Annotated in this window: 48 protein-coding genes (2 of these 48 only partly in view); 28 read left to right on the top strand and 20 right to left on the bottom strand. The window is 68.3% G+C overall.

Features of this window, described 5'->3' with window-relative positions; translation table 11 throughout:
• The 7 genes from ITJ49_RS12625 to ITJ49_RS12595 all read right to left on the bottom strand — a co-directional run.
• Window positions 1–497, bottom strand: the 5' portion of a protein-coding gene (locus ITJ49_RS12625; protein WP_194605817.1) for a hypothetical protein. It extends 268 nt beyond the left edge of the window; only the first 497 of its 765 coding nucleotides appear in the window; the start codon lies at window positions 495–497; the stop codon falls past the left edge of the window.
• 649 nt (window positions 498–1,146) lie between these two features.
• A complete protein-coding gene (locus ITJ49_RS12620; RefSeq protein ID WP_194605814.1) occupies window positions 1,147–2,622 on the bottom strand; it encodes a phosphatase PAP2 family protein in 1,476 nt (491 codons plus the stop codon).
• Between the two features lie 267 nt (window positions 2,623–2,889).
• Complete coding sequence (locus tag ITJ49_RS12615) at window positions 2,890–4,023, bottom strand: Gfo/Idh/MocA family protein (protein ID WP_370544505.1); 1,134 nt, start codon at window positions 4,021–4,023, stop codon at window positions 2,890–2,892.
• Window positions 4,020–4,892: a ThuA domain-containing protein gene (locus ITJ49_RS12610; RefSeq protein ID WP_194605812.1), complete on the bottom strand. Its 873-nt coding sequence runs from the start codon at window positions 4,890–4,892 to the stop codon at window positions 4,020–4,022. Before ITJ49_RS12610 ends, ITJ49_RS12615 begins: the two co-directional genes overlap by 4 nt.
• Window positions 4,893–4,902: 10 nt before the next feature.
• Window positions 4,903–5,778, bottom strand: a complete 876-nt coding sequence (locus tag ITJ49_RS12605) for a carbohydrate ABC transporter permease (protein ID WP_194605810.1) — start codon at window positions 5,776–5,778, stop codon at window positions 4,903–4,905.
• Window positions 5,771–6,646 (bottom strand): carbohydrate ABC transporter permease, encoded by an 876-nt coding sequence (locus ITJ49_RS12600; RefSeq protein ID WP_228514468.1) that lies wholly within the window; start codon window positions 6,644–6,646, stop codon window positions 5,771–5,773. The genes ITJ49_RS12605 and ITJ49_RS12600 overlap by 8 nt, the downstream gene beginning before the upstream one ends.
• A gap of 95 nt (window positions 6,647–6,741) precedes the next feature.
• Complete coding sequence (locus ITJ49_RS12595) at window positions 6,742–7,974, bottom strand: ABC transporter substrate-binding protein (protein ID WP_194605806.1); 1,233 nt, start codon at window positions 7,972–7,974, stop codon at window positions 6,742–6,744.
• A gap of 200 nt (window positions 7,975–8,174) precedes the next feature.
• Here ITJ49_RS12595 and ITJ49_RS12590 point away from each other — a divergent pair, with 200 nt between their 5' ends.
• The gene (locus ITJ49_RS12590) at window positions 8,175–9,194 is read left to right on the top strand and encodes a LacI family DNA-binding transcriptional regulator (RefSeq protein WP_228514437.1); all 1,020 of its coding nucleotides are present in this window, start codon (window positions 8,175–8,177) and stop codon (window positions 9,192–9,194) included.
• A 22-nt stretch (window positions 9,195–9,216) separates the two neighbouring features.
• Here the strand turns inward: ITJ49_RS12590 and ITJ49_RS12585 are convergent, their stop codons facing one another.
• A complete protein-coding gene (locus ITJ49_RS12585; RefSeq protein WP_194605804.1) occupies window positions 9,217–9,876 on the bottom strand; it encodes a hypothetical protein in 660 nt (219 codons plus the stop codon).
• Window positions 9,877–9,897: 21 nt separating this feature from the next.
• Complete coding sequence (locus ITJ49_RS12580) at window positions 9,898–11,613, bottom strand: RecQ family ATP-dependent DNA helicase (RefSeq protein ID WP_194605802.1); 1,716 nt, start codon at window positions 11,611–11,613, stop codon at window positions 9,898–9,900.
• Between the two features lie 166 nt (window positions 11,614–11,779).
• Between ITJ49_RS12580 and ITJ49_RS12575 the strand changes: the two genes are divergently transcribed.
• The 4 genes from ITJ49_RS12575 (at window position 11,780) to ITJ49_RS12560 (ending at window position 16,131) form a co-directional block, all read left to right on the top strand.
• Entirely contained in the window at window positions 11,780–12,850 is a 1,071-nt protein-coding gene (locus ITJ49_RS12575; RefSeq protein WP_194605800.1) for an aminoglycoside phosphotransferase family protein, read from the top strand.
• Window positions 12,851–12,924: 74 nt separating this feature from the next.
• Window positions 12,925–14,268, top strand: a complete 1,344-nt coding sequence (locus ITJ49_RS12570; RefSeq protein WP_194605798.1) for a sugar ABC transporter substrate-binding protein — start codon at window positions 12,925–12,927, stop codon at window positions 14,266–14,268.
• The gene (locus ITJ49_RS12565) at window positions 14,268–15,227 is read left to right on the top strand and encodes a carbohydrate ABC transporter permease (protein WP_194605796.1); all 960 of its coding nucleotides are present in this window, start codon (window positions 14,268–14,270) and stop codon (window positions 15,225–15,227) included. Before ITJ49_RS12570 ends, ITJ49_RS12565 begins: the two co-directional genes overlap by 1 nt.
• A gap of 1 nt (window position 15,228) precedes the next feature.
• The gene (locus ITJ49_RS12560) at window positions 15,229–16,131 is read left to right on the top strand and encodes a carbohydrate ABC transporter permease (RefSeq protein ID WP_194605794.1); all 903 of its coding nucleotides are present in this window, start codon (window positions 15,229–15,231) and stop codon (window positions 16,129–16,131) included.
• A 52-nt stretch (window positions 16,132–16,183) separates the two neighbouring features.
• Here ITJ49_RS12560 and ITJ49_RS12555 read toward each other — a convergent pair whose 3' ends face one another.
• Window positions 16,184–17,950, bottom strand: a complete 1,767-nt coding sequence (locus ITJ49_RS12555) for an AMP-binding protein (RefSeq protein ID WP_194605792.1) — start codon at window positions 17,948–17,950, stop codon at window positions 16,184–16,186.
• A gap of 140 nt (window positions 17,951–18,090) precedes the next feature.
• On the opposite strand from ITJ49_RS12555, the gene ITJ49_RS12550 reads away from it, so the two are divergent.
• The 8 genes from ITJ49_RS12550 (at window position 18,091) to ITJ49_RS12515 (ending at window position 28,067) form a co-directional block, all read left to right on the top strand.
• Complete coding sequence (locus ITJ49_RS12550) at window positions 18,091–19,527, top strand: GAF domain-containing serine/threonine-protein kinase (RefSeq protein ID WP_194605790.1); 1,437 nt, start codon at window positions 18,091–18,093, stop codon at window positions 19,525–19,527.
• Between the two features lie 62 nt (window positions 19,528–19,589).
• Window positions 19,590–20,417 (top strand): LuxR C-terminal-related transcriptional regulator, encoded by an 828-nt coding sequence (locus ITJ49_RS12545; RefSeq protein WP_055959120.1) that lies wholly within the window; start codon window positions 19,590–19,592, stop codon window positions 20,415–20,417.
• A 152-nt stretch (window positions 20,418–20,569) separates the two neighbouring features.
• Window positions 20,570–21,424, top strand: coding sequence for an ABC transporter ATP-binding protein (locus tag ITJ49_RS12540; protein WP_370544504.1), 855 nt, complete (start codon window positions 20,570–20,572; stop codon window positions 21,422–21,424).
• A complete protein-coding gene (locus ITJ49_RS12535; RefSeq protein ID WP_194605788.1) occupies window positions 21,421–22,401 on the top strand; it encodes an iron-siderophore ABC transporter substrate-binding protein in 981 nt (326 codons plus the stop codon). The genes ITJ49_RS12540 and ITJ49_RS12535 overlap by 4 nt, the downstream gene beginning before the upstream one ends.
• A gap of 4 nt (window positions 22,402–22,405) precedes the next feature.
• The gene (locus ITJ49_RS12530) at window positions 22,406–24,502 is read left to right on the top strand and encodes an iron ABC transporter permease (RefSeq protein WP_194605786.1); all 2,097 of its coding nucleotides are present in this window, start codon (window positions 22,406–22,408) and stop codon (window positions 24,500–24,502) included.
• Between the two features lie 122 nt (window positions 24,503–24,624).
• The gene (gene pgi / locus ITJ49_RS12525) at window positions 24,625–26,352 is read left to right on the top strand and encodes a glucose-6-phosphate isomerase (protein WP_228514436.1); all 1,728 of its coding nucleotides are present in this window, start codon (window positions 24,625–24,627) and stop codon (window positions 26,350–26,352) included.
• A 202-nt stretch (window positions 26,353–26,554) separates the two neighbouring features.
• A complete protein-coding gene (locus ITJ49_RS12520; protein WP_055959117.1) occupies window positions 26,555–26,830 on the top strand; it encodes a hypothetical protein in 276 nt (91 codons plus the stop codon).
• A 193-nt stretch (window positions 26,831–27,023) separates the two neighbouring features.
• The gene (locus tag ITJ49_RS12515; RefSeq protein ID WP_194605785.1) at window positions 27,024–28,067 is read left to right on the top strand and encodes an NAD(P)-dependent alcohol dehydrogenase; all 1,044 of its coding nucleotides are present in this window, start codon (window positions 27,024–27,026) and stop codon (window positions 28,065–28,067) included.
• Between the two features lie 577 nt (window positions 28,068–28,644).
• Here the strand turns inward: ITJ49_RS12515 and ITJ49_RS12510 are convergent.
• Window positions 28,645–29,550: a WcbI family polysaccharide biosynthesis putative acetyltransferase gene (locus ITJ49_RS12510; protein WP_228514435.1), complete on the bottom strand. Its 906-nt coding sequence runs from the start codon at window positions 29,548–29,550 to the stop codon at window positions 28,645–28,647.
• 158 nt (window positions 29,551–29,708) lie between these two features.
• Between ITJ49_RS12510 and ITJ49_RS12505 the strand changes: the two genes are divergently transcribed.
• From ITJ49_RS12505 to ITJ49_RS12480, 6 genes are all read left to right on the top strand, one after another.
• A complete protein-coding gene (locus ITJ49_RS12505) occupies window positions 29,709–30,470 on the top strand; it encodes a DUF1684 domain-containing protein (protein ID WP_194605783.1) in 762 nt (253 codons plus the stop codon).
• A gap of 82 nt (window positions 30,471–30,552) precedes the next feature.
• Window positions 30,553–32,049, top strand: coding sequence for an ABC transporter substrate-binding protein (locus ITJ49_RS12500; protein WP_194605782.1), 1,497 nt, complete (start codon window positions 30,553–30,555; stop codon window positions 32,047–32,049).
• 13 nt (window positions 32,050–32,062) lie between these two features.
• The gene (locus ITJ49_RS12495) at window positions 32,063–33,085 is read left to right on the top strand and encodes an ABC transporter permease (RefSeq protein ID WP_194605781.1); all 1,023 of its coding nucleotides are present in this window, start codon (window positions 32,063–32,065) and stop codon (window positions 33,083–33,085) included.
• Complete coding sequence (locus tag ITJ49_RS12490; protein ID WP_194605780.1) at window positions 33,082–33,897, top strand: ABC transporter permease; 816 nt, start codon at window positions 33,082–33,084, stop codon at window positions 33,895–33,897. The genes ITJ49_RS12495 and ITJ49_RS12490 overlap by 4 nt, the downstream gene beginning before the upstream one ends.
• Window positions 33,894–34,751 carry an ATP-binding cassette domain-containing protein gene (locus ITJ49_RS12485; protein WP_370544503.1) on the top strand — a complete coding sequence of 286 codons (858 nt, stop codon included), beginning with the start codon at window positions 33,894–33,896 and terminating at the stop codon, window positions 34,749–34,751. The genes ITJ49_RS12490 and ITJ49_RS12485 overlap by 4 nt, the downstream gene beginning before the upstream one ends.
• Entirely contained in the window at window positions 34,748–35,515 is a 768-nt protein-coding gene (locus tag ITJ49_RS12480; protein ID WP_123944435.1) for an ABC transporter ATP-binding protein, read from the top strand. Before ITJ49_RS12485 ends, ITJ49_RS12480 begins: the two co-directional genes overlap by 4 nt.
• Before the next feature lie 351 nt (window positions 35,516–35,866).
• Here ITJ49_RS12480 and ITJ49_RS12475 read toward each other — a convergent pair whose 3' ends face one another.
• Window positions 35,867–39,832: a glycoside hydrolase family 3 N-terminal domain-containing protein gene (locus ITJ49_RS12475; protein WP_194605779.1), complete on the bottom strand. Its 3,966-nt coding sequence runs from the start codon at window positions 39,830–39,832 to the stop codon at window positions 35,867–35,869.
• Between the two features lie 254 nt (window positions 39,833–40,086).
• On the opposite strand from ITJ49_RS12475, the gene ITJ49_RS12470 reads away from it, so the two are divergent.
• Window positions 40,087–41,250, top strand: coding sequence for an ROK family transcriptional regulator (locus tag ITJ49_RS12470; RefSeq protein ID WP_194605778.1), 1,164 nt, complete (start codon window positions 40,087–40,089; stop codon window positions 41,248–41,250).
• A gap of 221 nt (window positions 41,251–41,471) precedes the next feature.
• The gene (locus ITJ49_RS12465; protein WP_194605777.1) at window positions 41,472–42,941 is read left to right on the top strand and encodes a sugar porter family MFS transporter; all 1,470 of its coding nucleotides are present in this window, start codon (window positions 41,472–41,474) and stop codon (window positions 42,939–42,941) included.
• On the opposite strand, the gene ITJ49_RS18240 is transcribed toward ITJ49_RS12465, so the two are convergent.
• The 3 genes from ITJ49_RS18240 to ITJ49_RS12450 all read right to left on the bottom strand — a co-directional run bounded on the left by ITJ49_RS18240 (window position 42,938) and on the right by ITJ49_RS12450 (window position 45,946).
• On the bottom strand, window positions 42,938–43,894 hold the full coding sequence (locus ITJ49_RS18240) for an AraC family transcriptional regulator (RefSeq protein WP_194605775.1): 957 nt from the start codon (window positions 43,892–43,894) through the stop codon (window positions 42,938–42,940). The two genes, ITJ49_RS12465 and ITJ49_RS18240, sit on opposite strands and share 4 nt — an antisense overlap.
• A 93-nt stretch (window positions 43,895–43,987) precedes the next feature.
• The gene (locus ITJ49_RS12455; RefSeq protein ID WP_194605773.1) at window positions 43,988–44,374 is read right to left on the bottom strand and encodes a hypothetical protein; all 387 of its coding nucleotides are present in this window, start codon (window positions 44,372–44,374) and stop codon (window positions 43,988–43,990) included.
• A 48-nt stretch (window positions 44,375–44,422) separates the two neighbouring features.
• Window positions 44,423–45,946, bottom strand: a complete 1,524-nt coding sequence (locus ITJ49_RS12450) for an NAD(P)/FAD-dependent oxidoreductase (protein ID WP_194605771.1) — start codon at window positions 45,944–45,946, stop codon at window positions 44,423–44,425.
• A 70-nt stretch (window positions 45,947–46,016) separates the two neighbouring features.
• Between ITJ49_RS12450 and ITJ49_RS12445 the strand changes: the two genes are divergently transcribed.
• The 5 genes from ITJ49_RS12445 to ITJ49_RS12425 all read left to right on the top strand — a co-directional run bounded on the left by ITJ49_RS12445 (window position 46,017) and on the right by ITJ49_RS12425 (window position 52,187).
• A complete protein-coding gene (locus ITJ49_RS12445) occupies window positions 46,017–46,652 on the top strand; it encodes a TetR/AcrR family transcriptional regulator (protein WP_194605769.1) in 636 nt (211 codons plus the stop codon).
• A 13-nt stretch (window positions 46,653–46,665) separates the two neighbouring features.
• Window positions 46,666–47,538, top strand: coding sequence for a 3-hydroxyacyl-CoA dehydrogenase (locus ITJ49_RS12440; protein ID WP_194605767.1), 873 nt, complete (start codon window positions 46,666–46,668; stop codon window positions 47,536–47,538).
• A 134-nt stretch (window positions 47,539–47,672) separates the two neighbouring features.
• Window positions 47,673–48,755, top strand: a complete 1,083-nt coding sequence (locus ITJ49_RS12435) for an LLM class flavin-dependent oxidoreductase (RefSeq protein ID WP_194605765.1) — start codon at window positions 47,673–47,675, stop codon at window positions 48,753–48,755.
• Entirely contained in the window at window positions 48,755–50,146 is a 1,392-nt protein-coding gene (locus tag ITJ49_RS12430; protein WP_194605763.1) for an NtaA/DmoA family FMN-dependent monooxygenase, read from the top strand. Before ITJ49_RS12435 ends, ITJ49_RS12430 begins: the two co-directional genes overlap by 1 nt.
• On the top strand, window positions 50,139–52,187 hold the full coding sequence (locus ITJ49_RS12425; protein ID WP_194605761.1) for an FAD/NAD(P)-binding protein: 2,049 nt from the start codon (window positions 50,139–50,141) through the stop codon (window positions 52,185–52,187). The genes ITJ49_RS12430 and ITJ49_RS12425 overlap by 8 nt, the downstream gene beginning before the upstream one ends.
• 45 nt (window positions 52,188–52,232) lie before the next feature.
• On the opposite strand, the gene ITJ49_RS12420 is transcribed toward ITJ49_RS12425, so the two are convergent.
• From ITJ49_RS12420 to ITJ49_RS12405, 4 genes are all read right to left on the bottom strand, one after another.
• The gene (locus ITJ49_RS12420; RefSeq protein ID WP_194605759.1) at window positions 52,233–52,553 is read right to left on the bottom strand and encodes a hypothetical protein; all 321 of its coding nucleotides are present in this window, start codon (window positions 52,551–52,553) and stop codon (window positions 52,233–52,235) included.
• Window positions 52,554–52,674: 121 nt separating this feature from the next.
• Window positions 52,675–53,703 carry a transporter substrate-binding domain-containing protein gene (locus tag ITJ49_RS12415; protein ID WP_194605757.1) on the bottom strand — a complete coding sequence of 343 codons (1,029 nt, stop codon included), beginning with the start codon at window positions 53,701–53,703 and terminating at the stop codon, window positions 52,675–52,677.
• 29 nt (window positions 53,704–53,732) lie between these two features.
• Window positions 53,733–54,515 carry an amino acid ABC transporter ATP-binding protein gene (locus ITJ49_RS12410; protein WP_194605755.1) on the bottom strand — a complete coding sequence of 261 codons (783 nt, stop codon included), beginning with the start codon at window positions 54,513–54,515 and terminating at the stop codon, window positions 53,733–53,735.
• Complete coding sequence (locus ITJ49_RS12405) at window positions 54,512–55,414, bottom strand: amino acid ABC transporter permease (protein ID WP_194605753.1); 903 nt, start codon at window positions 55,412–55,414, stop codon at window positions 54,512–54,514. Before ITJ49_RS12405 ends, ITJ49_RS12410 begins: the two co-directional genes overlap by 4 nt.
• 109 nt (window positions 55,415–55,523) lie before the next feature.
• Between ITJ49_RS12405 and ITJ49_RS12400 the strand changes: the two genes are divergently transcribed.
• Entirely contained in the window at window positions 55,524–56,717 is a 1,194-nt protein-coding gene (locus ITJ49_RS12400; protein ID WP_194605751.1) for a MalY/PatB family protein, read from the top strand.
• Between the two features lie 160 nt (window positions 56,718–56,877).
• Window positions 56,878–57,222: a YnfA family protein gene (locus tag ITJ49_RS12395; RefSeq protein WP_194605749.1), complete on the top strand. Its 345-nt coding sequence runs from the start codon at window positions 56,878–56,880 to the stop codon at window positions 57,220–57,222.
• A 41-nt stretch (window positions 57,223–57,263) separates the two neighbouring features.
• Here the strand turns inward: ITJ49_RS12395 and ITJ49_RS12390 are convergent, their stop codons facing one another.
• Window positions 57,264–57,409: the end of a YqjF family protein gene (locus ITJ49_RS12390; protein ID WP_194605747.1), read on the bottom strand. 643 nt of this gene lie beyond the right edge of the window; 146 of the gene's 789 nt are visible here — the last part of the coding sequence; its start codon lies beyond the right edge, outside the window — the gene reads right to left on this strand; its stop codon occupies window positions 57,264–57,266.

The following is a 57,409-nucleotide window of genomic DNA, read 5'->3' as shown; positions in this document are numbered from 1 at the left end:
CCGTGGCTCCACCAGGTCGCGGGCGTCGTGACGTAGACGCCCGAGCAGGCGCCGCGCACGAGTTCGAACTCGCACTCGGCGAGGGGCGTTCCGGCGTGGAACTGCTCGGTGCCCTCGCGCCCGAGCCAGTGGTACTCGGTGTACGGGAGTTGCACGAGCGGCGACGTGCGAGCGGCGGCGATTGCGGATCGCAGCGGGCCGATCTCGGGGAGCGTGTCGGCGTCGCCGATCACGACGACCTCGTCGGCAATGCGTGCGGCGTCGGTGTCGTGTGCGTCGGCGTCGCGTGCGGCGCCGGCTGCGCGTGCCGAGTCCGCGTTGCGGGCCGCGTTGGTCACGCCGATGTTGCGGCAGCGGGCCAGGTTGAAGACCTCGTCACCCGAGTCGACGGTGACGATCTCGGCCTCCGGAAGATGCTCGCGGTACCAGGCGACGACACGCTCGAAGGCGTCCACGCGAGAGGGCTGAGGGCGCCAGGGGAGCACGACGGTGACCATCCGTCGAGCCTAGCTGTGCGGTCAGGGCGGGGAACGCAGGATCCGGCACACGTCGCTCGGAACCTGAGCCCGTCACGCCTCGAACTGCGCTCAGCCCCCGCTGCCGGCCGGTATGGGGTTGCACGCAAATTTGAAGGAGAAATCGCCGGTCGACCCCCGCCGATCGCGATGAATGCGTCGGGTGCCCGTGCATTCTCCTTCGAATTTGCAGCCTGTGCGGGTCGTTCACTTCCACGTGGTCTCGTGCGGCAGAATACGAATATCGGTCTGGGAATCCAGGCAAGCCTAGGCCGGACTCGAAGGATAAAGAGAAAAACCCCTGCAGGAACAGGGGTTGATCTCGCCTCGTGAGAGGCCAGTGGTCTGAGTTGCACGTAAACTCGGATAACTGACCATCCGAGTATACGTGTATCCCCTTCCGTCCGGTAGGGGTGCGCAGACCGCAAGCCTCCTGCCCTGGTGATAGGGAGGCCCGCGATGGCAAAACATCGTCGTCGTGACAGACGGAGCAGAGGATTTGTGCTGTGCGCCCACGTCGTTAGCTTGCTGACAGCGTTGGTGTCACTAGCCGCCGCTCTGCTTCGACTGTTGTAGGTCACCAGAGGCGGCCCCGAGTCCACTCGGGGCCGCCTCGCCGGTTTCGAACCGCTCAGCGGCGGTGCGAGACGACCTTGACGACCTTGGCCTTACCGCCGGTGCTCAGCACGGTGACCGTCTTGTTCTTGTTCAGCTGCACGGTCGCGCTCGTGGCGGCCGCGAGGTTGAGGCGCTGCCATGAGCCGGTTGCCTTGCGGGTCTGGTCGAGCGGGTAGCCGGATGAGATCTCGGTCTGAGCGAGCACCGAGGTGCGCTGGGCCGCAGTGAGGGTTGGGAATGCGGTCTGGAGCAGGTTGCCGGCACCGGCGGGCACGGAGGCCTTAAGGCCGCTTGTGCCGACCTTCGGGATTCCGTACGTGAGGCGGCTCGTGTAGACCTTCACGGCCGACTTCCGATCGGTGACGACCTGAGCCGTTCCGCCGGGCAGCTTCTTTCCGGCGTACGGGTTGTTCGTGTAGTTCTTCTCCGAGGCGATGCACTTCGCGAGGGAGGCTCCGCACTGCTTCGAGAGGTAGCTCGTGAGCTCCTTGCGCGCCGGGGTCAGAACACCGTCGACGTACGCCTTGTCCGACCAGCGGGCAGCCAGCGCCGCCTCGCCGTCGATGCGACCGCCGATGATGTCGAGCGGGTAGTGCACCCCGAGGACGATGCGGTTGTTGCCGGCCTCGGAAGCCCGGGTCAGGATCTCCGGCGCGAGCTGGGGGAGCAGGGTCGCGAGCGTGATTCCGGCCTGGTAGGCCGTCGTCGTGTGGCCGCTCGGGAACGACCCTCCCGTGCAGATGCCTGTCGTGCTGTAGCTCGGCGACAGGGCGACATCGCTCGACGAGAAGCGGTGGCTCGAGTCGACCGCGTCGGCAACGCGCATGATCTTGAGGTTGCCGGCGGCGTCGGCGTAGCTGTGGCCGACCCGGTTCGTCAGGAGCGAGGAGGCGTTGACGACGGTGGGGGAGCAGCCGGCGGCGTCACCGGCGACCGGAGTCGATGTGGAATCGGTGGGAACGAAGGGGCGCGGGTAGCTGAAGTTCGCCTTTGCGGCGCTCGTGCCGACGTAGGCGCCCGAGGTGCCGTTCGAGCTGTTGATGAGAGCCGACGTCAGTGGAAGCGCCCCCGAGTTGCGGCCCTTGATGTAGATCGCAGCGAGCTTCGAGCCGAGTGCATCGGCGATCGTCATCGACTGGTCGTACGCCGTGCCGGTGGCGTTCTGGTACTCGGAGTCTTGCAGGGCCCGGAACTTCTGTGCCGCGGTGGCGTGGTTGTTGATCCAGACGGCGAGCTTGTCGTTGGTGGCGAGAGTGGGGCCGTCCTCGACCGTGCCGTGCAGGTCGTTCTTGCCGGTCGACGTCCAGAACTGGTTGTAGCCGGTGAGCAGCGGGATGAGGTCGGGCGCGGTGGAGTCGCTCGGGTAGATCGTCGCGGCGGTCGCCGCGGTAGCGGACAGCGGGGTCGCGACAAGAGCCGCAACGGCGACCGCGGCAGCGATGCTGAAGCCGGCGCGAGTCAGTGCTCGGGTATGCGTGGGTGTGGGCATGGGTCCTTCTCCGGTTCGCCAGTGTCGCGGGCAGAGCGGCACCGAGGGGGTGGTGAGGGATTGACGCTAAGACACGGAGTTGACCGGCACCCCACGAACTGGGGTCACGCAGGTGAACAATATTGCGCGGTGTGCACTATCGCGGGTCGGCAGCGGGTGCCGCGGGGCCGCGCTGCAAATTCGAAGGAGAAACCGCCACTCGACCCCGGCCGATCGCGATGTCTTCGTCGGCCGAGCGCGGTTTCTCCTTCAAATTTGCAAGAGGGGCTACACGGCCGACGCGACCTGCCCCAGCGCCGCCCGCGCCGAACCCCACGACGCCAACCGCTCGCGCACGTCGTCACGCTGCTCGACCTCCAGCGCCGAAGCGAGCGACGCGTCGAGCACATCGTCGATCAGGATCCGTCGGCCCTCGTTTTTCGAGGCAATGGCCGCCTCGACCATGGCCAGGCTCAGCACGTTGCCGTGCACCTCGCCGTCGGGGCTCTCGCCCGTGCGGAGGGCACTGACGAACGCCGCGAGGGATCCTGCGATTTCTACCCCGACCGATTCGAGAGTGTCGGGGGCGCCCGGCTGGCCGTCGATCTCGCTCACGGGAGCGTCGTCACCGCTCCAGATCGCGGCACCGGCCTCGCCCGAGACCCGCCAGGAGCCGTTCCACGACGTCTCGAGGCCGGGGCTGCACCACGAGCCGTCGTACGTGTACCGCAGGCCGCCCTCGAATTCGAAGATCGCCGAGGCCGCCGCATCGCCCCGGTACCACGACCACGACGGGTTGAACGATTCGCAGTAGACGGCGACCGGTTCGGCGTCGAGCAGGTAGCGGGCCGAATCGAAGGCGTGGATTGCCATGTCGAGGAGGAGGACGTCGTCCATCTCGTCGCGGAACCCACCGAAGTGCGGGGCCTTGGCGAACTGCGTGCTGAGCAGGCCGAGCCGTCCTAGTAGTCGGGCATGCTGCTTGAAGGCGACGAGCTGGTCGTTGTAGCGGCGCGATTGCGACACCATGAACAGCTCGCCGGTGATCTCGGCCGCAGCCACCAGCGAGAGCGATTGCGCGACGGTCGGCGCGACGGGCTTCTCGCCGAGCACGGGCAACCCGAGGAAGAGCGCCTGGGTCGTCACCGGGTGGTGCGCGACCGGCACGGTGATATCGAGGATCGCGTCGGGCCGGGTCGACTGGACGAGGGTTTCGAGATCGACGTCTACCGGGAGTGCCGGGTCGCCGTAGTGGGCGGCACCGGCACGCGCCGTGTCGAGATCGAGATCGACGATGCCGACGAGTTCGACGTCGGGGGAGGCAGCGACCGTCGAGAGCCACGCCCGACCCATGCCCCCGGCGCCGACCTGGATCACCCGGAGTGGCCGGTCGGCGGAGTCGACCCGGCGGAAGGCGCTCACGCGGAGACCGAGGATCCGGCCGACGCCGCGACGTCCGACCCCGAAGCGGAAGCCTCCGCCGAAGGGGCAGGGGCCTCGAGCGGGTGATCGAACGGCCCGGCGTAGTGCTGCCCGTCGAAGTATTCGCCGAGGTCGTAGCGACGGAGCGTCGGCATCTCGCGCGGGCGCTCGGGGCGTGCCCACTCGCAGCCGTTGGCGAGTACGCGACGGACGTCTTTGTGGAAGTAGACGGGGAAGTCTTGGTCGCCGGGCGAGAAGTAGAAGATCTTGCCGAGGCCGCGACGGTAGGTCATTCCGGAGCGGAACACCTCGCCGCCAGTGAAGCCCGAGATGAAGATGAGCTCATCGGGCGTCGGCACGTCGAAGTACTCGCCGTACATCTCTTGCTCGGGGATCACGATGGGGTTCGGCACGCCGCGGGTGATGGGGTGCTGCGGGTTGACCGTCCACACGAGCTCCTGGTCGTGCTCGCTGCGCCAGCGCAGGGTGCAGGTGGTGCCCATGAGCTTGCCGAAGACCTTCGACCAGTGGCCCGAGTGCAGCACGAGCAGGCCCATGCCCGAGAGCACGTGGCGGTGCACACGGTCGACGATGAGGTCGTCGACGTCGGCGTGGGCCGCGTGCCCCCACCAGGTGAGGACGTCGGTGTTTTCGAGCAGCTCGTCGGTGAGGCCGTGCTCGGGCATGTCCATCGTCACGACGGTGATGACGGCGTCGGGGAGGTTCTCTTGGATGCCGGCGGCGATGGCCCCGTGCATGCCGTCGGGGTATCGCTCGGCGACGTGGGCCTCCACCTTCTCGTGGACGTTCTCGCCCCAGACGGTGATTCGAAGGGGCGCAGCGCGGAGGGGTGACGTGGTGTCAGTCATGGGGAGTCCTTTACTTGACCGCGCCACCGGTGGCACCGGCGGCGATGAATTTCTGGGCTGCGAGAAGCAGCACGATGGCGGGGATGGAGGCCATCACGGCGGCGGCCATGACGGTCGACCAGTCGGAGGTGAACGTGCCGATGTACTGGTAGATGCCGAGGGTGATCGGCTGGACGTCCTGCGTCGTCGTCAGGGTGAGGGCGAACAGGAAGTCGCTCCAGGTGAAGAGGAACGTGAACAGTCCGGCGGTAATCAGCGAGTTGACGCTGATCGGGAGCACGATCGAGCGGAAGGCCCGGAAGTTCCCGGCCCCGTCGACCTTCGCCGCCTCGATGATCGAGGTGGGGATGTTGAGCATGAAGGCCCGCATGATCAGGATCGCGAACGGGATGCCCGCGGTCGAGTCGGCGAGGATCAGCCCCGGGATCGAGTTGAGCAGACCGAGGTCGTTGTAAGCGGCGTAGAGCGCGTTCGCGACCACGATGCCCGGGATCATCTGCGAGATCAGGATCCCGAACAGGAGGGCGTTCACGCCCCGCACCTTGAACTGGGCCAGCGCGTAGGCAGCGGGCGTCGCGATCACCAGGCTGATGATCACGCTCCCGAGAGCGACGAGCAGGCTGGTGACGAGGTTGCCCGCTTGATCCTGGAACGCCTGCACGTAGCCGTTGAACTGCGCGTGGATCGGGAACCAGGCGGCCTCGATGGCCGGCCCGGCGGGCTGCAGCGAGATGTTGATCATCCAGTAGACCGGGAAGAGCATGACCGCCAGGATGAGCACGCCGACAGCGGTGAGGAGGTACTTCTTCCCGTTCCCGCGGACGCGGGGTTTGGGCGTTGCCCCGCGGCCGGCGGGGCGCCGGAGGGGGAGTGCGGTGTCAGTCATCGACGGCCTTCCTGTTGAGGCGGAGATAGACGATCGCGAACAGGGCCGAGATCACGATGAGGATGTTGCTGAGAGCGGCTCCCGAGCCGAAGTCGAACTGCTTGAACGACAGGTCGTACGACTGGGTCGCAATCGTCTGCGTGGCATTCGCCGGGCCGCCGTTCGTCAGGCCGAGGATGATGTCGAGCACCTTGACCGTGTAGACGACTCCGAGGACGAGCACGACGCTGACCACCGGTCGCAGCATCGGCCAGGTGATGTGGCGAAACGCCTTCCACCCGGTCGCGCCGTCGAGCGAGCCCGCCTCGTAGAGCTCTTCGGGGATGTCTTGCAGCCCGCCGTACAGGATCGTCGTGTTGAAGGGGATCCCGATCCAGATGTTGACCAGGATCACGGTGATCAGGGCCACGCTCGGGCTTGTGAGCCAGGGCACGGGGCCGATGCCGACTCCACCGAGGAACTGGTTGAGAACGCCGGAGTCTTGGTCGAGGATCCACTTCCAGACCGCGCTCGAGACGATGAGCGGCAGCAGCCAGGGCAGCAGCAGCAGCGAGCGGAGCACGCCCGACAGCGGGAAGTTGCGGCGGAAGAACAGGGCGAAGAGGAGACCGATCGCGAACTGCCCGACGATTGAGCCGATTGTGAAGAGGGCGGTGTTGAGCAGCGCGGTGCCGAAGAGCTGCGAGCCGAGCACCTTGACGTAGTTCTGCAGGCCGACCCAGGGGGCTTCGCCGGTGTAGAAGGTCGTCGTCGTATAGGCCTGGAAGCTCATGATGACGTTCTTCGCGACGGGGAAGCCGAAGAAGAGGAGGAGGTAGACGGCGGCCGGCACCAGGAACAGGAGTTGGAACAGTCGCTCCAGCTTCATGCCGCCCGGCCTCCGCCGGGGCCGCGGCGACGAGACGCGGGTCTCGTCGGCCGCGGCCCGGCGCGTGGTGCGCGCCTGTGCGGTGGAGGTCATCGTCAGTTGCTCGACTGGGCGTTCTTCAGTGCGTCGGCGGGCGACGACTGACCGGTGAGCGACGACTGCACGGCGGTGTAGATCTTCGTCGCGGCCTTGGGCCAGTCTTCGCCGAGCTCGCCCGTCCGGGCACGAGCACTGGCGACCAGGTCGACGAACACCTGTTCTGCGGGAACGTCTATTCCGAACTGCTCGGCCGCGGCGGTCTTCGAGGGGATCGTGTATCGGAGTTTCGCCATGCCGAGCTGGTTCTTCTCGGAGTTCATGCAGTCGACGATCTTCGCCGCGACCTTCTGCTTGGCCTTGTCGCCGGTGTTCGGGACCGTCCAGACCTCGCCGCCGAGCGGGGCGACCGCGGTGTCGCTGGTCGATTGCACGGGGATCTGGGCGATCCCGTAATCGACCTTGCTGTCTTTTAGGCCGGGGATCTGCCACGGGCCGTTGATCATCATCGCGGTCTTGCCGGCGATGAACTGGTCGTTCACGTCGGCCTGCGTCCAGTTGACGACGCTCTTCGACATCGAGCCGTCTTTCACGAGGTCGGTCCAGAGCGATAGGGCCTCCTCGGTCTGGGGCGTGTTGATGTCTTTCTCGTCGCCGCCGTTCGACCACATGAACGGCAGGAACTGCCAGGTGCCCTCGTAGGTGGCGTTCGCGTCGACCGCGAAGCCGTACTGGCTGCCCTTGGTGAGCTTCTTCGCGTCGGTCTTCAGCTCGTCCCAGGTGGTCGGGGGAGTGATGCCGGCCTTGTCGAGGATGTCTTTGTTGTAGAACAGCGCGATCGTGTTGACGGTGGGGGCGAGGCCGTAGACCTTGTCTTTGTAGGTACCGGCGTCGAGCACGCCCTTGGCGTAGCCGTCGGTCGAGATGCCGTAGTCGGTCAGCGGCGACAGGGCGCCGGTCGCCGCGATCTGCTGCAGGTCGGGGTTGTCGAGCATCAGCACGTCGGGCAGCGTCTTGGAGGAGGCCTGTTGAAGGACCTTCTGGATCAACGAGGATCCCGGCACCAGGGTCCGGTTGATCTTCACGCCGTTCGCGGCCCCGCATTTGTCGAGGTAGTCGCCGATGACGGTCTTGTCGTTGCCCTGGTTGTAGTAATCGAGGACGGTGATGGAGTCGACCTTGCCGGACGACGTCGAACCTCCGCTGCCGGAGCAGCCGGCGAGCACGAGGGGGATGGTGGCAGCCATGGCGACTGCTCCGAGGGCGGTTCCGAATCGGGATCTAGGCTTCATTGCTTAGCTCTTCTCTTGATGGGTGCAGGGCACGGCATCGTGACTGCCGCGATCGGGAGCCGCAGCCGGATCGCTTCGTCGCGTTCCCGAGTGGGCACGACCGTAGCAGTAAAGCGCTTAGCCAGTAAAGCGCTTAACGCAGATTTCTCGGGAGTGATTCACGAGTACAGTGACTCCACCGGGACCACGAGGGGGCAGGCATGGCGACCATGCAGGAGGTGGCGATCCGCGCGGGCGTCTCGATCGCGACCGTGTCGTTCGTCGTGAACGGCACCAAAAATGTCTCGCCGGGCACGCGCGAGAAAGTCACGACGGCCATGGCCGACCTGGGCTTCCGCAATAACGTGGTGGCCCGGGCGCTAGCCAGCCGTCGCACCCGGATCCTCGCTCTGTTGTTTCCTGCGCTCGAGCACCGCCTCGGCAGCACCGCGCTGCAATTCGTGTCAAGTGCAGCGGCCCGCGCCTCCGAGCTCGGTTACCACCTCGTGCTCTGGCCTGCCGGCACCACCGCTGACGATCTCACCGAGCTGCTCTCGGGCGGTCTGGCCGACGGCGTGCTCGTGATGGAGGTCAAGATGACCGACCCGCGCATCGAGAAGCTGGTCGAGATGGACGTGCCTTTTCTGTCGATCGGGCGCACGTCGGATCCTTCGGCTCTGCCGTTCGTCGACATGGATTTCGAGACGACCGTCGAGAACGGCCTCGACTACCTGCAGGGTCTCGGCCACCGACGAATCGGTCTCGTGATCGAAGACCTCGAGGGCACCTCGATGGACGGCTACGGCCCGCACATCCGCGTCGAGCGGTCGTTCCGGAGCGGAATGATGCGCCGGAAACTCACCCCGGTGGTCGTGGCGTGCGGTCCTTCGGCACGCGGCGGGCGGGAGGCGGCCCGGATGCTGCTCGAGCAGGACCCGAAACTCACGGCCGTCATGATCATGAAAGACGACTCCACGTTCGGGCTCGTGAGCGGCCTCACGTCGGCGGGGCTCAGCGTGCCGGACGACGTCTCGATCCTGGCCGTCGCCTCGTCGAACGAGTCGGGGGCCGCGACCGAGCCGGTGCTCTCGACGATGAACGCCCCCGGCCACGAGCTCGGCGGCCTGGCCGTCGAGGCGCTCGTCGCCCGACTCGACACCGGATCGACCGAGCTGCCGCACGTGCTTCTTCCCTGCGTGCTGAACGTCGCCGACTCGACCGTGGTGGCCCGCGAGCGGTAGCTCCGAGGAGCCGACCAGTCGCTCAGGCGCCGGCGATTCCGAGTCCCACGAAGACGAGACCCGTCACGGCGAGCGCTGCGGCGAGCAGGCGGCGGAAATCCTGCCGACCGAGCCACGAGGATCCGCGAGCCGCGAGCCCGGCCACCCCGGGCAGACGCTCCCACAGGAGGCCGAGCACGAGGTACGGCCCGATCATGGCCGCGACGAAAACGCCGTAGGCCGCGATGCGCAGGCCCCAGTCCGGGCTCAACCCCGAGATGACGCGGCCGGTGACGTACATGGTCACGACGCCGCTGATGCTCACGAGCGTATTGGCGAAGCCGAGGGCGACGAGGTCGACGGGTCGAGTCCGCCGGGTTCGGGGCCGCCTGATCTTTCGGGGTCTTCTGCTCAGACGAATGACGACGAGTGCCGTCAGGAGAAGGAGGGCCGCGGCGACGAAGTCGACCGATCGGCGGATGAGAGCCGCCTCGACGCGTCCGCGATACGAGTCGATGAACGTCTGCGGGTCGACGCTCCGGAACGCGACGAGGAGAAGCGTCGCAGCCACGACCATGCCGAGGCAGAGGCTGCCGATGAGGAGGAGGGGGTGTCGGTCGCCGCGGGTCAGCACGCGGAGGGCTATGCCCGTGAGGGCGGGGCTGAAGCCCATGACGAGCCCCAGGCTGATCAGGGGAACCACGGGTGGATGCTAGCGGGCTTCTCAGACGAGCGTGAGCAGATCGTGTTCGACCACGTCGGTCACGCCGAGCACTTTGTAGCCCTCGCTCTCGAAGAACACGGTCACCCTGTCGCCGTCGGTGCTCATCACGGTGCCTTCGCCCCAAGCCGCGTGCGTCACCCGCGCGTCTGTGGGGAAGACGGCAGGATCCGGCGTGCCGTCTGCCGAACCGGTCACCCCGTCGCCGCCCGGCTCGCTCTCCGCGCGCTCGCAGTCATCGCAGTTGCCGCAGCGCTCGGGCGAGTCCTCGCCGAAGTAGCCCAGCAGGCGCCGTCGCCGGCAGCCCGGAGCCTCGGCGAAGGTACGCATCATGTCGATTCGCGACTTCTCGACGCGCTCGCGGGTCTTCGCGATCGAGCGAGCCGCCTCGGCGGCACCGCGCGCGTCGAAGTCACCGACGACCTCGAAGCCGTCGGTGCTCTCGGCCAGGGTGCCGGCTTCGAGCAGCAGGTCGATGAGCCTCGACACCGTGCGGGAGCCGAGAGCGAGCTGGTCGGAGACCTCCCGACGGGTGGCGGGCCGGCCGGCGGCCTCGAGGGCGGTGAACACGGCGCGGAGCTCCGACCGACGGGGGAGCCCGGACGCGAAGAACGAGCGGAGCGAGAGATCCTCGGCCCGGTAGTGGAGAGTCGCCAGCGCGGGCTCGCCGTCGCGGCCGGCCCGGCCGATCTCCTGGTAGTACGCGTCGAGGGAGTCGGGAACATCGGCGTGCACCACGAAACGGACGTCGGGCTTGTCGATGCCCATGCCGAAGGCGCTCGTCGCGACCACGACATCGACCTCGCCGGCGTGGAAGCGCTCGTGCAGCTCTCCGCGCTCGGCGGAGCGCTGGCCGCCGTGGTAGCCGACGACCGTCCGGTCGGGGCACCGTTCGGCGATCTCGGCGGTGTAGCTCTCGGTCTCCCGGCGGGTGGCGACGTAGACGATGCCGGGGGTGACTTCGTCCGCGACCTGATCGACGACGGCCCGGATTTTCTCGTCGTCGTCTTCGTGGCGGACGACCTCGAGCCGGAGGTTCGGCCGGTCGAAGCCCCGGCTGAGGATCAGCGGGTCGTCGAGACGCAGCCGCTCCACGATCTCGTCCCGGACCGGGCCCGACCCGGTCGCCGTGAGGGCGAGAACTCCTGGCCGTCCGAGACGTTCCACGATCTCGCCGAGGTGCAGGTAGTCGGGCCGGAAGTCGTGCCCCCACGACGACACGCAGTGCGCCTCGTCGACGACGACGAGCCCCACTCCCGCGTCCCGCAGTCGATCCACGGTCTCGTCGCGGGCGAGCTGCTCCGGGGCGAGGAAGACGTATGTGATCTCGCCCGCAGTGAGGCGGTCCCAGCTCTCGTCGTTCTCGGCGTCGGTCCGGCCCGAGTTGACGGCGACGGCGGCGGGCGCGTCCGGGCGTCCGATGAGGCCGGCAACCTGGTCGGCCTGCAGGGCGATGAGCGGCGACACGACGACCACGGGTGCGCCGAGTACGGCCCCGGCGACCTGGTAGATCGCCGACTTGCCAAAGCCCGTCGGCATGATGGCGAGCGTGTCGCGTCCGGCGACAACGGCCTCGATGGCTTCGAGCTGAGCCGGGTGAAGATCGTCCCAGCCGAACAGGTCGGCCGCGGCTCGGGTGATGCGCTTGGTGTCGGTGTCGGTGGTGGTGCGGGTGTCGCTGTGGGTGGGCGTGCTGCGGCGGGTGCGGGCGGTGCTCATGGCGTCTCTTTCGAACGGGAACAGATGTCTAGCCCAGTCCCGCTCGGATCGACACGCCGACCACTGTCAGTTGTTCCCTGGCCGACTCGTACCCCGTCGGCGGCGCGGTCGCGAAGCATACCCGGTCGACCGGTCGCGCGCTCCCGTCCGCCGGTACGGTCGAACGATGTCCCCCGATCTCGACGCATCGCTCACCGCCTGGGTGCTGGCCGACTTCGACCTCACTGTGGTCGAGAGGCGACAGCTCGACGGCGGTTGGGATCCCGACGCCACCGTCTGGTGGGCACGTGGTCACGACGGGCGAGAGTGGGCCGTGAAATGGACCCGCCGCGACACCCGCTACGGGCTGCGCCTCATGCGGTCCCTCGCCGAGGCCGGCACGGTCGGGGTTCCCGCGCCTCTCCTGTCGGGCCGTATCCCCTGGAGCGAGCGACTCGGCGGACGCCTCTCGCTAACCGAGTGGATCTCGGGGGACGACGCCTTCGACACCGGCCTCGACACGGCTGGCTGGCAGGCCTTCGGCCGTCTGCTCCGCCGGATCCACGAGCACGGGCCGGTCACGTCAGACGACAAGGATCCGGGCCCCGACGCCGCCGACATCATCGGGCCCCGGGCCGAGACCGCTCGGCGCGGCATCCGTCGCTCCGGCATCCACGTCCGCCGGCGGCTGTCTGAGATCGACGCCCTCGTCTCCGCCCTTCCGGACCACGCGGATCCTCGTCTGACGCTCTTCGCACGCCAGTGGCCGGCCGCCCGCGCTCGGATCGAGCGACTCCGCGAGACGGCGCGGACCCTGAGGAGCACGCGAGAGCCGACGAACCGCGTCAGCTGCCACGGCGATCCGCACCTCGGCAACGTCGTGCTCGACGCCGACGGGCGGCCCTGGCTGATCGACTTCGACGATGCCGTCCGCGCGCCACGCGAGGTCGACCTGATGCTCGTCGAGCTGGGCGTGCTCTTCTCCGTCGTCATCTCCGACAGCGATCGGGAGGCATTTCGTCTCGGTTACGGCCCATACCGGGTCGACGAGGATCGCCTCGTGCGGTTCGGCTGCGTTCGCGCCGTCGAAGACCTGGTCGAGACAGCACACGAGCTGCTCACCCACAAGTCGCGCGCCACCGTCGACGAGCTGGTCGATCTCTTCGACGGGATTCTGTCGGACGACGGTCTGGCCGGTCTCGTCGAGTCGCGCCTCCGATCGAGCGCGGACGAGGCCAGACGGCTCGATCTCGCCTGAAGGTCGTTTTGACCCGGGCGCTCTCGACCATTCGCGCCTAGTTTTCCTCGTAGACGAACGCGGGGAGAACAACGGTGTCGAAGGCGATCACACGGCGAGGAGTGCTCACGGGCGCGTTCGCCACTGCGGCTGCGGCCACCCTGGCGGCCTGCACCTCGACCCCCGGACCTGTCGCCGCGGGAGGCGCGGCAGGGTCGAAGGCGGGAAGCCGTGCCGTGTCGGGCACTCTGACCTTCGCCTTCTGGGGCGGCAGCGATGGCGAGACGGCGGGCTTCGAAGAGGTCAAGGCGAAGTTCGAGGCGAGGAACCCCGGCACGACGATCGAACTCAAGACCCTGCCCTACGCCGGGTTCTTCTCGAGTATCGATCGCGGCATCGTCTCGAATACCGCTCCCGACGTGTTCCGGGTCGACTACACGTCGATCGGCAAGTACATCTCGCACGGCGTCCTGCTCGACGTGACACCGTACTTCAGCGTCGCCGAGACCGAGGCGTTCCTGCCCGCGTTCTGGAGCGCCGTCCAGTACGACGGGCGCGCGTGGGGGGTGCCGCATCAGACCGATACGAGCGCCGTCGTCTACAACACCAAAGCGTTCGCTGAGGCGGGCATCGGCGCCGTCCCCGACCGCCTCGCCGACGCGTGGTCGTGGGACGAGTTCAGCGCTGTGGCCGCCAAGCTGCGCAAATCGTTGCCGGAGTCCAAGTATCCGTTCGCGTACGACTGGACCGCCGCCGGCGCCTACCGGTGGTCGTCGTTCGTCTACCAGGCCGGCGGTTCCCTCCTCTCGGACGACCTGAAGAAACCAGCCATTCCGAGCGCCGCCTCGCGGAAGGCGCTGGAGTTCACGAAGGGCTTCTTCGACAAGAAGTGGGTGCCGGCCAACAACACCATCAAGACGACCGTCTACTCCGACAACTTCTTCCTCAACCAGACCGTCCCCATGACCTTCATCGGCGACTTCCTCGTGCCCGAGATCGCCGACAAGGCCAACGGCTACCAGGGCGGCGAGTGGGCGACGACGTTCCTCCCGCAGGACGAGACGGCCGCCGCCGACCTCGGCGGCAACGCAATCGTGGCCTGGAAGGGCACCGAGAACCCCGACCTGGCGGCGGCGTTCCTTAAGTTCCTGGTCAGCGAAGATGCGATGAAGCGCTTCTGCGAGCTCGCCACCGAGCTGCCGACGCTGCAGTCTCTCGCCGCCGAGACCCTCGACTATCAGACCCGGCCCGACTCGATGAAGGTCTTCACCCAGCAGGCCACCACGATCACCGACGTCGTCGTGAAGGAGACCACCGTGCCCGGCTTCGCCACCATCAGCACCACCCTGCAGGATCAGCTCGAGCTCGGCCTCACCGGGGGCGACAGCGACACGACACTCCGAGCCATCGCGTCGGGAATCCGCGGGGCGGTCGCCTGATGTCCGCCTCCTCGACGGCGTCGACGCTTCGCCCGGGTCGGGTCGATACCAGACAGAAAACCCCGTTCAGGATCCGGGCAACGACCTCCATCGCGGCCAGTGCTTTCCTGCTGCCCAACGTGCTGATGCTCGGCCTGTTCACCCTCCTCCCGCTGGTCTACGCCTTCGTGATCAGCTTCCAGTCGCTCGACTCGCTGGGCTGGACGACGTGGGCGGGCTTCGGCAACTACGTCACGATGGTGAGCGACCCGGTGTTCTGGCGCTCTATGGCCAACACGGGCGTTTTCACCCTGTTCACCGTCCCGGTGGGCATGGCCATCGGGCTCGCCATCGCCGTGCTGCTGAACGGCGTCCTCCCCGGGCGCACTGTGTTCCGCTCGATCATCTTCCTGCCCCTCGTCGTCTCCGGCGTCGCCACCGGCGTCCTCGGGGCCTGGATGTTCGACCAGAACAACGGCTTCATCGACAAGATGCTCCAGGCGATCGGCCTGCCGTCGATCGACTGGCAGTCAAACGGCGCCTGGGCGCTTACGGCGATCATCCTCGTCACGTTGTGGCAGCGGGTCGGATTCGACATGCTTATTTACCTGGCCGGTCTCCAGGGAGTCGACCCCGGGGTGCAGGAGGCCGCTCGGGTCGACGGGGCGTCCGCGTGGCAGTCGTTCCGTTACATCACGCTCCCGTTGCTCGGGCCGTCGACCTTCTTCCTGCTGATCATGAACCTCATCTACTCGTTCCAGGTGTTCGACACCGTCTGGGCGATGACCCGGGGCGGACCCGGCTACTCGACGACCACCGTCGTCTCGTACGCCTACCGCCTCGCCTTCGACGAATCTGGACCGTCGTTGCTCGGCTACGGGGCCGCGGTCGGCGTCGCCATCTACCTCATCACCCTGGCGATCACCGCCATCCAGTGGCGAGCCAATACCAGGCGCGAGCGCGCCGAGCAGGGGATCTGAGATGTCGTCTCTCACCGATGTGTTCGAGGTCGCGGGCGACCTCCCCGAGATCGCCCGGACGCCGAAGCGGGCGCCCAAGCCCAAACACGGCAGACTTCTCTGGCTCCGCCTGACCGCGGCGATCGTCATCACCGTCGTCATGGCGTTCCCGCTGTACTGGATGCTCCTCACGGCGTTCTCGACCCGGGTCGACCTCTATGCGCCCGGCCTCCACCTCTGGCCGCGCCACCTCACGCTCGACAACTTCGTGCAGCCCTTCGAGGCGTTCCCCGTCTGGCGATGGTTCGGCAACTCGCTGTTCATCGCCGTGATCGTGACGGTTATCACCGTCGTCTGCAACCTGCTGGCGGGCTACGCCTTTGCCAAGCTCCGGTTCCGTGGCCGCAACGCCCTCTTCCTACTGCTGCTGTCGACCATGATGATCCCGCCGCAGGCGATCATCGTGCCGCAGTTCAAGCTCTCAGTCGGCCTGGGCCTCTACGGGTCGCCGTGGAGCGTCATTCTGCCCGAGGCGGCGGTGATCTTCGGGGTGTTTCTCGCCCGGCAGTTCTTCATCGCGATCCCTGACGAGCTGGTCGAGGCTGCACGCGTCGACGGGGCGGGGCACTTCCGGGCCTTCTGGTCTGTCGTGCTGCCGCTCTGCAAGCCCCTGCTCGCGGTTCTCGTGCTGCTGACCTTCATGGGGGAGTGGAACGCGTTCGGTTGGCCCCTCGTCGCGCTCTCGGGCGACCAGAATCAGTTCACCCTGCCCATCGGCATCGTCGCCGACCTTCAGGGTCAGTACACCTCGAACTACGGCGCGATCATGGCCATCAACCTCCTGATGATTTTGCCCATCGTCGTGCTGTTCGTCGCGTTCCAGAAGTACTTCGTCGAAGGTCTGGCGCGCTCCGGCCTCAAGTGAGCGGCCGGCCGCGAGAAGGGCGGCGGCGGCAGTGAGCCGCGCCAGGCTCGGGCTACCGGCGCCCCGCACCCAACTCGGGAAAATCGGTGTCGCGCCACTCGCCGTCGAGCGGCTCGGCACCCGGCAGAACGGCGCGGTCTTCGCGCTCGCGGAGCTCGACCCGGCGGATCTTGCCCGAGATCGTCTTCGGCAGCGGCCCGAACTCGACGCGCCGGACGCGCTCGTAGGCGGGCAGTGCCGAGCGAGCGTGCCCTAGCACGGCAAGGGCGGTCTCGGCGGTGGGCTGCCACCCGGCGGCGAGCGTGACGTACGCCTTGACGACATTCAGCTTGATGTCGTCGGGCGCCGGCACGACGGCCGACTCGGCGACGGCAGGGTGCTCGAGGAGGACGCTCTCGACCTCGAACGGCGACACCTTGTAGTCGGACGACTTGAAGACGTCGTCGGTGCGCCCGATGAACGTGATGAAACCGTCATCGTCGCGCGAGGCGACATCGCCGGTGTGGAAGACGCCGTCCCGCAGGGCCGCGGCCGTGCGGTCGGCATCGCCGAAGTAGCCCGACATGAGATTGACCGGGCCCGCCGAGAGATCGAGACAGATCTCGCCCTCGGATCCTGCCTCGCCGGTGACCGGGTCGATCAGGGTGACCGCGACGCCGGGAAGGGGCTTGCCCATCGAGCCCGGCTTCACGACGTCGCCCGGGCGGTTGCCGATGATGGCCGTCGTCTCGGTCTGGCCGTAGCCGTCGCGGATCGTCAGGCCCCAGGCCTTCTCGACGCGGGCGATGACCTCGGGGTTCAGGGGCTCGCCCGCCGAGACGATCTCGCGGAGGCTGCTCGGGCGCGCGCCGAGATCGGCCTGGATCAGCAGACGCCACACCGTCGGCGGCGCACAGAAGGTCGTCACACCGGCCGATTCGAGCTGCCCACGCAGAGCCGCGGCGTCGAACCGGCCGTAGTTGTAGACGAACACGGTCGCCTCGGCGATCCACGGCGAGAAGAAGCAGCTCCACGCGTGCTTGCCCCAGCCGGGCGAGCTGATCGCCAGCTCGACGTCGCCGGGTCGGAGGCCGAGCCAGTACATCGTGCTCAGGTGGCCGACCGGATAGGAGACCTGCGTGTGCACGACCATCTTCGGCCGGGAGGTGGTGCCGGAGGTGAAATACACGAGGCACGCGTCGTCTCGGCCGGTGGTGATCGACGGGCGCGCGGATCCTTTTGTCGCTTCGGGGTCGAGGGAATCCGGGTAGTCGACCCAGGTGTCGTCGGAGGCCGCAGCCGCGCCGCCCACAGCGATGCGGGTGAAGTCGCCGGTGACCGTGTCGAACTTGTGCGTCTCGTCGGCGTTCGTGATCACGTGGCGGACGGCGCCGCGATCGATGCGATCTTGAAGGTCGTGCGACTCGAGCATCGTCGAGGTCGGCAGGATGACCGCGCCGAGCTTGATCACCGCGAGCATGGTCTCCCACAGCTCGAACTGGTTGCCAAGCATGAGCAGCACGTGGTCGCCCTTGCCGACACCCAGCCGATACAGGTGCGTGGCGAGCTGATCGGAGCGGGTGGCCATCTCGTCGTAGGTGGTCTGCGACGAGCGGCCGTCTTCCTCGACGATCCAGAGGGCCACGCGGGAGTTGCCCCGCGCGATCACATCGAACCAGTCGGTCGCCCAGTTGAACGTGTCGCCGACGGCCGGCCATTCGAACGAGTCGACCGCTGCGGCGGCCTCGGCGGCCAAGTCGGTCGAACCGATCGAGTCGGTCGAACCGATCAGCGAATCACGGGCGGCTCGGTAGGCAGCGGTGCCCGGAGATGTCGTCATGAAGCCATCTTGCCCGCTCCACCTCCGAGTGGGTTCCCCGCTAGCGGGCCTGTACCCAGGGCGCAACCGGGGGCGCCGAGCGCGGCGACTCGGCATACTGGACCCGTAGAGCCGCCCGTGCGACAGGAAACGAGACGACGATGACCCTCCCCGATCAGGAGAGCGGCGACCCGGTGCGCATTCTCGGTGGGCGCTACCGCCTCGAGAAGGTCATCGGTCAGGGCGGCATGGCCGTCGTCTACCGCGGTCACGACGAGACCCTCGACCGGTCCGTCGCTGTCAAGGTGTTCCACGCCGGGCTCGTCGACATCGCCCGCCAAGAGGCCGAGCAGGGGGTGCTAGCCTCCCTCGAGCACCACAACCTGGTCAGCCTTCTCGACGCCGGAGTGACCGAGACCAACGGTCGGCCCGAGCGATTTATCGTCATGCCCTTCGTCGCCGGGCAGAACCTCGAGGAGCGGCTCTCGGCCGGGCCCCTTGCAGCACGTCACGTCGCCGAGATCGGCTACGACCTCGCCGAAGCCCTCGACTACATCACCGCGCACGGCATCATCCACCGCGACCTGAAGCCGTCGAACATCCTCCTCGTCGACTACGGCAACCCGACCGATCGCGCCCGCGCCAAGCTGACCGACTTCGGCATCGCGCTCGCCGACGACGTCGAACGCCTGACCGCCGACGGCATGACCACCGGCACGGCCGCTTACCTCAGCCCCGAACAGGCCCGCGGAGCACACGTCGGCCCGGCGAGCGACGTCTACTCGCTCGGTCTCGTGCTGCTGCAGTGCTTCACGCGGCGCCGCGAGTTCCCCGGCTCGCTCGTCGAATCGGCGGTCGCCCGGCTCTCGCGCGACCCGGTGGTACCCGAGCCGCTTCCGGCGCACTGGCGGCACGCTCTCACCGTCATGACAGCGCAGGATCCGGCGGCCCGCCCAGTGGGCCCCGCGCTCGTGGCGCTGCTTCGCGACGTGGTCCTCGCCGAAACCGCCGCGTCGAGCGAGGGGTTTGTCGGCGGTATCGAGGCCGCTTCGGCCGCCGCCGCTCCTTCCACCTCGGCCTCCGCCACGACCGCCGCACACCCGGCAGCTCTCGACACGCTGCCGGGCGAAGCCCTCGAGAGGCTCACGACGCTCGCGGCCCGACTCTTCGACGCGCCGATCGGTCTCCTCAACGTGATCGACGACGACCGCGTCTGGTCGCACTCGTACTTCGCCGAGGGCGTCGACGACGCGGCCCGGAACATCGCCTTCGACCCTGCGTCGCCGATCTCGACCGTTCCGGTCGTCATCCCCGACGGCACGATCCACCCCGAGATGCGCAACAGCCCCCTCGTCACCGGCTCGCTGGGCCTCCGGTTCTACATCAGCGTTCCCGTCACCCGGCACGACGGCCAGACCATCGGCACGCTGTCGGTGCTCGACGTGGTCGCGCGGAGCGTCACCGAGGGCGAGCTGGCGAACCTCGAAGATCTGGCCGCTCTCGCGGCGTCGCAACTGGAGCTGCGCCAGGAGTCGCTCCGCACCACGAGCGATGCGCTGTCGCTCGGCGACTGGGATCAGCAGACCCAGGCCATGTGAGCATGGCCGACCCGGTGGCGAGCTACCCGATCGGGTAGGGAGGCGGCGGGTAGGGTGGGCCCGTGAACGAGCTCGCGGATCCTGATGTCCATGCGTCTCGCGAGCTCCTCCTCGAGCACGCGCGCACCGTTTCCGAGCAGGCCGACCGGCATGCGGTGACGCTGGAGTCGATGCTCGCCATCCTCCGATCGGGGCGCCTCGACGACCGGGCTGCCCGAGCGCTGGCGATCGACGTGGCCGCGGCGTCGCTCGTCGAGGCGCGGATGGCGACCGACCAGCAGCGCGAGGCCATGCTCGAACCTGTCGTCGGCGCGTTCGCCCGGCTTCGAGCCGACCTCCGGCCGCTTGTGCGGTTCGGTGACCTCGACGTGCAGTTCGTTGAGCCTCCCGTCACTGGCCGAGCCCTGCCCGGAGAGGTGGCCCATGCGGCGCGGGCGATCGTCCGGAGCGCCGTGCTGGCCTTCGTCGACACGGGGGAGAGCCGTCGCGTGCGCATCCAGTGGGACTGCGACGGGCTCAACCTGCTCATCGGAATCCGCGACGACGGGCTCGGCGAGTTGACCGTGCACGACGATTCGCTCAGTCCGATCGCCGAGCGGGTGTCGGCTCTCGACGGCGAGCTGCGGGTGTCGTCGACTCCGGGCTGGGGGTCGGAGCTGTCGGTCGCCCTCCCGCTCGATCCGCCGGCTGAGCCCGATCCGCTGCTCGAGGCCGTCGAGTTGAGCCCGCGCGAGCGCGAGGTGCTGCGGCTTGTGGCGTCGGGTGCGCGCAACCACGACGTCGCTCAAAAGCTCGGCATCAGCGACAACACGGTCAAGTTCCACGTGTCCAACCTGCTGCGGAAGGCCGGGGCGCGGTCGCGGGCGGAGCTGGTGGCGCAGGCGCGATAGCTGTCTGGTTGCTTCTGCGCGTCTGCTCATCGCGTTCGTCGAGAGTGCCCAAATGGGCCTTGCTGCCTCGCCCCGAGGCTCATTTGCGTACTTTCGCCCGCCCCCGGCGACAAAGGTGGCTAGGGAAAGGTTGGTTAGGCTAACCTAACCAAGTGACCTTCCAGGATTCGAACTCCCTTCCCCTGACCGTGGGCGATGACCTCTCGGCCCAGTCGATCGACGTCGCCTACGACGGCGTTCCCGTTGTCCGCGGTGCCGACCTGACGTTCGAGACCGGCCGGGTCACGGCTCTCGTCGGCCCCAACGGCAGCGGCAAGTCGTCACTGCTCCGCACCATGGCGCGGCTGCAGAAGCCCGCGGCCGGCGACCTCCGTCTTCGCGACTCCGACGCCCTCTCGCTCTCGATTCGAGACTTCGCGAAGCGGGTCGCGCTGCTCACTCAGGGGCGCCCCACGCCGGGCGGGCTCACCGTTCGCGACGTGGTCGACTTCGGGCGTCACCCGCACCGCAGCCGCTGGGGTCGGTCTGACGCCGGGGGAGCGGCAGCGATCGACCACGCGCTCGAGGTCACCGGCATGACGGCGTTCGCCGAGCGAAGCGTCGAGCACCTCTCGGGCGGACAGCTGCAGCGTGTGTGGCTGTCGAGCTGTCTCGCACAGGAGACGGGTGTCGTGCTGCTCGATGAGCCGACGACGTACCTCGACCTCCGCTACCAGGTCGAACTGCTCGACCTCATCCGCGATCTCGCCGACGACAAGGGCATCGCAGTCGGAGTCGTACTCCACGACCTCGACCAGGCCGCCGCGGTCGCCGACAGCGTCGTGCTCCTGGACGCGGGCCGCGTGGTCGCGACCGGCGCACCCTCCGACGTGCTCACCTCCGACCTTCTGACCCGGGTCTACGGCATCCGCATCGATGTCGACACCGACCCCGCCACAGGCCGTGTGCGCACCCGCGCCATCGGCCGCCACCACACCCGCAGCGAAAGGCTCCACACCTCCTCATGATTAGACGACGACTCCTTCTGACCGCCGCCCTCGCCACCTCGGCCGCGCTCGCGCTCAGCGCGTGCGGCACCACCGAGGCGGCGGCCCCCGAGACGAAGGCGGCCGCGGCGGCGATCTCTCTGACCGACGCGAGCGGCACGAAGATCACCCTCGACGGACCGGCCACGAAGGTCGTCGGAACGGAGTGGAACGTCGTCGAGAGCCTGCAGTCGCTCGGCGTCGCTCCGGTCGGGGTCGCCGACGTAAAGGGCTACAACGCCTGGGATTCCACCGTTCCGGTGGCCGCCGACACGAAAGACATCGGCACCCGCGGCGAGCCGAGTCTCGACACGATCGCCACCCTCGCTCCCGACCTCATCGTGGCGACGACCGATCTGACCACGGCCTCGCTGAAGCAGCTGCGCAAGATCGCTCCCGTGCTGGAGGTCCGCAGCGCGAACGGCACCGGCCAGATCGACCAGATGTTCGAGAACGTCGACCTCATCGCCAAGGCCACCGGCACCGAAGAAAAGGCCGCCGAGCTCAAGAAGTCGTTCGACACCACGATCGCCGACAGCAAGAAGGCTCTCGCCGACGCTGGCCTGGACGGCGCGAAATACACCTTCGCCGATGGCTACGTCGATGCCAACCAGGTGAGCATTCGCCCGTACACGGCGACGTCGCTGATCGGCGAGGTGAGCAGCGAGCTCGGTCTCGAGACCGCCTGGAAGCTGAAGGGCGACGCCGACTACGGTCTCGCCGCCACCGACGTCGAAGGTCTGACGAAGCTCGGCGACGTCCAGTTCCTCTACGCGACCAACAAGGTGGACGGCGACGATCCCTTCGCGAAGACGCTCGCGTCGAACGCGGTGTGGAAGTCGCTCCCGTTTGTCGAAGACGACCAGGTGCACCGCCTGCCCGACGGCATCTGGATGTTCGGTGGCCCGGAGTCGATGGAGGCCTACGCTGACGCGGTCGTCGCCGCCCTCGTGAAGTAGCACCGTGACCGCCACCGCCGAGAAGACCGCCGAGTCGACAGCGACGAGGATCCGGCCCGCCGCCCAGACTGGTCAGCCGCTCCGGCGCCTCCGACTCACCGCGGTGGCGGTCCTCCTCCTGGCGCTTGTGGTCGTGCTCGGCCTGATCGACATTGCGCAGGGCACGGCCGCGGTCGGACCGGCGGAACTCTGGCAGGCCCTCACCGGACGGGCGAGCGAGAGCGGTTCGGCCGTGATCCTGTCGTCGCGGCTGCCGAGGATGGAGGCCGGGATCCTCGTCGGTCTCGCCCTGGGAATCTCCGGCTCCGCACTCCAGGCCATCAGCCGCAACGTCCTGGCATCTCCCGACACCCTTGCGGTCAATGCCGGTGCGTACTGCGCCCTCGCTGTCGCCGCGGTCACCGGTTTCTCACTGCCGCTGCTCGCGTCGAGCGGCATCGCGTTCATCGGCGGTCTCGTGGCTGCGGCCGTCGTGCTCGCCCTGTCCGGTCTCGGATCTGGCACCGTGCGCCTGGTGCTCGCCGGCAGCGCTCTGGCACTCGGCGTCGGTTCGGTGACGAGCGCCCTGATCCTGCTGTTCCCCGAGCGCACGATCGGTCTGTATCAGTGGGGCGAGGGCAGCATCGGCCAGAGCGGCCCGGAGGGTGTGCTGCAGATGCTGCCGGTGGCCGTCGTCGGTGTGCTCGGCCTCCTCGCCCTCGGCCGCCGGATCGACGCGCTCGGCCTCGGCGACGACGCGGCACGGAGCCTCGGCGTCGGGGTGCGCTCGACCCGGACCGCCGCCGTCGTCTTCGCCGTGCTCCTCGCCGCGGTCGCCGTGACTCTGGCCGGCCCGATCGGGTTCGTCGGGCTCGCCGCGCCCGCACTCGTCCGCCCCCTGATCCGCGTGGTCCCGGGTCTCGTCCGCTCCCGAGCCTTCTTTCCCATCGCCGGGCTCGCCGGTGCCGTGGTCGTCCTCGCCTCCGATGTGTTGCTCCGGCTCGTGATCGGTGCGGACGCATCGGTGCGCGTGCCGACCGGGGTCGTCACCGCTTTCGTCGGCGCGGTCTTCCTCGTCGTCCTGGCGTTCCGGGCCCGCGACTCCGGGGGAGTCGTCGCGACCGACGGTCATCCAGTCAGGTCGAGGATCCGAGTCGCCTCGACGATCGCCATCCTCGCGCTGGTCTTCCTCGCCGTCGTGATCGCCTCTGCGCTCCTGGGTGACGCGAAGCTGCTGCTCGGCGACGTCGCCAACTGGATCCAGGGCCGATCGGGGCAGGTCGTGACCTACGTTCTCGACACGCGAGCGCCACGCGTGCTGGCGGCCGTCGTGGCGGGTGCCGCGCTTGCGTTGGCCGGCACGATGGTCCAGGCCGTCACCCGCAATCCGCTGGCGGAGCCAGGGATCCTCGGGGTCTCCGGCGGAGCCGGCCTCGGTGCTGTGCTGCTGGTCACCACGGTGCCCGCGGCGGCGACCTGGGGAGTGGCGGGAGCCGCGTTCACCGGCGCCGCGATCGCCGCGCTGATCGTGTTCGGGCTGTCGGCTCGCGGTGGTTTTCAGCAGAACCGCCTCGTGCTCATCGGCGTCGGCGTCTCGGCCGCCACCACCGCGCTCATCAGTCTGCTCATCGTCCTCACCGACCCCTACAACGCCGCGAAAGCGCTGACCTGGCTGTCGGGATCGACCTACGGGCGCACTCTGCCCGATGTCGCGCCGGTCGCAATCGCCCTCGCGGTCGGTCTCGTCGTCGCTGGGCTCGGCCACCGCGAGCTCGACCTCGTGGGGCTCGACGAAGACACGCCGCGCCTGCTGGGGCTCCGGCTGTCGTCGACCCGGCTGGTCTTCCTTGCCGTGAGCGTGCTGCTCACCGGCACGTCCATCGCCTCGGTCGGGGCCATCGGGTTCGTCGGCCTGGTGGCGCCCCACGCCGCGCGGGCACTGGTCGGGCGCCGCCACACGCGGGTGATCCCCGTCGCCGTGCTCCTCGGGGCGATCCTCGTCGGTCTCGCCGACGTCGCCGGCCGCACCGTCATCGCGCCCGCGCAGCTCGGCGCCGGGCTCTTGACTGCGCTCATCGGCACCCCGTACTTCGTCTGGCTGCTCTGGCGGTCGAGGCGCTGACGCGGGGTCTGCGAAGCCCGGTGAACCTCGAACGCCCCGCGGCAATAGAGTTGATGGCGGCCCGCCTCGCAATGCTGCCTGAGCCGCGGGCCACGTACTGTTCCGGTATCCAGGAGGACCCCTTGACCGAATCCGCCCCCGTCGACCCCACTTCGACCGACGCGTGGAAGCAGCTCGCCGGCATCGCCGACGGCTTCACCCCCGACCTCCGCGGCTGGTTCGACGCCGACGCCAGCCGGGCCGACCGCTACACCTTCCAGGCCGCCGACCTCACCGTCGACCTGTCGAAGGGCCTAGTGACGGAGGAGATCCTCGGCCACCTGCTGAAGCTCGCCGAAGATACCGGCGTCGCCGACCGCTACCAGGCCATGATCTCGGGTGAGCACATCAACGCCACCGAAGACCGCGCCGTGCTGCACACCGCCCTCCGCCGCCCGAAAGACGGCGCCGGCCTCGTTCCCGAGAAGGGCTTCGTCGTCGACGGCCAAGACGTCGACAAAGACGTGCACGCCACTCTCGATAAGGTGTTCGCCTTCGCCGACAAGGTCCGCTCGGGCGAATGGGTCGGCGTCACCGGCAAGCGCATCGAGACCGTCGTCAACATCGGCATCGGCGGCTCCGACCTCGGTCCCGTGATGGTCTACGAGGCCCTCAAGCCCTACGTGCAGGCCGGACTCGAGGCTCGCTTCGTGTCGAACATCGACCCGACCGACGTCTACGAGAAGACCGCTGACCTCGATCCCGAGACCACGCTGTTCATCGTCGCGTCGAAGACCTTTGGCACGCTCGAGACCCTAACTAACGCCCGCCTCGCCCGCGAGTGGCTCTGGAAGAAGCTGGCCGATGCCGGCGTCCTCGCCGACAGCGATGACGCCCGCAAAGACGCCGTTGCGAAGCACTTCGTCGCCGTCTCGACCGCCCTCGACAAGGTCGCCGCGTTCGGCATCGACCCCGAGAACGCCTTCGGCTTCTGGGACTGGGTGGGAGGCCGCTACTCGGTTGACTCCGCCATCGGCACCTCCGTCGTCATCGCGATCGGCCCCGACAACTGGCGCGAGTTCCTTGCCGGCTTCCACGCCCTCGACGAGCACATGCGCACCACGCCGCTCGAGCAGAACGTGCCCGTGCTCATGGGCCTGCTCAACGTCTGGTACTCGAACTTCCTCGGCGCGCAGAGCCACGCGGTGCTTCCGTACGCGCAGTACCTCAGCCGCTTCCCGGCCTACCTGCAGCAGCTCACCATGGAGTCGAACGGCAAGAGTGTCCGCTGGGACGGCTCGCCCGTCACAACCGACACCGGCGAGGTCTTCTGGGGCGAGCCCGGCACCAACGGCCAGCACGCGTTCTACCAGCTGATCCACCAGGGCACGCGCCTGATCCCCGCTGACTTCATCGCCGTGGCCAACCCCGGCCACCCGCTGAAAGACGAGACCGGAGACGGCGCCGGAGTGGAGCCCGGCCAGGATGTGCACGAGCTCTTCATGGCGAACTTCTTCGCGCAGACGAAGGCGCTGGCATTCGGCAAGACCGCTGACGAGGTGCGCGCCGAGGGTACGGCCGAGTCGGTCGTTCCGGCCCGCGAATTCAGCGGCAACCGTCCGACCTCGTCGATCCTCGCCCCGGCGCTCACCCCGAGCGTCGTCGGCCAGCTGATCGCACTGTACGAGCACATCGTGTTCGTCGAGGGCACCATCTGGGGCATCGACTCGTTCGACCAGTGGGGCGTCGAGCTCGGCAAGCAGCTCGCCCTCCAGGTGACGCCGGCCGTCGGCGGCGACGCCGAAGCCCTCGCGGCTCAAGACTCGTCGACGAAGGCGCTCATCGAGAAGTACCTCGCGCTGCGCAAGTAGACGGCAGACGCCATCGAGGCCGGGTCGCTCCACTGGGAGCGGCCCGGCTTTGTCGTCTCCGTGCGGCGATTGCCGGATCCTGCGCGGTATGGGCCTGAACCTGCGCGGTGCGGGCCCGAACCTGCGCGGTGTGGGCCCGAACCTGCGCGGCGCACAGGCGCGGTGCCTATCGTTCACTGAGCACTACCGATAGGAGAACCTCATGGACACCATCAACGGCGCACCCGACCGACGCGACAGCGACGACCCGACCTTCGACAGCCCCCGATCGGAGGAGGCCACGGAGGAGCTGCAGAACACCGACATCACGGATTCGCCCGCCGTTGACGGCGACACCGACGTCGACGCGGTAAAGGCGCTGCCCGGCACCGGCGGCCCCGACGACGGCGGCGACATCGAAGTCGACGAGTCGGAGCTCAACCTCTCGGGCGATTCGATCCCCGGTCACCCCAAGCCCGGCGATCGCCGCGCGCACTAGCTCGCCTGGCCCGTTCTTGCTGCTCTGCTGAGTGGTGAGACTCCCCGAATGGCCCATCCGCACCGACGCGGATGGGCCATTTCTGGAGTCTCGCCGAAACGCGCAGGAGGCCGGAGCATACTGGGAGCAGGATCCGCGACAGGTGTCGGAGAACGACCTCCGGCAGCGCTCTCGCGGAGGAGGAGAAACACTCATGAAGGCACTTCGATACACCGCCATCGGCCAGGCTCCGGAGGTCGTCGACATTCCCGTTCCGACACCGGGCCCGGGGCAGATCCTGCTCAAGGTCACCGCGGGCGGTGTCTGCCACTCCGACGACTACGTCATGGGACTCAGCGAAGAGGAATACACCGGCGCGGGCTACCCGTTGCCGATGACTCTCGGTCACGAGGGCGCAGGCGTCGTTCACGAGCTCGGCGAGGGCGTTGAAACCGTCAAGGTCGGCGACGCGGTCGCCGTGTACGGCCCCTGGGGCTGCGGCTACTGCCACAACTGCTCACAGGGTCACGAGAACTACTGCACCAACGCCGCCGCACTCGGCATCACGCCTCCGGGGCTCGGAACAGACGGCTCGATGGCCGAGTACATGCTCGTCGACGATGCCCGTCACCTCGTACCGCTCGGTGACCTCGATCCGATCAAGAACGTCTCGCTTACCGACGCCGGTCTGACGCCGTACCACGCAATCAAGCGGAGCCTGCCGAAGCTCGGTGCCGGCACATTCGCCGTGGTGATCGGAACCGGCGGTCTCGGTCACGTGGGCATCCAGATCCTGAAGGCGCTGTCCGGGGCGACCGTCATCGCGCTCGACGTCAGCGACGAGAAGCTCGAGCTGGCCAAGCACGTCGGTGCTGACATCACACTGATCAGCGACGCCTCTGCGGCCGAGAGGATCCGCGAGATCACCGGCGGTCTCGGTGCGAACGCGGTGTTCGACTTCGTCGGCGCAAAGCCCACCATCCCGTTGGCTGTGTCGGTCGCGGGGATCGACTCCGACGTCACGATCGTTGGCATCGGAGGCGGCGACGTGAACTTCGGCTTCGGCACCATCGCCTACGACGCCGCCGTGCGGGTGCCGTACTGGGGGTCGCGGAGCGAGCTCATCGAGGTGCTCGACCTGGCGCGCGCCGGCAAGATCGACGTCGAGGTGCAGGAGTACTCCCTCGACGACGGCGCTCGGGCCTACGCCGACCTGGCTGCGAGCACGATTCGCGGCCGGGCTGTGATCGTCCCGTAGCCGCATCGCCCGTTCGGACGGCGAGACTCCAGTAGTTGCGGGTGCTGGGTGCCCGGATGAGCAACTACTGGAGTCTCGGCGTCGCGCCTGAAGGGGCGGAAGGGCAGCGCGGCGGCACCGCCCCGGAGGTCGACTCTCTAAAAGCGTGATTGATTCCAGAGTCAATTGCGCGGTGGGGGCGGCGGAGCGCAGCCGCCAATGCACTTGACTTCAGGGTCAAGGGTTGGGCTGGCGAGTAGGGCGGGCAGAGAACGTTGGAGACAGCAGTCCGACGCCAGCAGCCCCACGGCAGCAGCCTGTCGCCAGCAGCCTGTCGGCCGCGGCCGGTCTACCGAAGCCCGACGGCGACGCAATTGGCTCCAGGGTCAATCACGCTTTTTATGGGGCCGGTCCCAGTGCCGGCAGCAACCCGGCAGGCCGCCAGCCACCCACCTACGTCGCCAGCCACCCACCTACGTCGCCAGCCACCCACCTAGGTCGCCAGCCACCCACGCAGGCCGCCACCCACCTCGCGCGGGCCGCCAGCCACCCCGCGCGGGCCACCACCCACCCACCGAGCAGCAACCCGGCAGTCCGCTCAGCGCGACGCGAAGAGCGCCAGCGTCGCCGCGTGACGAGCGACACCGGCCGCAACGATGTCGGGGTTCGCGGCGTACCACTTGAGGTGCTCCCGGCGAACGAGCTCCGCAGAGACGTCGGCACCGTCGACGACCCAATGGTCACGAGGCGCGTCGGGCAGCCCGAACGCCTCAACGACGACGGGCAAGCGCGGCGCGTGCACGCGGTTCAAGAGCGGCCGCCCAGGATCCGCGACCCGCTCCGAGAGCCCGAGCCGCGCGCGCACCCGGCCCGCGAGGGTCTCGAACACCGCGTTGCCGGGGTGGTTGATGGTCCGCATGAGGTCGAACGACGAGGGGTTCGCGAAGAGGTCCGAGACGGTGATCGTGTCGTGCGCCTCCTCGCGGCGCGTGAGCTCCGCGATCGACTGGGCGGCGACCGCGCGGACGACCTCGCCCGACGGGGGCGCGACGGGTGCCCCGGCCGCCTCGGCGAGCAGCAGCAGGTCGTGGTACTCCACGAGGGGCGGCACGAGAGACGCGTCACGCGGCGGGCGGACGATCGCGTGGGTCGGGTACAGCCCGGCGAAGCGGATCACCGGCACGGTCACCGTCCGGCCATGAGGCATGCGCGCTGTGAGCTGACGCACGCCGAGGGGGAGGCCGTGGTAGTCGTTGCGAACGGGCTGACTGATCAGGAACGAGGCGCGGGCGAGCCACCGATCGAGGTGCGGGAGGTCGGATGCGGTGAGTTCGTGCACGGCGGGCATGCGAATCGTGGTGAGGTCGGGGCCGGAGAGCAGGATCCTCGTCGATTCCGCCTGGCAGTTACCGACCACCAGGGCGACCGGGCCCGTGTCTTCCGGCTCGTCGAGGCCGTAGAAGTGCGAGTAGTGGAGGGTGCGCGGATCGGTCACCCTCCCCATCTTCCTCGCCGCAGACGGGCCGAGTGCGATTTGCGACACCCGTGGGGAATTTCCGAGCGGTGGCCGGTTGTTGGCAGGGGAGGCGCAGGTGCGCCTCCGCCCGTCACGGGAAGTAACCGTGACTGGACACCCCGAGCGAGAAACGGAACGATCGACCAGTGCCCGACACCCTCGATACCGCAGCAGCCACCGCCGAGAGCGGACGAGACTCCTGGCGCGAAGGCCGCCTCGCCGGTGTGACGTCGCCGCAGGGCAACCTGGCGCTCATCGAGACCCGCTGGCTCAGCGAGGGCACTGAGATCACCGACGCCGAGGCTCTCGACGGTCAGCCGAGCACGGTCACCGTCACCAGACTCACGCGAGCCGACCTCGACACCGGCCGCCCCGAGCACGGCATCCGTCTCTGGGATTCCGCGTCGCCCGCGATCAAGCACTTCGACACGATCTCGCTCTTCCCGTTCGACCCCGACTGGGTGATCGAAGCCGAGTTCACGCCGGTGTCGGGCGACCGAGTCGTCCCGTTCGAGCACATCCGTGACAACGGCTCCTCGCGCGACCTCGTCGTGCCCGGCGACATCACGTTCCGCCGTGACGGCGTCGACTACCGGCTGAGCGCCTTCGACGACGGCGGCGTGTTGCTGCTCGTCTTCGGGGATGCTACGAACGGCAGCTCCGACCCGTCGATCTCGACCTACGGTTCGGGCCGCTTCCTCTTCGTGCAGCGTCCGTCGGGCGACGCCGGATTCGCCGACGCCGGACCGGTCGTGCTCGACTTCAACCAGGCCTTCGTGCCGCCGTGCGGTTTCTCGGAGCAGTACAACTGCCCGCTGCCGCCGAAGCAGAACCGGTTCGCCGGGCCGGTGCTGGCCGGTGAGCGCGACCTCGTGCTGCGCGACGGCTTCAATGTCCACCAGCACTGACACCCCCACCGGCACAGACACGCACCCCAGCCCCGTCCCACAGCCCTAACACCCACCACAGCCCCATCCAGGAGTCCCTCCCGTGAAGAAGAAACTCGGTCTCGCGACCGGCATCGCGCTCGTTTCGGCCTTGGCGCTGGCCGCGTGCTCCGGCACGTCGAGCTCGTCGACCAAGCCCGCCGACGCCACCATCAACATCGGCTCGGTCTACGAGCCGCAGAACCTCGACAACACCGCCGGCGGTGGACAGGGAGTCACCGAGGCGCTGAACGGCAACGTCTATGAGGGCCTGTTCCGCCTTACCGACACCGGCAAGGTCGAGAACCTCCTCGCGAAGAGCTATAAGAAGTCGGCCGATGGCCTTACCTACACGTTCGACCTGCAGCCGGGGGTGACTTTCCACTCGGGGGCGAAGCTGACCAGCGCCGACGTGAAGTACAGCATCGAGAAGGTGCTGGCCGACGACTCGCAGTCGGCTCGCAAGTCGAGCCTCGCGCCGATCTCGAGCGTGTCGACCCCCGACGACTCGACCGTCGTCGTCAAGCTCTCCAGCCGCTCCATCTCGCTCCCGTACAACCTGAGCTACGTGTGGATCATCGACAGTGCGGCGAAGAACCTGAAGACGAGCGAAGACGGCACCGGCCCGTACCAGCTCGACTCCTGGAAGCGCGGCTCCACCCTCAGCCTCACAAAGTACAAGGGCTACTGGGGCACCGCGGCGAAGAACGCCGGAGTCGTGTTCCACTACTACTCCGACGCGACCGCGCTCAACAACGCGCTGCTGACGAACGCCGTCGACGTCGTCACCAGCGAGCAGAGCCCCGACGCTCTCGCCCAGTTCACGGGCAACTCGTCGTACAAGGTGACCGACGGCAAGTCGACCACCAAGCTGCTGCTCGCCTTCAACGACAAGGTGGCGCCGTTCAACAAGGTCGGCGTGCGCAAGGCCATCACCTCGGCGATCGACAACAAGCAGCTTCTGAACTCGATCTGGGGTGACTACGGCACCCTCATCGGCTCGATGGTTCCGCCGACCGACCCCTGGTACGAAGACCTCACCGGCGTGAACCCCTACGACGTCACCCTCGCCAAGAAGGAGCTCGCCGCGGCCGGCTACGCCGACGGCTTCACCTTCACGCTCGACACCCCGAACTACGACCCGCACCCCGCCGCGGCGCAGATCATCAAGAGCGACCTGGCGAAGGTCGGGATCACCGTGAAGATCAACATCATCACGCCCGACACCTGGTATTCGAAGGTGTACCAGAAGCACGACTTCCAGGCGACGATGCAGGAGCACGTCAACGACCGCGACGTCGTCTTCTACGGCAACCCCGACTTCTACTGGGGCTACGACAACAAGCAGGTGACCGACTGGGTCGACCAGGCCGAGCAGGCCTCGACGACCGACGAGCAGACCGCTCTGCTGAAGAAGGTCAACACGCAGATCGCCGACGACGCCGCCTCCGACTGGCTCTACCTCTACCCGCAGATCGTCGTCGCCTCGTCGAAGCTGTCGGGCTACCCGGTCAACGGGCTGAACTCGCAGTTCTACGCCTACGACATCGTCAAGAAGTAGGCTTTCCCGCTCGATGGTCTCGTATCTGATCCGACGCTTTGCGTTCCTCGTCGTCACCCTGGTGCTGGCGTCGATCGTGCTGTTCGTGCTGCTCCGGCTGTTGCCGGGCGACCCGGCGAACGCGTTGCTGTCGGTCGGGGCAACCAAGGAGCAGATCGCGTCGGCCCGGGCCGACGTCGGCGCCGACCTGCCGGTCATCGAGCAGTTCGCCCGCTGGTTTTCGCAGCTCGCCCGCTTCGACCTCGGCACGTCGTACATCTCGGGGCTCCCGGTGGGCCCCGAGATCGCCCAGCGTCTCGTCGTCACGGTGCCGCTGACGCTCTTGGCCTTCGTGCTCGCGGTGATCATCGCCGTCCCGGTCGGGTTCATCGCGGCGTACAAGTCGCACCGGTGGTACGGCGTCGCGCTGTCGGCGGTGTCGCAGCTCGGAATCGCCGTGCCGGTCTTCTGGATCGGCGTGCTCCTGGTGACCTTCTTCGCACTTCGCCTGCAGCTCCTGCCCGCCGGCGGATTTCCGCAAGACGACTGGCAGGATCCTGCCGCGGCCCTTCGCTCCCTGGCCCTTCCGGTCATCACGGTCGCGATCGTCATGGCGGCCTCGGTGACCCGGTATGTGCGGAGCGCCGTGCTCGACGTGCTCGGCAGCGACTACCTCCGGTCGTCGAGGGCTCTCGGCGCCTCCTTCGCCGAGGCGATGTGGCGGCACGGTCTCCGTAACGCGTCGGTGCCGGTCATTTCGATCCTCGGCATCGAGCTGGCGACGACGTTCCTCGGCGCGGTCGTCGTCGAGAGCGTGTTCGCTCTGCCGGGGCTCGGCAGCATGCTCCTGACGTCGATCGCGCAGCACGATTACCCCGACATCCAGGGCGTGCTGTTCGTCAGCACGTTCGCCGTCTTGATCGTCGGGTTCCTCGCCGACACCGCCCAGCGACTCGTCGACCCGCGACTTCGGGCCAGCGTGAGCGGCAACCGCGGCGGCCATCGTCGCGTCGCGGCCGTGCCGGGCACCACCGGAACCGGGGCGGTGCGCTCATGAGGCGTCGGTCGATCACCCTCGCGATCGGCGCGGTTCTCGTCGGCATCATCCTCGCCACCGCGATCGTCTCGTTCTTCTGGCTGCCTTACCCACCGTCCGACATCGGCGGCGGTCGTCTCGCACCTCCGTCGGCCGCGCATCCGGCCGGCACCGACAAGCTCGGGCGCGACCTACTGACGCAGTTGATGATCGGCGCCCGCATCGCCCTGCAGGTCGGCGCCGGATCGGTCGCGATCGGCGGCGTGCTCGGCATCGCCCTGGGCCTCGCCACGGCATTCGCCCAGCGCTGGCTCGACGACGGCCTGTCGGCGGTGCTCGACGTGCTGATCGCGTTTCCGACACTGCTCGTCGCCATGCTCGTGGTCGCCGCGAGTGGAGCGTCGCTCGGTTCGGCCATTCTCGCGATCGGTCTCGCGATGAGCGCTGTCGTGGCACGACTCACGAGGATCCTGGCCAAACGCGTGCTCCCCCTCGACTACATGACGGCCGCCCGGGTGTCGGGCACCCGCTGGCCCGGCCTGATCCGCCAGCACGTTCTGCCCAACATCTGGCCGACGGTCGTGGTGAACCTCGCCCTGCAGTTCGGTCTCGCCGTGCTCGCGGAGGCCAGCCTTTCGTACCTCGGCCTCGGCAGTCCGCCGCCCAATGCGTCGTGGGGGAGCATCCTGCAGGAGGCGCAGGGCACCGTTCTCGTCGCTCCTATCGGAGCGGTGGCACCGGGCGTTCTGCTCGTCGTGCTCGTGATCGGCGTGAATCTCGTGGCCGACGGGTTGCGCGACGTCGGAGACCCGACTCGGAGGGGGCGCGCGTGAGCGCTACAGCTGCATCAGCGGCGGCCGCGACGGATCCTTCGGGTCTGGTCGTGACCGACCTGACCATCCGCGGGGCGTCCGGTGCCGCGCTCGTCGACGGGCTGTCGTTCGCGATCGCTCCGGGCAAGCGACTCGGCATCATCGGGGAGTCGGGCAGTGGCAAGTCGCTCACCGCGCTGGCCGTGCTCGGCCTGCTGCCCGAGGCCCTCGTCGGCACCGGCTCGGTGAGGCTGTCGGGCCACGAGGTGATCGGCACGGCCGAACGCGCTCTCGTACCGCTGCGGGGGAGCGAGGTCGCGATCGTGTTCCAGGAGCCGCTGACGTCGCTCGACCCGCTGATGCGGGTCGGACGCCAGCTCGCCGAGCCGGTGCGCCGGACTGCCGCACGAAGCGGCCAGAAGCTGAGCCGGGCAGAAGTGCTCGATCGCGTGCGGGAGGCGCTCGTGGAGGTGAGTCTGCCGGATCCTGATCGGATCGCATCCGCGTACCCCCACGAGATCTCGGGCGGTCAGCGCCAGCGGGTGGCCATCGCCCTCGCTCTCGCCTCCCGACCGAAGCTGCTGATCGCCGACGAGCCCACCACGGCGCTCGACGTCAGTGTTCAGGCGGAGATCCTCACTCTGCTGGATCGCGTCGTCGCCGATCGGGGGATGGCGCTGCTGTTCATCAGCCACGACCTCGCCGTCGTCTCGCGGGTCGCTGACGACGTCGTGGTACTGCGAGAAGGCCGGGTGGTCGACCGCGGCTCCCTCACCGTGTTGATCGATGCCCCCGGCTCCGACTACATGGCCGAGCTCGTCGCCGGCGCCCGCGTGCTCGACGACGCCCTCGATGCGCCCGGGAGGCCGTCATGACCGCCCCTCTCGTGCAGGCGACCGATCTCGGCTTCTCGTACCGGGGTGCCGCGCCTGCCCTCGCCGACGTCAGCTTCTCGGTGGAGGCCGGTCGCAATCTCGGCATCGTCGGAGAGTCGGGTGCCGGCAAGACCACGTTGCTGCGACTGCTGCTCGGGCTGACCCGGCCGACGACTGGCACGCTGTCGACGAACGGCGTCCCGTTCGATGCGGGCGATCGCGCAGCCCTTCGATCGCACCGCACGTTCGCGCAGGCCGTCTTTCAGGATCCGTATTCGTCGCTCGACCCCCGTCAGAACGTCGGGCGAATCGTCTCCGAGCCCCTGCGGTCGCTGAAGTTGGAGTCGAGGGCGTCCGGCGTCCGCGAGCGCGTCGCCGCGGCCCTGACGTCGGTCGGGCTTCCCGCCGATGCCGCGACTCGCTTTCCCCACGAGTTCTCGGGGGGTCAGCGCCAGCGCATCGCGATCGCCCGCGCGATCGTGGCGCGGCCCCGCCTCCTCATCGCCGACGAGCCGGTCAGCGCCCTCGACCTGTCGACGCGCGTGCGCATCGTCGACCTACTGTCGTCGCTGTCCGCCGACGGGCTGACGGTCGTCGTCGTCTCGCACGACCTCGGCACGGTCGCGGCGCTCTGTGAAGAGACGCTCGTGCTGGAGAGCGGCCGGGTGGTCGAGCAGGGTCCGACGGCGTCGCTGCTCGCCGCGCCCGCGCACCCGTACACGCAGAAGCTGCTGGCTGCCGTGCCGCGCCTGCCCAAGCGCTGACTTCGGTTGGGGCGGGGTCGGGTCGTAGTCGCGGCGTCCGGGAGGCCCCTCCCAAAAAATCTATTTGACTCTGGAATCATCATGGTTCTTGACGCTGGCCCTCCCCTTACCCACCGGGCCCTCACCCTACGATTTCGCGGGATTCCGCCCCTATCGTGGCCGATTCGCGCGATTCGGTAGAGCGAGGGTACTCGGACCGGATGTCACCCGCAGGCGAGTGGCTGCTGCTGCTGCTGCTGCTGCTGCTGCCGTTGCCCCGCCCACGCCGAACGAGACTCCAGTAGATGCGGGGCGACAACCGTCGCACCCGCACCTCCTGGAGTCTCGCCGCTGGGGAGAGAAACCCCTAGATCACTTCGCCGCGGTGACCGTGAGCTTCACCGACGTGGTCGTCGCCTTCCCGGCCGAGTTGGTGAAGACGGCCCGGAACAGGCGGCCGTTCGACACCGACGTCGGCTTGACCGAGTAGGTCGTGGATGTGGCGCCCGCGATGGCCGCCCACGTCTTGCCGCCGTTGGTGCTCCGCTGCCACACGACGGTCGGGGTCGGTGACCCGGAGGCCGCCGCCGACATCGTCGCCGTGGCACCCGACTTCACCTTGACCGACGCCGCCGGCTGCCTCGTGATGACGGGCTTGGTCGCCGGAGCGGCCGCCACCGTCACCTTCTTCACCGCGCTGACGTTGCCCGCGACATCGGTGGCCCGGTAGCTGACCGCACCCGAGACCGTTGCCGTGCCGGAGTACGTCTTCCAGGTCTTCCCGTCCAGCGAGTACTGGATCGAGGCGACACCGGAGAGCGCATCCGTGGCGGCGAGCGTGAGCTTGCCCTTCGCGGCGCTGGTGACCGAGGTGGTCGGAGCCGTCGTGTCAATCTTGATGGTGGCCTTGGCCAGCTTCGAGATCGAGCTGTCGGTTCCGACGGCGAGGGCGTGGATCGCGTGCTCGCCCTCATCGGAGACGGTGATCGGCTTCGTGTAGGGAAGCAGTTCGCCGTCGTCGACCGACACGTAGAGCTGTGCGTCGTCGTCGGTGGAGGTCACCGTGGCCGCCACCGCCTTCGAATACCAACCCTTCGCGTTCGGAGCCGTGGTGGCGCCGATCGCGACCGAGGGGCCGGTGCCGGTCTGGTTCGAGAGAACCGCGCCGCGCGTCGCCGTGAGGTAGTTCGTCAGGTTGTCGAACTGGCCGGTATACGGAACGACCTTGACGCCCGAGACGCCCTGCGCGGCAGCGAGCTGCTCGAAGCCGGCCGTCTGCATCGCCGTGGCCAGCACCCGGCTGGCGCTGCGCTGGAGGTCTCCCAGACGCAGGTTGTAGCCGGTGGCCGGGTAGTCGCCCTTGACGGTGACCGTGTACGAGACGACGGCCGAAGCGGCGTCGGACGGATCCTGGTGTACGACGTCCGTGACGGTAATGCCGGCCTTCTGGGCCGCCGTCAGAGCCGTGCCCGAGAGCAGCGACTGCACGTCGGCGTACGCGGCCTGCACCGAGGCGTAGGGCGTGTTGGCCTGGAACGTCTCGTTGTTGATCGCATCGCGGGTCGTCGTGCCCGACACCGGCACCTTCGTGAGGTCGGTGCTGCCGTTGACCGTCGTCGGGATCGACTGCGTGCCCGTGGCCGACGGCACGAGGCCGCCGAACTGCCACGAGTACGAGGTGCGGGTCGGGGTGACCGTCTTGGTGTAGGCGGGAAGACCCGACACGTCGATCGTCGGCGTGATCTTCTTGAGGGCGTTCAGGATCTCGTTCGGGTTTCCGCCGGGCTCGATCAGGTCGTTTCCGGCGTACATGACACCCGTCGCTCCGGTGCGGGGGCCTGCGCCCCAGTCCGTCATGACGAGCCCTTTGAAGCCCCATTCACCCCGGAGCACGTCGGTGTCGAGGTCGTAGTCGCCCGAGGCGTAGCTGCCGTTGATCTTGTTGTACGAGGTCATGAGCGCCATCGGCTGCGCACTCTTGACCGCGATCTCGAAGCCGCGCAGGTAGATCTCGCGGCTGGCCCTCTCACTGATGACGTCGTTGCTCGTCGTGCGGGCGCTCTCCTGGTTGTTGCCGTAGAAGTGCTTGATCGTGACACCCTCACCGGGAACGCTCTGCACGCCCTCCGTCATGGCCGCCGCGGTCAGGCCGCTGAGCAGCGGGTCTTCGGAGTAGTACTCGAAGTTGCGGCCGTTCAGCGGGTCGCGGTGGATGTTCATGCCGGGGGCGAGCCAGAGCGAGACGCCGTACTCCGACATCTCTTGTCCGACCGCGGTGCCGACCTGGGTGATGAGCTCGGGATCCCAGGTCTGGGCGAGGAGCGTACCGATCGGCCACGCCGTGCCGAACTGGTAGGTCGCCGGAGTGGACGAGATCTTCTGCGTGATCCGGAGGCCTGCGGGGCCGTCGGCGAGTGTCATGCCGGGGAGGCCGAGGTTCTCGTACTTCGCGGTGGTGTAGCCCGCTGCTCCGACGGCCGTGGCCGTCGTTCCGGCGGCGCTGGCACCTTCGACGATGTTCGCCAGCTGCGTGGCGCTGAGACCGGCGACGAACTGCTCCATCGTGATCTTGCCCGACTTGACGTCGTACAGGGTTCCGTCGGGGTCGACGGTGACCGCTTCGGTCGTCTCACCGGTCTTTGCCGCATACGGTGCGCCGGTGCCCTCCCAATCGGTCGTCGCCCTGTTGAGGTAGGCGGTGACCGACGAGATGGTGTCTTTGTCGATCGCGTAGTACGGCGAGTCGGTTCCGACCGGGACGTCCTGTTCGAAGTCCGACGCACTGTTCACGGTGGTGAACGACGACGAAGCGACATTGACGACGGGGGCGTCGGCGAGCTGCGCCTTCTCCTCCGGGTAGGTGTAGAAGTCGGCCGGGTCACTGGTGAGCTCCGAGGTCGGCTTCTGATCGTTCAGCTCGTTAGCGAGCTGCTCGGTGGTGACCGTGGAGTCGAGCCGGATCTTCGCTGCGACGCGCGTGTTCCGCGAGGAGTCGCCGACGCGGATCGCGTAGTCGCCGGCTTCGAGCGTATAGGCCGCCTTCGACTCGTCGTAGGAGGCCATGTCGGTGGTGTTGTACCGAATGGTCACCGTCTGCGAGGCGCCGGGCGCGAGAGAGTCGGTCTTCGCGTAGCCGGAAAGCTGCTGGTAGGGCTTGTCGAGCCCCGTCTGCGGTGCCGAGAAGTACGTCTGCACGACGTCCTTGCCCGAGTAGGTCGTGCCGACGTTGGTCACCTTGGCCTTGACGGTGACCGAGGTGGGCGTCGCGGCGACCGACTTCGGCTCGACCTGGAACTGCGTGTACGACAGCCCGTAGCCGAAGGGGTACTCGACGACGCTCGCCGGATCGGTGGCATCGACCTTCTTGTACTGCGAGTCGAAGTAGCGGTAGCCGACGTAGATGCCCTCGCTGTACTGCTCCTCGGCGGTGTTGCCGTCGTTGCCGGCGAACGTCGCCGACGCGGGGTAGTACGAGTACTTCGAGGCCCAGCTGTCGGTGAGCTTTCCCGACGGCGTGACCGTTCCGTTCAGCACCTCGGTCAGCGCGGTGCCGGATTCCTGGCCGGCCTGGCTCATCAGCAGCATCGAGTCGAGCGGCTTGCCGCCGTCGGGGTCGTTTGCGGCTTTGTTGATGTCGTCGAAGAACGCCGTGTCGACGATGCCGCCGACGTTCAGCACGACGACGACCTTCTTGTAGGTCTGCCCGATGAGCTGGAGGTCGTCCTTCTCGGTGTCGGTCAGCTGGTAGTCGCCTGCCCCCTTCGAGCGGTCCGAGCCCTCGCCCGAGTTGCGCGACACGACGAACAGCGCGGTGTCGGTCGGTGCGGTCGGCTGAACGGAGGTGCGGGTGAGACGCTGCTCGACCGACGAGTAATCGATCGACGGGCCGAAGCCGCCGGCGTTGGCGGTTCCGTACTTCGTATCGAACGCCGACTTTATGGCGTCGTAGTAGGCCGGGCTGGTCGTCACCTGGTACCCGGCGTTCTCCAGACCCTGCCGCACCGAGATCTGGTAGCGGTTGTTGACGTTGCCCGATCCCGTCCCGCCCTTGACGGTGGCGTAGCTTCCGACACCGAACGCGGCAACCGTGCCGGTCTTGGCGATCGGCAGCGCCTGGTCGTTGTTCTGCAGAAGCACCATGCCCTGCGTGGCGGCTTTCTCGCTGAGCGCGGCGTTCGCCTTCTCGAGCGGCCCCTGGTTCGGGTTGGTGGTCGCCGCAGAAGCGAAATTCGCCCCGGCGATGACGAGGGCTCCCGAGATCCCGAGAGCGATGGCGGCTTTGCAAGCGGCCCGGATGGGCCTCCGCTCGGCCTGATGCAGTGCGCTCTCCTGAGGCACAGAAATTTCATGATGCATTGAGTTGTCCTCTCTGACAACAGTCGTCGCGTCTCGGAACAGCCGCGCAACACCCCTGTGTGCGTGCCTCTCGGCGTCCTTGCCGCGTGATCTGACGAGTCCGCCTGTGACGGAACACTCAGGACGCTATGCGCGAGGCTCTCGGCCTGTCAACGAACAAACTCAAGAATAATTCACGTTTTTTGATCGATGACCGAACAAAACCGTTCGTGGCATTTTGGCTCTAGAATTCTGCCATGTCCGGCCAGGGTGAGCACGTCTCCGTCCGCGATCGCACGCGCGACGATCTGCTCGGGCTCATCCGCTCGTCGGGCGGCACGACTAGGCCCGAACTGGTGGCGGTGACGAAGATGTCGCGCAGCACCGTCAATCAGGCCGTGGGGCGTCTTCTCGACGAGGGTCGGGTCTACGAGACCGTGCAGCAAGAGAAGGGCCCAGGATCCGGCAGCGGCCGCCCCGCCACCCGTCTCGTGGCCACCACCTCGTCCTCGCCGGTCGCCGGCATCGACTTCGGCCATAATCACGTGCGCGTCGCCGTCGCCGATGAGCGTGGGGTGCTCCTCGGTCAGGCGTCGCGCGAGCTCGACGTCGACCTCCGCGCCTTCGAGGCCCTCGACCTGGCCGCCGAGATGCTCGCGGGGATCGTGCGCGACTCCGGTCTCGCGGCCGTCGGGTCGGTCGTGGCTGGCATTCCCGGGCCCCTCGACGCCCGGACCGGCCGGGTCAGATCGCCCACGATCCTGTCGAGCTGGGTCGAACTGGCACCCCGCGACGAACTGCAGCGGCGCCTTGGCGTACCCGTCCGAGTCGAGAACGATGCCGTGCTCGGGGCCTACGGCGAGCTGCGGCGCGGCGCGGGCCGCGGCCACGCGAACTTCCTCTACGTGAAGGCGTCGCACGGCATCGGCGCCGGTCTCGTGATCGGCGGGCAGCCCTACATGGGCGCGACCGGCATCGCCGGCGAGATCGGGCACATCAACCTCCCCGGCCGAATCGAGTCGTGTCGCTGCGGCAACCGCGGCTGTCTAGAGGCGGTGATCTCCGTCGAGTCGCTCCGTGACCAGATCGCGCTGACGCATCCCGCGTGGGAGAGGAGCAGCATCGATCTGAGCGCCGAGGCGGACGAGATGACCACTCGGATACTGAACGAGTCGGGTCGCACCCTCGGCCGCGTGCTCGCCCAGCTGTGCGATCTGCTCAACCCCGACGCGCTCATCGTCGGCGGGGAACTCGGGGCGCTCGGCGCGCCGCTGCTCGAAGGGGTCCGATCGTCGATCAGCCGGTATTCGCAGCCCGCCATCGCCGCCGCGATCACCGTGTCGGCGGCCGAGCTGGGGGAGCGGGCCGAGCTCGAGGGTGCCCTCGAGCTGGCGTCGGCGTGGATGCCCGTCGATCGCTGAGGTGGGGCCCTCAGCCCACGGAGCGAGACTCCACGTTTGGCCCATCGTGGCGGACTGCATGGGCCATTCGCGGAGTCTCGCGAGCGGGCCTGCGTGCAAGGGGCGCGCCAGGCGCGAGCGGCGAGTGAGCAGCATGGGCAGTTGCGCACCGGGCAGACTGCACGACCGGACGGAAAGGTGATAACGTCACCCTGTCCTATTGTTAGAACAAAGGAGTTCCGATGTCGACCAGCACACGAGAGCAGGGGTCCGGCTCGGCCGGCGATGCGGCTGCGGCGCTTCCGCCCCTGACGAAGGGGCCGCACAGCAAGCGTCTCGGTCGAGTGGCGCTCATCGCCACCTTCGGCGGACTCCTCTTCGGTTACGACACGGCCGTCATCAACGGAGCCCTGTCTCCGATGGTGCGCGAACTCGGGCTCACTACCCTCACCGAGGGCGTCGTCACGAGCTCGCTGCTCTTCGGCGCCGCGCTCGGCGCGATCACCGGGGGTCGGCTCTCCGATGCGTGGGGTCGGCGCAAGTCGATCATCCTCATGTCGGTGCTGTTCTTCATCGGCGCCATGGTCTGTGTCGTCGCCCCGTCGTTCGGCGTCATGGTCGCGGGCCGCGTGATCCTCGGGCTCGCCGTCGGCGCTGCCTCGACGGTCGTGCCGGTGTTCCTCGCCGAACTCGCGCCCTTCGAGATCCGCGGGTCGCTCGCCGGTCGCAACGAGTTCATGATCGTGTTCGGTCAGCTCCTCGCCTTCATCATCAACGCGATCATCGGCAACGTGTGGGGCGAGGGCAACGGCGTCTGGCGCATCATGCTGTCGATCGAGGCGCTCCCCGCCATCGCCCTCTTCATCGGGATGATGCGGATGCCGGAGTCGCCGCGCTGGCTCGTCAGCAAGGGTCGCGACGACGAGGCGCTCCAGGTGCTCTCGACTCTGCGCACGAAAGAGCGCGCCAAGGCAGAGCTCGGCGAGGTCGAGTCCATGACGTCGGAGGAGGCGAGCCGCAAGTCGCTGCCGATCGCCGAAATCCTGCGCAACAAGTGGTTCGTCCGCATCATCCTCGTCGGCATCGGCCTGGGTGTCGCCCAGCAGCTCACCGGCATCAACGCGGTCGTCTACTACGGCCAGACGGTGCTGAAAGAGGCGGGGTTCTCGGCCAACGCCGCTCTCATCGCCAACGTCGCCCCGGGCATCGTCGCCGTCCTCGGTGCGATCATCGCCCTCCGCATCATGGATCACTTCTCCCGGCGTCGCACCTTCCTGCTCGGATTCTCTCTCGTCGCCGTCTGCCACCTGCTCATCGGCCTCGGTTCGGTCGTGCTGCCCGCCGGCAACCCCGCCAGGCCGTGGGTGCTGCTCGTGCTCATCGTCGCCTTCGTCGGTTCGATGCAAACGTTCCTCAACGTCGCGACGTGGGTGACCCTCTCCGAGATCTTCCCCCTCAAGATGCGCGGTTTCGGCATCGGCGTCTCGGTCTTCTGCCTGTGGATCGCCAACGCGTTCGTCGGCCTGTACTTTCCGACGGTCATCGCGGGGCTCGGCATCACGAACACGTTCTTCGCGTTCGGCGTGATCAACCTGGTGTCGCTGTTCTTCGTCTGGCGCGCAGTTCCTGAAACCCAGGGTCGCACTCTCGAGAAGCTCGAAGAGGATGTGTCGACCGGCGCGATCTACGTGCAGAACGTCACTCGCGACTAGCGCGCGAGCGTCGCTGAGGGCGACTCGCCGAAGCGAGCCGCATAGCCGGCCGCGAAGCGCCCCGCGTGCGTGAAGCCCCAGCGATCGGCGATGGCCGAGACCGTCACCTCGCCAGGAGCCAGGTTCAGCAGGTCGACCCGAGCTCGGTCGTAGCGAATGCCGCGCAGGTAGTCGGTGGGCGAGATGTCGAGCTGGTTCTTGAAAGCCGCCTGGAGCCCGCGGAGGCTGAGCCCGGCGTGCTGCGCGACCGTGGTCGGCGTGATCGTCTGGTCGGCGTGCGAGTGCATGTACTCGACGGCCTCGCGGAGCCGCCCGTTGCGCGGCGCGAGCAGCGCCTCGGGCAGCTGCGGGCCGGTGTGGCTGAAGGTGCGCAGCAGCGAGACCGCGGCGCGACGATTGGCCTCGGAGCGGGCAAGCGCGGATGCCTCCCCGCGGAGGATCGTCTTGGCGACCTCGCCGACCGTGTCGCGCCACGCCTGGAGGGACGACGCCGACGGTACGGCGGTGTGGTGAAAAGTCAGGGCGCCGGGCAGTGTGCCCTCTTCCTCGGCGGCGACCCGCTCGAGGAACCCGGCGTTGAAGTGGATGAGGCTCTGCTTGTAGGTCGACATCTCGAAGTCGAACTGCTTACCGGTCGGGAACATCATCGGCCGACCGCGTACGAAGGCGGTTTGCTCGGCCGAGGCATCGACTATTCCCCGCCCCTCGGTCAGCCAGGCGACGACGTATTCGTTTTCGGGCTGAATGGCCCCGCGGATCTCGCCGAGGAACATGGACGATCGCAGAGTCATCTCGTCGTCGCCGGCGACCGTGTAGCGGTAGGCGAAGTCGGCCTCGGTCAACCCGGTCGTGAACCCTCGACCGTTGTAGTCGTCTTCGTACATGGCTCGCGCCTGATCGAGATCACGACCACCCACCTCGGTGCGGATGGGGTTGTTCTTCTCGGGCGACACAGGCCGAATTGTTGCAGAAATCCGCACCAGACCGGTTCGTCTTGCGTCGAGCGGCCTGATCAGGATGCGGTCGCACGTAACTCGACCGAAGCGCTAGGCGGCCCTCTTGTCGGCGAGCACTTTGCCGAGCGCGACCTCAAGCACCGGTGCGAGCGTCGGCGGCAGGCGAGCAGCCCAGACGGACTCGCCGACAAGGGTCAGGTGGACGGCGGTGGGCTCGCGCTCGAGAGTCCACGACTCGATGGTCTGGACATCAACCGACGCTGTGGCGACAGGCACCTCGGGGCCTTCGATGACGATGTGACCGGGGTAGACGAAGAGGGCGTTGTGCTCGCCCTGCACCGAGGCGGAGCACTCGAAGAGGAGGTCGGGCTCGAGTGGCTCGAAGAAGTCACCAAAATCGGTGGAGGCGGGATCGAAGCGGTCGATGGTGGCCGAACCCTTCGTCGTCGCGGGGGAGGCGCCGTGCTTCCCGTGCACAACACCTAACCAGCCTCTTCTGGCTCGTGCAAGGAGGTTGCGACGACGCTATCCCATCAACGCACTCCGGGGAACGATCTCGCCGCGGCGTCCGAACCGCACGTCGCGGGTGAGTCGGCCGGCACGCAGCAGGCCGAAGTCGCGCAGGTAGTTCTGGTGCAGACGCCACGGTGATCGCGCTCCCTGCTGAGGCAGCAGGCCGACGCCTCGCAGCACGTAGCCGGCCTGGAGGTCGATGAGCGGTGCGACGTAGCCATCCACGACGTCGGTCGGGGCTACGGGGATGACCCAGGCGATGCCCGACCGGTCCATCTTCGCCAGCAGGCGGCAGACGTAGGAGGCGACGAGGTCGGCCTTCAGCGTCCACGAGGCATTCGTGTAGCCGATCGTGAGGGCGAAGTTCGGCACCCCGGCGAGCATCATGCCCTTGTAGGTGAGGGCCTTGGAGACATCGACGGGGGAGCCGTCGACGGAGAGCGTCATGCCGCCCATCACCAAGAGGTTGAGGCCGGTGGCGGTGACGATGACATCGGCGTCGAGTCGCGCTCCGGAAGCCAGGTTGATTCCGGTGGGCGTGATCCTCGTGATCCGGTCGGTGACGATGTCGGCCTCGCCCGCGCTGATCGACCGGTAGAGGTCGCCGTTCGGGATCGCGCAGAGGCGCTGATCCCAGGGCTCGTAGGTGGGGGCGAGGTGCGTGTCGACGGCGAATCCCTGAGGCAGCTTCTCGGTGGCCGACTTGCGCAGCATCGCCTTCAGGGCTTCGGGTCGGCGGCGGGCGAGCTGGTACGTGAGCATCGACGACACGATGTTCTTGGCCCGGACGATGCCGTAAGCGAGCCGGTCGGGCACGCGTCCGCGAAGCCGGTCGGCGAGGTGGTCACGAGACGGCACCGCGGCGATGTAGGTGGGGGAGCGCTGCAGCATCGTCACGTGCTCGGCGCGGCCCGCCATCGACGGCACGAGCGTCACCGCCGTAGCTCCGCTGCCGACGATCACGACGCGCTTGCCGTCGTAGTCGAGGTCGGTGGGCCAGCGCTGGGGGTGCACGAGGCGGCCCTCGAACGATTCCGGGCCGGGAATCTCGGGGGTGAAGCCCTCGTCGTAGCGGTAGTAGCCCGAGCAGACCGACAGGAACCCGCAGGTGAAGGTGACCGTCTCGGATCCTGCGGTGTCGTCGCCTTCGACGTACTCGCTGTCACCGGTGCGGATCGCCGTGATGGTCCACAGCGCCGTCTCGCTCGACCAGGACGCGTCGACGACGCGGTGACCGAGAAGGATCCGCGACCGAAGCCCCTCGTCGTCGACCGTGCTCTCGATGTACTCGCGAATCGACCCCCCGTCCGCGATGGCCTTGGCGCCCTTCCAGGGGCGGAACGAGTAGCCGAGCGTGTACATGTCGGAGTCGGAGCGGACGCCGGGGTAGCGGAAGAGATCCCAGGTGCCGCCGATCGCCCCGCGCGACTCGAGGATCGCGAAGGTCTTGCCGGGCAGTTCGCGCTTGAGGCGAGCCGCGGCTCCGATGCCGCTGAGGCCCGCTCCGACGATGATCACATCCACGTGTTCGCTCATGCAGGCAACTTTATCGACACCGTGTCGAGTTTGTCGACACCGTGTCGAGAAAGGTCGCTACAGTGGACGAATGGTGCAGCGCGGACGACGGACGACCCGGGTCTCGGGAGACGAACGACAGGAGGCGATCCTGGTCGCGGCCGAGAGCCTGCTCACAACCAAGCCGCTCGACGAGATCTCGATCGAAGAGCTCGCCACCGGTGCCGGCATCTCGCGCCCCACGTTCTACTTCTACTTCTCGTCAAAAGACGACGTGCTCCTGGCCCTCCTCGACCGCGTTATCGGCGAGGTCGAGCGCCGGGTCGGGGCCCTGCCCCGTGATTTCGCGGCGGCTCCGGCCGATGTCTGGCGTGAGTCGATCGGCGTGTTCGTCGAGGTCTTCTCGGCCCACCGTGCGGTCTCGGCCGCAGCGGTCGCCGCGCGCCTCCGCAACCCCGAGGTGCACGCGCTGTGGTCGAAGGCCATGGCGTCGTGGGTCGACTACTCGACCGAGGTCATCCTCGCCGAGCGCGCTCGCGGTGCGGCTCCGAACGGCCCCCTGGACCTCGACGCCCGCGATCTCGCGATCGCCCTGAACCTGATGAACGAGCGTGCGCTCACTGCCGCTTTCAACGGCGACTCTCCTGCCATCGACCCCGGCGGGATCCTCGATGTCCTCGCCGCCGTCTGGCTGCGAGCCATCTACGTCACCGACACCCCCTCCTGAAAGGAACCCCCCCATGTCCGATTCCCCCATCGCCCCGATCCAACGCGTCACCGTGCTCGGCAGCGGCGTTCTCGGCTCGCAGATCGCATTCCAGGCGGCCTTCCACGGCTTCGACGTGACCTCCTACGACGTGAGCGACGATGCCGTCGCCGCGGCTGGCCCGCGTTTCGAGCAGCTCGTCGGCGTGTACGAGCACGACCGAGTCAAAGGATCCGAGAACGGCGGAGCGCGCGCGGCTCTCGACCGCATCCGGCTCACCGCCGACCTCGGCGACGCGGTCGAAGAGGCCGACCTCGTGATCGAGGCCGTCCCCGAGAGTCTCGACATCAAGCGCGATCTCTACGAGAAGCTCGCCGGGGTGGCTCCCGAGCACACGATCTTCGCGACGAACTCGTCGACGCTTCTGCCGAGCGACCTCAAGTCGTTCACCGGTCGGCCGACGCGCTTTCTCGCGCTGCACTACGCGAACCACGTCTGGCAGCAGAACACCGCCGAGGTGATGGGCACCACCGACACCGACCCTGCCGTCTACGAGGCGGTCGTCGACTTCGCCCGGCGCAGTGGTCTCGAACCCATCGAGATCAAGAAGGAGAAGGCGGGCTACGTGCTCAACTCTTTGCTGGTGCCGCTGCTGAATGCGGCCGCCGGGTTGCTGCTCGAGGGTGTCGCGGATCCTGCGACCGTCGACAAGACCTGGCGGATCGGCACCGGGGCGCCCCTCGGTCCGTTCCAGATCTTCGACGTGATCGGCCTGACCACGGCGTACAACGTGTCGGTCGCCTCGCCCGACGAGGGCTCGCAGTACTTCGCCGCCTACCTCAAAGAGAACTACATCGACAAGGGCAAGCTCGGCACCGCGACCGGTGAGGGCTTCTACGTCTACTAGCGGGTCGTGACTTTCCTCGATCTGCTGATGCCGACCCCCTGGCACCAGCTCATCGGGGAGGGTCATCCGGCTGGGTTACGTTGCGAGACGTGGGGGAGCGCGCCGGGGCGGGGGTGCTCTTTAGGGTGATGGAGATGAGCACCTCTCCTTTCGCCGTGATCGTCGACATCGACGGAGCGGGCAGCCACCCAGCCGCGTGGCGGCACGCCGACGCCGAACCCGGCGAGCTGCTGAGCGCCGCCTGGGTCAGCGCGAACGTCAGCGCGGCCGAGCGCGCGGGTGTCACCGCCGTGACCTTCAGCGACCACCCCCTGCCGCCACACGATGTCGACGGCCCGACGGCCCGCCTCGACGCCGTGCTCCAGGCGTCGTTCACCGCACCGCTCACCAGCGCTCTCGGTCTCATTCCGGTCGTGCACGGCCTCTACACCGAGCCGTTCCACCTGGCGACCCAGACGGCCACCGTCGACACGGCCTCGCTCGGGCGTGCCGGGGTGCTGATCGAAGGCGACGAGGATCCCCGGATCGCCGCTCGACACGGCCGCGAACCGCTCCCGGCCCCGCTCGTCGCCGAAGAACTGACGGACGTCGTCGAGGCCATCCGCCGCCTCTGGGATACCTGGGAGGGCGACGCCGTTATCCGCGACGTCTCGACCGGCCGCTTCTTCGACCCCACCAAAGTGCACTACGCCGACTTCGAGGGGCACCGCTTCTCGGTCAAGGGCCCGGCGATCCTGCCGCGCTCGCCGCAGGGTCAGTTGCCGGTCTTCTCCGCCCACTCGGGAATCGGCGCCGATGTGGTGCTGGTCGACGCGCCCCTCGACGCCTCGCTTCGCGCTGTCCGAGAGGCTCGCGCGGCTCATCCCGCCGACACCCGCGTGATCCTCGAACTCGAGACCGCCCTCGACCGGGCGGGGCAGACCGGCGCCGAACGCGTCGCGGCTCTCAACGAGCACGCCGTGTGGGCCGGCAGCGGTCGCGCGCGCTACGTCGGCGACGCCGAGGGGTTGGCGCGCATCCTCGTCTCTATGACCGATGTCGTCGACGGCGTCAGGATCCGGCCCGCCGTGCTGGGCCACGACCTCGACGAGCTGGCCCGCGCCGTTGTGCCCCGCCTCCGCGATGTCGGCGTCTTCCGGTCGCCCCTCGTCGGAAGCACCCTCCGCGAGAGCCTCGGGCTCGGAGCGGCCGTCAACCGATTCGCGGAGGTCTCTTGATGAGCATCCAATTGGGCGTCTTCTTTCAGGGAGTCAACTTCTCGACCGTGTGGTCGCACCCCGACAGCGGGTCGCAGACGGAGTTCGAGAGCTTCCGGCGCCTTATCGAGACCGCCGAGCGCGGGCTGTTCACGGCGTTTTTCCTCGGTGAGGGGTTGCGGTTACGCGAACACCTGGGTGCACTGCATGCCCTCGATGTGGCGGGGCGCCCCGACGCCTTCACTCAGCTGGCGGCGCTCGCGGCGATCACGCGCGACATCGGCCTGGTCGCAACGCAGAACACGACCTACAACGACCCGGTCGACCTGGCCCACCGGCTGCAGAGCCTCGACCTGCTGTCGGGCGGGCGAGCCGCCTGGAACGTCGTGACGACCGACAACGCCTGGACGGGCGAGAACTTCCGTCGCGGCGGCTACCTCGATCACTTCGATCGCTACTCGCACGCGGCCGACGTCATCGCGATCGCCCGGCGGGTCTGGGATTCCCGCGACCCGGCCGGCATCGCCGTGGATCGGCGGGCGCCGCAGTGGGGAGCCGCGCCCGCGCCGTTCCACTACGACACGGGCTACTACTCGGTCGACGCCTCGGGATCGCTGCCGCGCAGCCCCCAGGAGCACCCGGTGCTGTTCCAAGCCGGCGACTCCGGGGAGGGGCGCGACTTCGCCGCCAATCACGCCGAAGTCATCTTCTCGGCCCACAACACATTCGAGGCGGCTCGCGACTTCGCGCACGACATCCGCGCCCGCACGGTCGCCGCGGGTCGACCCGCCGACGACCTCAAGATCTTCCCCGGGCAGGAGTTCATCATCGCCGACACCCTCGCGGAGGTCGACGACAAGGTGCGCTGGGTGCGCGAGAACCAGGTCACGCCGGCCACCGCGCTGGCCTTCGTCGAGCAGCTCTGGGGTACGAGCCTCGACGGGCACGACCCCGACGGAGACCTGCCGAGCTTCGACCCGGTGCAGGCCGAGACTGGCGAGACGCGCGGCGCGGGCTTCCGGGCCGCTAAAGCCCTCGAAACCGCGACGGCCTGGCGTGCCCTCGCCGAGACCAAGAAGCTGTCGCTGCGCGAGCTCGTGATCGAGATCGGCACCCGTCGCGGCTTCGCGGGCACGGCCGACAGCATCGCCGACGAGCTGATCCCGTTCTCGGAGCAGCACGTCGTCGACGGATTCAACGTCAGCCCGTGGCTGGTGCCGACCGGGCTCGACGACATCGTGAACAAGCTCGTACCCGCGATGCAGGAGCGCGGCATCTACTGGACCGAGTACCCGGGCGAGACGCTCCGCGAAAACCTCGGCCTGCGCGCCCCGCTCACCCGTCGGGGTGGTGCAGGCGTGCCGACCCCCGCGACGACAGCGCCACCTGAGCCCGCCGACGCCCGTGGCTGACCGCGCGCAGCCGACGGTCGTCGCCATCATCGGTGCCGGACCGCGCGGGATCGGCCTCGTCGAACGCCTCGCCGAGAACCACGCCGAGTTCGGTGGCGAGCTGCACATCCGCCTCATCGACCCGCACCCGGCCGGGCCGGGGCGCATCTGGCGCTTCGACCAGTCGCCCCTCCTGAAGCTCAACTCGCTGGCCGAGGACGTCACCCTGTTCACCGACTCGTCGAGCACCATCGAGGGGCCGATCGTGCCCGGGCCCTCCCTCGCCGAGTGGGCGCGGCTGGTTCGGGACGGTCTCATCCGCGACGTGACCCCGTCGGATCCTGCGCTCGCCACCGAGCTCGCGGGCCTCGGCCCGAAGAAGTTCCCCACGAGGCGCCTGCAGAGCCTCTACCTGGACTGGTTCCTCCGGCGCACGCTGTCGCGGCTGCCCGAGGGGGTGACGGTGACACACGACGAGGATCCGGCGGTGGGCGTCGACGACCTGCCGGGCGGGCGCCAGCGCGTGCGGCTGGAGCACGGCGGCGCGATCGAGGTCGACGCGGTGGTGTACGCCCTCGGTCACTCCTCGAGCGCCCTCGACATGGAGTCTGCAGGCCTCGCGGCGTTCGCCGAAGCCCACGACCTCTTCTACCTGCCACCGTCGTACACGGCCGATGCCGACCTCTCCGGCATTGCCGCCGGCGAGACGGTACTGGTGCGCGGGCTCGGACTCGCCGCCGTCGACCTGCTGGTGCTGCTCGGTGAGGGGCGCGGCGGTCGCTTCACGCGGGTCGACGGGGTGCTCCGCTACACGCCGTCGGGGCGGGAGCCACGAATCGTGATCGGCTCGGGCCGCGGTGTGCCGTACCACTCGAAGATCACCTCGGCCCTCGTCGGAGCGCCTCCGGCTCCGCGGTACTTCTCCGCTCCGATCGCCGCATCGCTCGTGGCCGCGCACGAGCGACTCGATTTTCGCGAGCACGTGTGGCCCGCAATCGCGAAAGAGATGCTGCACGGGTACTACGCCGAGCTCTTCTCGGGGCACCCGTCGCGGGTGCGCATCCCGTGGGAGTCGTTCGTGGCCCGGCTCGACGCGGTCGACCCCTTGGGCGACGATCGTCACGAGCTCGTCGCCGGCGCGCTGGTCGACCCCGCCGACGAGCTCGATCTCGTGCGTTTCGATCGGCCGCTCGACGGGTTGTCTTCTGTTGGGCAGGCTTCGGCCGGCTCGGCGTCTGCAGGCCTGCCTCTCGCCGACGTCGACGCCGCCGTGCGCGAGTACATTCGCGACGATCTCGACCGGCGCACTCAGCCCCGGCACAGTGCCACCCAGGGACTCTTCCTGTCGCTGCTGCAGGCATACGGCGTCGTGCTTGGCATCGTCGATGCGCCGAACTGGACGGCCGAGTCGCGCGAGCGCGACCTCGGCGGCGGGTGGGTGCGGTACTTCAGCTTCGTGTCGTCGGGGCCGCCCGGCCCCCGTCTGGAAGAGATGCTGGCGTTGGCCGAGGCCGGAATCGTCACGTTCTTCGGTGCCGGCATGACGGTCGCGGCCGACGAAGCCACCGGCCTGTTCACGGCGCGCGGCTCGAGCACGAGCGACGTCGTGACGGCCCGGGCACTCGTCGACGCGTGGCTGCCCTCCGAGAGCGTGTCGACGAGCGACAACCCGGTGCTGCGGGATCTAGTGGAGAGCGGGGTCGGGGTCGAGCACGTGGTGTCGGATCCTGCCGTCGGTCTCGATGGTGTCGACGCCGGTGTCGGTGCCGATGCCTCCGTCACCACGCGCCGCTTCGCCACCGGGCTCGTCTCGGTGATCGGTGCCGATGCTCGCGTCCGGCGCCCGGACGGCACCGCGCACCCCCGTCGTTTCGCCGTCGGGCCGTCGACGTCGGCACCGTTCGTCGGCGCCTTCTCGCGACCTCGCACGAACGCGCTCGCCTTCCGTGAGAACGACGCCGTCGCCCGTGGCGTCCTGTCCTCTGTCGCTTCCGCCCCTCCGGCTCCCGCCGCCGAAGAGGTGAGTGTCCACGATCTGCTGATGTCAGGCGGCTCGGACTAGCCGATCGTGGACACTCACCGCTTGGACGACCACATTGAAGGGGCATCACGCGGCGGGCGGGAGAAGTCGGCGGCAGCGAGACTCCAGTTCGGCGGGGGAGGCGAGGTCGTCGCCGGTGATGCGGAGGGTGCGCCAGCCCTCGTCGGCGAAGCGCTCCCGGCGGGCGATGTCGGAGCGGAACGTCGACGCCGACACTCGGTGGTAGTCGCCCTCGTACTCGATGCCGATCTTGCGGTCGCGGTAGGCCAGGTCGGGGCGCCCCAGGTAGCTGCCGTCGGCGGCGTACAGAGTTCGGCCGGGAGCTCTCTCTTCTGCATCCCGACATAGTCGCCACCCCGTCCCCGACCCCGCTCTCCCTTTCCCCACCCCCCTCCCTCTGACCCCGCGCAACGGTGAGCGTCCACGATCTGCTGATGTTCGACACGCGACATCAGCAGATCGTGGACACTCACGCCCCGGGGGAAGAGGGGAGGGAGAACAGCAGCGGCTACTCGTTGTCGAGGGGCAGGCCGGGCGGGTTGACGAGCGACTTCTCGACGCCCTCGTCGGCGAGGTTGTAGGCCTTCAGCCACGTCTCGTACTGCCCGTGCTCGATTAGGTAGTTGATCGCGTCGGCAAGAGGCTCGGCGAGACCGCTGCCCTTCTTCGTGGTGGCGGCGATCAGACCCTGCAACGAGGATCCCGCACCCGAAAACGTGCCGGCCGTCCTCGTGGGGTTCGCCGAATCGGCGGACTGGGTGTTCTGGTAGGCGATCCCCGGGTTCGGGCCGAAGAGAGAGTCGATCTTGCCGGAGTTCAGGGCGAGGTAGGTGGAGTTGGTGTCGGGGAAGTACTTGAGGGTCAGCGTCTTGCCCTCCGTCTTCAATTTCTTCTGCCACTCGAGCAGCAGCTTCTCCTGGTTGGTGCCGGCGCTCACCGCGATGGTCTGGTCGGCCAGGTTCTCGTAGTCGCCGTCGAACTCCCACGTGCTCGACTTCTTGACCGCGAACGCGAGGTTGTCTTCGCGATAGGAGGCGAAATCGTACTTCTCCTTGCGCTGCTCGGTGTCGGTGATGTTCGAGAGGCCGACGTCGGTGGCTCCGGTGTCGATTCCGACAAAGAGGTTGTCCCAGGTAGCGGCCTTGATCTCGGGGTCAAGGCCGAGCACCTTCGCGACGAGGCGGCCGAGGTCGGGCTCGGAGCCGGTCTGGGTCTTCTGGTCGTCGCCGAGGTACGACAGCGGAGGGAATCCGGCCGGGAGGTTGCCGACGCCGATCACCAGCTTTCCCGACTTCAGGACGTCGGCGGGCAGTTCCTTGCGGATCGAGGCGACGGTCGACACGTCGATCGTGGTCTCGGTCGCTGCACCGTTCGAGGCGGCGCCGACCGTGACCGACGTGGCCGATGCGGAGTCGGATCCTGAGCCTGTTCCCGCGTCGGCCGCCGACGAGCAGGCGGCGAGACCGCCGACGAGAGAGACGCTGAGGGCCAGGGCCCCGGCCAGTCGGAGGCGGGAACGGAAGGGGGTGAGAGGCATGGCTGTGCTCCTGAAGGGGTGGTGGGTGGTCAGAGGACGCGGCGCAGGAAGTCCTGCGTGCGCGGGTGGGAGGGTCGATCGAGAACCTGAGCCGGCGTGCCCTGCTCGACGACGCGGCCGTCGTCGATGAAGACGACCTGATCGGCGATTTCGCGAGCGAACGCGATCTCGTGGGTGACGATGACGAGCGTCGTGCCGGAGCCCGCGAGCCCGCGGATCACCTCGAGGACGTCCGACACCAGCTCGGGGTCGAGTGCGCTGGTCGGCTCGTCGAAGAGGATGAGCGCAGGATCCAGGGCGAGCGCGCGGGCGATCGCGACCCGCTGCTTCTGCCCGCCCGACAGCTCGGAGGGGTAGGCGCCGCCTCGGTCGCCCAGCCCGACGCGCTCGAGCAGTCGCTGCGCCGCGGCGCGGGCCTCGGCCGGCGGTCGCCGGTGCGCGAGGGGAGCCTCGACGACGTTCTCCAGGGCCGTCAGGTGCGGGAACAGGTTGAAGCTCTGGAAGACGAAGCCGATGCGAGCGCGCTGGTCGAGGATGGCCCGCTCCGGGAGCTCGGCGAATCGATCGCCGTGCGCCTTGACGCCGACCAGCCGGCCGCCGACGGTGACGTAACCCTCATCGAGCCGTTCCAGGTGATTGATGGTGCGGAGCAGGGTCGATTTACCGGATCCTGAGGGCCCGATGATCGCCGTGACCGAGCCGGCGGGGACGTCCAGGTCGACTTCGTTCAGCACGGCCTTGCCGCCGAACGACTTGCTGGCGCGACGGATCGTGACGGCTCCGTCGGCGATGGCGGCGAGTGCGGTGCTCATCGGGCGACCCCCTTCGAGTAGTGGCGCTCGATGAAGAACTGCACGAGCGAGATGGCGCTCGTCAGCGCGAGATACCAGATGGTCGCGACGACGAGCAGCGGGATGATGTCGGTCGGGTAGGTGCTGCCGAGGTTCTGCACGACGCCGAACAGGTCGAGCAGCGAGACGTAGAAGAGGAGCGACGACCCCTTGAGCAGCCCGACGATCTGGTTGACGTACGCCGGCACGATCGAGCGGAGCGCCTGCGGCAGGATGATCCGGCGGAACTGACGGAACCGGGGGAGCCCGAGCGCCTTCGCGGCCTCGTGCTGCCCGTGGTCGACCGACAGCAGACCCGCCCGGACGATCTCGGAGGCGAACGCGATCTCGGCGAGACTCAGGCCGACGACGCCGAGGGTGATGTCAGACAGGATCGAGATGGTCGGCACCGAGAGCTGCGGGCCGAACGGGATGCCGATGCCGATCGTCGGGTAGAGACTGCCGAGGTTGTACAGGAAGATCAGGACGAGGATCAGGGGCACCGACCGGAACACCCACACGTACAGCCAGCTCAGCGACTTCAGCACCGGGTTGCGCGAGAGCCGAGCCACCGCCACGACGATGCCGCCGGCGAAGCTCACGACGGCCGAGATCAGCGTGACGATCAACGTCACCTTCAGGCCGGTCAGGACGGCGGGGCTGACGACGTACTCCGGCACCTTCGCCCACTCCCACGCGGGATTGGTGAAGAGGGTCTGCCCGAAGTTGAGCGCCACGACGATGACGAGCGCGGTGAGAATCCACTGGACGGGGTGGCGGAGGGAGCGCACGGGGCGCCGGGCCAGTCGAAGCAGATCGTCGGATCGTGGCGAGGTGGGAGGGGGCGGCGTGCGCTTCTCGATCGTGGTGGGGGTGGACATGCCCTGCAGTGTTGCCGACGTCGGCGCTCGGCCGCTCGTGCATGACGCCAGATTTCCCGGTGTGACAGCGGGAGTCGCGCGCGGGGCGATGACGGAGGAACATGACGGCATGGGCGACCACATCGACGATCAGGATCCGACCTCGCACATCCGCGCGGCCCGCACCAGCATCAAGTGGACGCGCTACGCACCCGACGTGCTCCCGCTGTTCGTCGCCGAGATGGACCACGGCATCGCCCCCGACATCGAAGAGGCCCTCGTGGCGCGGGTCCGGTCATCGGACCTCGGCTACCTCGACGGGCCGGGCCCCCTCGCGCCGGCCTTTGCGCAGTTCGCTCGGGATCGCTGGGGGTGGGCGCTGGATCCTGGTCGCGTCCACATCGCCACCGATGTCAGCGTCGGCATCGTCGAGACGATTCGGCTGGCCCTGCCAGACGCCGGTCGCGTTGCGATCTGCCCGCCCGTGTACCCGCCCTTCTTCGAACTCGTCGAGGAGGCCCGATGTCAGGTCGCCGAAGTCCCGCTGCTTGAAAAGTGGGGCGTCTGGTCACTCGACCTGGAAGGCCTCGAACGCACCTTCGCCGACGGGGTCGGCGTCTTTCTGCTGTGCAACCCGCACAACCCGGTCGGACTCGTCCACTCCCGCGAGACGCTCGAGGCGCTCGCCGACCTGGCCGCGAACTACGACGTGCTCGTCATCAGCGACGAAATCCACGGGCCGCTGACACACCCCGGCGTCGTCTTCGAGCCGTTCGCGCCGATCGCCGAGTCGCGCGGTGCCCGCTCGGTGGTCGTCACGTCGGCCAGCAAGGGCTGGAACCTCGCCGGCGTCAAATGCTCGGTCGTGGTCGCCGGCGACGACCGCACGGCCGCCCTGCTCGAGATGTTCACCGACGAGGTCGCCTGTCGCACCAGCATCCTCGGCCTGCACGCCAACATCGCCGCTTTCACGCTCGCGACGGGCTGGCTCGACGATGCCATCGCGAAGATCGTCGCCAACGACCGCCTCTTGGCCCAGCTCATCGCCGATCAGCTGCCGGGCGTCGTCTATCACCGGCCCAAGGCGGGCTATCTCGCGTGGCTCGACTTCCGTGGATTAGGGCTGGGCGAGGATCCGGCGGTCCCGCTGCGAGAACACGCCTACGTGGCGCTCAACTCGGGCCTCGGATTCGGCGCCGAGGGCCGCGGCTTCGCCCGACTCAACCTGGCGTGCTCACCCGACACCCTCCGCGAGGCCGTCGCCCGGATCGCGGCCGCCTACCCGTCGAGCATGCAGGGCGCTCTCGTCTGGCACGTGGCCTAGCGCTGTCGCGGACGGCGTCAGCAGGCGCTGTCCGCAGTCAGGCACCGCCGAGAGGACGAATTCGGCCCGCTGGCGTCCGGGCAAGGGCAGTTTTCGTGCGCTCGCGAGCGGCGCCCTCCGTGACGGCGCTCTGCTCCACAACCACCTGCGATGATCGAGCATGTCGATCGCCCGCATCGTGATTCTGTTCGCCGTGGCCGCCGTCGCCGAGATCGGCGGTGCCTGGCTGATCTGGCAGGCCGTCCGCGAGGGGCGCGCCTGGTGGTGGGCCGGGCTCGGCATCATCGCGCTCGGCGCCTACGGGTTCATCGCGACGTTGCAGCCGAGCGCTGACTTCGGGCGGATCCTCGCCGCGTACGGCGGGGTCTTCGTCGCTGGCTCCCTGGTGTGGGCGGTCGTCGCCGACAAATTTCAGCCCGACCGCTGGGACATCACCGGAGCCATCATCTGCCTGCTCGGCGTGGCCGTGATCATGTTCGCGCCGCACGCCCGGGTCACCGACTGACGGGCGCTTCCGGGCTGGTCAGTACGCGGTGGGAGAGCGAGCTAGGCGGTAGGCGCCGCGAACCTCGTCGTCACACCCCGCGAATAGAGCACCGAGTCGGGCTGGCGCGAGGCCAGACCCACGAACCCGGTCGCGGCCAGCAACTCGTCGTCGAGCTCCAGCAGCTCGGCGGAGCGGAGCTCCCAGG

The organism is Frondihabitans sp. VKM Ac-2883 (assembly GCF_015350875.1).
Taxonomy (GTDB): domain Bacteria; phylum Actinomycetota; class Actinomycetes; order Actinomycetales; family Microbacteriaceae; genus Frondihabitans.
Note: the sequence above shows the minus strand (reverse complement) of the source record. Positions and strands in the feature narration are given on the sequence as shown.

Bases quoted from the DNA above. Each gene is read 5' to 3' on its own strand.
- ITJ49_RS12620 (WP_194605814.1), bottom strand. From the start codon at position 2,622: ATGCCCACACCCACGCATACCCGAGCACTGACTCGCGCCGGCTTCAGC.
- ITJ49_RS12610 (WP_194605812.1), bottom strand. From the start codon at position 4,892: ATGACTGACACCACGTCACCCCTCCGCGCTGCGCCCCTTCGAATCACC.
- ITJ49_RS12605 (WP_194605810.1), bottom strand. From the start codon at position 5,778: ATGACTGACACCGCACTCCCCCTCCGGCGCCCCGCCGGCCGCGGGGCA.
- ITJ49_RS12600 (WP_228514468.1), bottom strand. From the start codon at position 6,646: ATGAAGCTGGAGCGACTGTTCCAACTCCTGTTCCTGGTGCCGGCCGCC.
- ITJ49_RS12595 (WP_194605806.1), bottom strand. From the start codon at position 7,974: ATGAAGCCTAGATCCCGATTCGGAACCGCCCTCGGAGCAGTCGCCATG.
- ITJ49_RS12590 (WP_228514437.1), top strand. From the start codon at position 8,175: ATGGCGACCATGCAGGAGGTGGCGATCCGCGCGGGCGTCTCGATCGCG.
- ITJ49_RS12580 (WP_194605802.1), bottom strand. From the start codon at position 11,613: ATGAGCACCGCCCGCACCCGCCGCAGCACGCCCACCCACAGCGACACC.
- ITJ49_RS12575 (WP_194605800.1), top strand. From the start codon at position 11,780: ATGTCCCCCGATCTCGACGCATCGCTCACCGCCTGGGTGCTGGCCGAC.
- ITJ49_RS12565 (WP_194605796.1), top strand. From the start codon at position 14,268: ATGTCCGCCTCCTCGACGGCGTCGACGCTTCGCCCGGGTCGGGTCGAT.
- ITJ49_RS12560 (WP_194605794.1), top strand. From the start codon at position 15,229: ATGTCGTCTCTCACCGATGTGTTCGAGGTCGCGGGCGACCTCCCCGAG.
- ITJ49_RS12555 (WP_194605792.1), bottom strand. From the start codon at position 17,950: ATGACGACATCTCCGGGCACCGCTGCCTACCGAGCCGCCCGTGATTCG.
- ITJ49_RS12550 (WP_194605790.1), top strand. From the start codon at position 18,091: ATGACCCTCCCCGATCAGGAGAGCGGCGACCCGGTGCGCATTCTCGGT.
- ITJ49_RS12535 (WP_194605788.1), top strand. From the start codon at position 21,421: ATGATTAGACGACGACTCCTTCTGACCGCCGCCCTCGCCACCTCGGCC.
- ITJ49_RS12520 (WP_055959117.1), top strand. From the start codon at position 26,555: ATGGACACCATCAACGGCGCACCCGACCGACGCGACAGCGACGACCCG.
- ITJ49_RS12515 (WP_194605785.1), top strand. From the start codon at position 27,024: ATGAAGGCACTTCGATACACCGCCATCGGCCAGGCTCCGGAGGTCGTC.
- ITJ49_RS12510 (WP_228514435.1), bottom strand. From the start codon at position 29,550: ATGGGGAGGGTGACCGATCCGCGCACCCTCCACTACTCGCACTTCTAC.
- ITJ49_RS12495 (WP_194605781.1), top strand. From the start codon at position 32,063: ATGGTCTCGTATCTGATCCGACGCTTTGCGTTCCTCGTCGTCACCCTG.
- ITJ49_RS12490 (WP_194605780.1), top strand. From the start codon at position 33,082: ATGAGGCGTCGGTCGATCACCCTCGCGATCGGCGCGGTTCTCGTCGGC.
- ITJ49_RS12480 (WP_123944435.1), top strand. From the start codon at position 34,748: ATGACCGCCCCTCTCGTGCAGGCGACCGATCTCGGCTTCTCGTACCGG.
- ITJ49_RS12470 (WP_194605778.1), top strand. From the start codon at position 40,087: ATGTCCGGCCAGGGTGAGCACGTCTCCGTCCGCGATCGCACGCGCGAC.
- ITJ49_RS12465 (WP_194605777.1), top strand. From the start codon at position 41,472: ATGTCGACCAGCACACGAGAGCAGGGGTCCGGCTCGGCCGGCGATGCG.
- ITJ49_RS12450 (WP_194605771.1), bottom strand. From the start codon at position 45,946: ATGAGCGAACACGTGGATGTGATCATCGTCGGAGCGGGCCTCAGCGGC.
- ITJ49_RS12445 (WP_194605769.1), top strand. From the start codon at position 46,017: ATGGTGCAGCGCGGACGACGGACGACCCGGGTCTCGGGAGACGAACGA.
- ITJ49_RS12440 (WP_194605767.1), top strand. From the start codon at position 46,666: ATGTCCGATTCCCCCATCGCCCCGATCCAACGCGTCACCGTGCTCGGC.
- ITJ49_RS12435 (WP_194605765.1), top strand. From the start codon at position 47,673: ATGAGCACCTCTCCTTTCGCCGTGATCGTCGACATCGACGGAGCGGGC.
- ITJ49_RS12430 (WP_194605763.1), top strand. From the start codon at position 48,755: ATGAGCATCCAATTGGGCGTCTTCTTTCAGGGAGTCAACTTCTCGACC.
- ITJ49_RS12415 (WP_194605757.1), bottom strand. From the start codon at position 53,703: ATGCCTCTCACCCCCTTCCGTTCCCGCCTCCGACTGGCCGGGGCCCTG.
- ITJ49_RS12410 (WP_194605755.1), bottom strand. From the start codon at position 54,515: ATGAGCACCGCACTCGCCGCCATCGCCGACGGAGCCGTCACGATCCGT.
- ITJ49_RS12405 (WP_194605753.1), bottom strand. From the start codon at position 55,414: ATGTCCACCCCCACCACGATCGAGAAGCGCACGCCGCCCCCTCCCACC.
- ITJ49_RS12400 (WP_194605751.1), top strand. From the start codon at position 55,524: ATGGGCGACCACATCGACGATCAGGATCCGACCTCGCACATCCGCGCG.
- ITJ49_RS12395 (WP_194605749.1), top strand. From the start codon at position 56,878: ATGTCGATCGCCCGCATCGTGATTCTGTTCGCCGTGGCCGCCGTCGCC.